The sequence below is a fragment of the Lachnoclostridium sp. An118 genome (assembly GCF_002160985.1).
Taxonomy (GTDB): Bacteria; Bacillota; Clostridia; order Lachnospirales; family Lachnospiraceae; genus Claveliimonas; species Claveliimonas stercoravium.
Genome location: NZ_NFLQ01000012.1, coordinates 1 through 57,671 on the forward strand (window position 1 = coordinate 1; position 57,671 = coordinate 57,671).

General features: G+C 50.7%; 55 protein-coding genes, 2 tRNA genes and 1 pseudogene (1 of these 58 running past the window's edge). 35 read left to right on the top strand and 23 right to left on the bottom strand.

Annotated elements, in window-relative coordinates:
• Window positions 1-297: 297 nt before the first annotated feature.
• The 6 genes from B5E62_RS10795 to B5E62_RS10820 all read right to left on the bottom strand — a co-directional run bounded on the left by B5E62_RS10795 (window position 298) and on the right by B5E62_RS10820 (window position 5,186).
• Window positions 298-385, bottom strand: a tRNA-Ser gene (locus B5E62_RS10795).
• Between the two features lie 35 nt (window positions 386-420).
• Window positions 421-1,782: an MATE family efflux transporter gene (locus B5E62_RS10800; protein WP_242957855.1), complete on the bottom strand. Its 1,362-nt coding sequence runs from the start codon at window positions 1,780-1,782 to the stop codon at window positions 421-423.
• Between the two features lie 42 nt (window positions 1,783-1,824).
• On the bottom strand, window positions 1,825-3,000 hold the full coding sequence (locus tag B5E62_RS10805; RefSeq protein ID WP_087174584.1) for an MFS transporter: 1,176 nt from the start codon (window positions 2,998-3,000) through the stop codon (window positions 1,825-1,827).
• Between the two features lie 46 nt (window positions 3,001-3,046).
• On the bottom strand, window positions 3,047-3,760 hold the full coding sequence (locus tag B5E62_RS10810) for a lysophospholipid acyltransferase family protein (RefSeq protein WP_087174585.1): 714 nt from the start codon (window positions 3,758-3,760) through the stop codon (window positions 3,047-3,049).
• 21 nt (window positions 3,761-3,781) lie between these two features.
• The gene (locus B5E62_RS10815) at window positions 3,782-4,330 is read right to left on the bottom strand and encodes a Fe-S-containing hydro-lyase (protein WP_087174586.1); all 549 of its coding nucleotides are present in this window, start codon (window positions 4,328-4,330) and stop codon (window positions 3,782-3,784) included.
• Window positions 4,331-4,343: 13 nt separating this feature from the next.
• A complete protein-coding gene (locus B5E62_RS10820; RefSeq protein ID WP_087174587.1) occupies window positions 4,344-5,186 on the bottom strand; it encodes a fumarate hydratase in 843 nt (280 codons plus the stop codon).
• 185 nt (window positions 5,187-5,371) lie between these two features.
• Between B5E62_RS10820 and B5E62_RS10825 the strand changes: the two genes are divergently transcribed.
• Genes B5E62_RS10825 through B5E62_RS10835 form a run of 3 tightly spaced genes read left to right on the top strand, consistent with a single transcriptional unit; the run spans window position 5,372 to window position 7,353 of the window.
• Complete coding sequence (locus B5E62_RS10825) at window positions 5,372-5,740, top strand: GntR family transcriptional regulator (protein WP_076779809.1); 369 nt, start codon at window positions 5,372-5,374, stop codon at window positions 5,738-5,740.
• Window positions 5,737-6,597, top strand: coding sequence for an ABC transporter ATP-binding protein (locus B5E62_RS10830; protein ID WP_087174588.1), 861 nt, complete (start codon window positions 5,737-5,739; stop codon window positions 6,595-6,597). The genes B5E62_RS10825 and B5E62_RS10830 overlap by 4 nt, the downstream gene beginning before the upstream one ends.
• 27 nt (window positions 6,598-6,624) lie before the next feature.
• Complete coding sequence (locus B5E62_RS10835) at window positions 6,625-7,353, top strand: hypothetical protein (RefSeq protein WP_087174589.1); 729 nt, start codon at window positions 6,625-6,627, stop codon at window positions 7,351-7,353.
• Between the two features lie 67 nt (window positions 7,354-7,420).
• Here the strand turns inward: B5E62_RS10835 and B5E62_RS10840 are convergent, their stop codons facing one another.
• The 5 genes and pseudogenes from B5E62_RS10840 to B5E62_RS17425 all read right to left on the bottom strand — a co-directional run bounded on the left by B5E62_RS10840 (window position 7,421) and on the right by B5E62_RS17425 (window position 9,574).
• Window positions 7,421-8,317, bottom strand: coding sequence for an alpha/beta hydrolase (locus B5E62_RS10840; RefSeq protein WP_087174590.1), 897 nt, complete (start codon window positions 8,315-8,317; stop codon window positions 7,421-7,423).
• A 21-nt stretch (window positions 8,318-8,338) separates the two neighbouring features.
• Complete coding sequence (locus B5E62_RS10845; protein ID WP_087174591.1) at window positions 8,339-8,692, bottom strand: prenylated flavin chaperone LpdD; 354 nt, start codon at window positions 8,690-8,692, stop codon at window positions 8,339-8,341.
• Between the two features lie 41 nt (window positions 8,693-8,733).
• A complete protein-coding gene (locus B5E62_RS10850; RefSeq protein WP_087174592.1) occupies window positions 8,734-9,321 on the bottom strand; it encodes a UbiX family flavin prenyltransferase in 588 nt (195 codons plus the stop codon).
• Window positions 9,311-9,439, bottom strand: a pseudogene (locus tag B5E62_RS17665) (UbiD family decarboxylase); the annotation flags it as partial. The pseudogene B5E62_RS17665 and the gene B5E62_RS10850, both read right to left, overlap by 11 nt.
• A gap of 6 nt (window positions 9,440-9,445) precedes the next feature.
• On the bottom strand, window positions 9,446-9,574 hold the full coding sequence (locus B5E62_RS17425; RefSeq protein WP_275532588.1) for a hypothetical protein: 129 nt from the start codon (window positions 9,572-9,574) through the stop codon (window positions 9,446-9,448).
• Between the two features lie 46 nt (window positions 9,575-9,620).
• Here B5E62_RS17425 and B5E62_RS10855 point away from each other — a divergent pair, with 46 nt between their 5' ends.
• A complete protein-coding gene (locus tag B5E62_RS10855) occupies window positions 9,621-10,550 on the top strand; it encodes a LysR family transcriptional regulator (protein ID WP_087174593.1) in 930 nt (309 codons plus the stop codon).
• An 11-nt stretch (window positions 10,551-10,561) separates the two neighbouring features.
• On the opposite strand, the gene B5E62_RS10860 is transcribed toward B5E62_RS10855, so the two are convergent.
• From B5E62_RS10860 to B5E62_RS10870, 3 genes are all read right to left on the bottom strand, one after another.
• The gene (locus B5E62_RS10860) at window positions 10,562-11,878 is read right to left on the bottom strand and encodes a DUF4153 domain-containing protein (RefSeq protein WP_162610301.1); all 1,317 of its coding nucleotides are present in this window, start codon (window positions 11,876-11,878) and stop codon (window positions 10,562-10,564) included.
• Window positions 11,879-12,053: 175 nt separating this feature from the next.
• Window positions 12,054-12,281 (bottom strand): helix-turn-helix domain-containing protein, encoded by a 228-nt coding sequence (locus tag B5E62_RS10865; protein ID WP_087174595.1) that lies wholly within the window; start codon window positions 12,279-12,281, stop codon window positions 12,054-12,056.
• A gap of 88 nt (window positions 12,282-12,369) precedes the next feature.
• Complete coding sequence (locus B5E62_RS10870; protein ID WP_087174596.1) at window positions 12,370-12,822, bottom strand: DUF2975 domain-containing protein; 453 nt, start codon at window positions 12,820-12,822, stop codon at window positions 12,370-12,372.
• Between the two features lie 287 nt (window positions 12,823-13,109).
• On the opposite strand from B5E62_RS10870, the gene B5E62_RS10875 reads away from it, so the two are divergent.
• Window positions 13,110-13,577, top strand: coding sequence for a C-GCAxxG-C-C family protein (locus B5E62_RS10875; RefSeq protein ID WP_087174597.1), 468 nt, complete (start codon window positions 13,110-13,112; stop codon window positions 13,575-13,577).
• A 95-nt stretch (window positions 13,578-13,672) separates the two neighbouring features.
• Here the strand turns inward: B5E62_RS10875 and gyrA are convergent, their stop codons facing one another.
• From gyrA to dnaA, 6 genes are all read right to left on the bottom strand, one after another.
• Window positions 13,673-16,174 (bottom strand): DNA gyrase subunit A, encoded by a 2,502-nt coding sequence (gene gyrA, locus B5E62_RS10880; RefSeq protein ID WP_087174598.1) that lies wholly within the window; start codon window positions 16,172-16,174, stop codon window positions 13,673-13,675.
• Between the two features lie 14 nt (window positions 16,175-16,188).
• Window positions 16,189-18,123, bottom strand: coding sequence for a DNA topoisomerase (ATP-hydrolyzing) subunit B (gene gyrB, locus B5E62_RS10885; RefSeq protein ID WP_033126058.1), 1,935 nt, complete (start codon window positions 18,121-18,123; stop codon window positions 16,189-16,191).
• A 9-nt stretch (window positions 18,124-18,132) separates the two neighbouring features.
• The gene (gene recF / locus B5E62_RS10890) at window positions 18,133-19,230 is read right to left on the bottom strand and encodes a DNA replication/repair protein RecF (protein ID WP_087174599.1); all 1,098 of its coding nucleotides are present in this window, start codon (window positions 19,228-19,230) and stop codon (window positions 18,133-18,135) included.
• The gene (locus B5E62_RS10895) at window positions 19,220-19,429 is read right to left on the bottom strand and encodes an RNA-binding S4 domain-containing protein (protein ID WP_087174600.1); all 210 of its coding nucleotides are present in this window, start codon (window positions 19,427-19,429) and stop codon (window positions 19,220-19,222) included. Before B5E62_RS10895 ends, recF begins: the two co-directional genes overlap by 11 nt.
• 11 nt (window positions 19,430-19,440) lie before the next feature.
• Window positions 19,441-20,547: a DNA polymerase III subunit beta gene (gene dnaN, locus B5E62_RS10900; RefSeq protein ID WP_087174601.1), complete on the bottom strand. Its 1,107-nt coding sequence runs from the start codon at window positions 20,545-20,547 to the stop codon at window positions 19,441-19,443.
• Between the two features lie 286 nt (window positions 20,548-20,833).
• Complete coding sequence (gene dnaA, locus B5E62_RS10910) at window positions 20,834-22,210, bottom strand: chromosomal replication initiator protein DnaA (protein ID WP_087174603.1); 1,377 nt, start codon at window positions 22,208-22,210, stop codon at window positions 20,834-20,836.
• Window positions 22,211-22,597: 387 nt separating this feature from the next.
• Here dnaA and rpmH point away from each other — a divergent pair, with 387 nt between their 5' ends.
• The 8 genes from rpmH to rsmG all read left to right on the top strand — a co-directional run bounded on the left by rpmH (window position 22,598) and on the right by rsmG (window position 29,534).
• Window positions 22,598-22,732 (top strand): 50S ribosomal protein L34, encoded by a 135-nt coding sequence (gene rpmH, locus B5E62_RS10915; protein ID WP_021859823.1) that lies wholly within the window; start codon window positions 22,598-22,600, stop codon window positions 22,730-22,732.
• 46 nt (window positions 22,733-22,778) lie between these two features.
• Window positions 22,779-23,123: a ribonuclease P protein component gene (gene rnpA, locus B5E62_RS10920; protein ID WP_087174604.1), complete on the top strand. Its 345-nt coding sequence runs from the start codon at window positions 22,779-22,781 to the stop codon at window positions 23,121-23,123.
• A 16-nt stretch (window positions 23,124-23,139) separates the two neighbouring features.
• The gene (gene yidD, locus B5E62_RS10925) at window positions 23,140-23,352 is read left to right on the top strand and encodes a membrane protein insertion efficiency factor YidD (protein WP_087174678.1); all 213 of its coding nucleotides are present in this window, start codon (window positions 23,140-23,142) and stop codon (window positions 23,350-23,352) included.
• A gap of 72 nt (window positions 23,353-23,424) precedes the next feature.
• On the top strand, window positions 23,425-24,498 hold the full coding sequence (locus tag B5E62_RS10930) for a YidC/Oxa1 family membrane protein insertase (protein WP_087174679.1): 1,074 nt from the start codon (window positions 23,425-23,427) through the stop codon (window positions 24,496-24,498).
• Between the two features lie 67 nt (window positions 24,499-24,565).
• Window positions 24,566-25,450, top strand: a complete 885-nt coding sequence (gene jag, locus B5E62_RS10935; RefSeq protein WP_087174605.1) for an RNA-binding cell elongation regulator Jag/EloR — start codon at window positions 24,566-24,568, stop codon at window positions 25,448-25,450.
• A gap of 57 nt (window positions 25,451-25,507) precedes the next feature.
• Window positions 25,508-26,905, top strand: a complete 1,398-nt coding sequence (gene mnmE / locus B5E62_RS10940) for a tRNA uridine-5-carboxymethylaminomethyl(34) synthesis GTPase MnmE (protein WP_087174606.1) — start codon at window positions 25,508-25,510, stop codon at window positions 26,903-26,905.
• Window positions 26,871-28,793: a tRNA uridine-5-carboxymethylaminomethyl(34) synthesis enzyme MnmG gene (mnmG, locus tag B5E62_RS10945; RefSeq protein ID WP_087174607.1), complete on the top strand. Its 1,923-nt coding sequence runs from the start codon at window positions 26,871-26,873 to the stop codon at window positions 28,791-28,793. The genes mnmE and mnmG overlap by 35 nt, the downstream gene beginning before the upstream one ends.
• A 24-nt stretch (window positions 28,794-28,817) precedes the next feature.
• The gene (gene rsmG / locus B5E62_RS10950; RefSeq protein ID WP_087174608.1) at window positions 28,818-29,534 is read left to right on the top strand and encodes a 16S rRNA (guanine(527)-N(7))-methyltransferase RsmG; all 717 of its coding nucleotides are present in this window, start codon (window positions 28,818-28,820) and stop codon (window positions 29,532-29,534) included.
• A gap of 34 nt (window positions 29,535-29,568) precedes the next feature.
• On the opposite strand, the gene B5E62_RS10955 is transcribed toward rsmG, so the two are convergent.
• Window positions 29,569-30,525 carry an alpha/beta fold hydrolase gene (locus B5E62_RS10955; RefSeq protein WP_087174609.1) on the bottom strand — a complete coding sequence of 319 codons (957 nt, stop codon included), beginning with the start codon at window positions 30,523-30,525 and terminating at the stop codon, window positions 29,569-29,571.
• 261 nt (window positions 30,526-30,786) lie between these two features.
• Here B5E62_RS10955 and B5E62_RS10960 point away from each other — a divergent pair, with 261 nt between their 5' ends.
• From B5E62_RS10960 to B5E62_RS10985, 6 genes are all read left to right on the top strand, one after another.
• Window positions 30,787-31,551 (top strand): ParA family protein, encoded by a 765-nt coding sequence (locus B5E62_RS10960; RefSeq protein ID WP_087174610.1) that lies wholly within the window; start codon window positions 30,787-30,789, stop codon window positions 31,549-31,551.
• Window positions 31,552-31,578: 27 nt separating this feature from the next.
• On the top strand, window positions 31,579-32,496 hold the full coding sequence (locus B5E62_RS10965) for a ParB/RepB/Spo0J family partition protein (RefSeq protein WP_087174611.1): 918 nt from the start codon (window positions 31,579-31,581) through the stop codon (window positions 32,494-32,496).
• The gene (locus B5E62_RS10970) at window positions 32,496-33,071 is read left to right on the top strand and encodes a DUF4446 family protein (RefSeq protein WP_087174612.1); all 576 of its coding nucleotides are present in this window, start codon (window positions 32,496-32,498) and stop codon (window positions 33,069-33,071) included. Before B5E62_RS10965 ends, B5E62_RS10970 begins: the two co-directional genes overlap by 1 nt.
• A gap of 2 nt (window positions 33,072-33,073) precedes the next feature.
• Complete coding sequence (gene serS / locus B5E62_RS10975) at window positions 33,074-34,360, top strand: serine--tRNA ligase (RefSeq protein WP_087174613.1); 1,287 nt, start codon at window positions 33,074-33,076, stop codon at window positions 34,358-34,360.
• A gap of 9 nt (window positions 34,361-34,369) precedes the next feature.
• Window positions 34,370-35,245, top strand: coding sequence for a DUF3881 family protein (locus B5E62_RS10980; RefSeq protein ID WP_087174614.1), 876 nt, complete (start codon window positions 34,370-34,372; stop codon window positions 35,243-35,245).
• A 123-nt stretch (window positions 35,246-35,368) separates the two neighbouring features.
• Window positions 35,369-35,440, top strand: a tRNA-Arg gene (locus B5E62_RS10985).
• 77 nt (window positions 35,441-35,517) lie between these two features.
• On the opposite strand, the gene B5E62_RS10990 is transcribed toward B5E62_RS10985, so the two are convergent.
• On the bottom strand, window positions 35,518-36,366 hold the full coding sequence (locus tag B5E62_RS10990) for a pyridoxamine kinase (protein ID WP_087174615.1): 849 nt from the start codon (window positions 36,364-36,366) through the stop codon (window positions 35,518-35,520).
• A gap of 298 nt (window positions 36,367-36,664) precedes the next feature.
• On the opposite strand from B5E62_RS10990, the gene B5E62_RS10995 reads away from it, so the two are divergent.
• Together B5E62_RS10995 and B5E62_RS11000 are read left to right on the top strand one after the other, a co-directional pair.
• The gene (locus tag B5E62_RS10995) at window positions 36,665-37,453 is read left to right on the top strand and encodes an LptM family lipoprotein (protein ID WP_087174616.1); all 789 of its coding nucleotides are present in this window, start codon (window positions 36,665-36,667) and stop codon (window positions 37,451-37,453) included.
• A gap of 357 nt (window positions 37,454-37,810) precedes the next feature.
• Entirely contained in the window at window positions 37,811-39,493 is a 1,683-nt protein-coding gene (locus tag B5E62_RS11000) for a phospho-sugar mutase (protein ID WP_087174617.1), read from the top strand.
• A gap of 155 nt (window positions 39,494-39,648) precedes the next feature.
• Here the strand turns inward: B5E62_RS11000 and B5E62_RS11005 are convergent, their stop codons facing one another.
• The gene (locus tag B5E62_RS11005) at window positions 39,649-40,323 is read right to left on the bottom strand and encodes a Crp/Fnr family transcriptional regulator (protein WP_087174618.1); all 675 of its coding nucleotides are present in this window, start codon (window positions 40,321-40,323) and stop codon (window positions 39,649-39,651) included.
• Between the two features lie 126 nt (window positions 40,324-40,449).
• Here B5E62_RS11005 and B5E62_RS11010 point away from each other — a divergent pair, with 126 nt between their 5' ends.
• From B5E62_RS11010 to B5E62_RS11075, 14 genes are all read left to right on the top strand, one after another.
• Window positions 40,450-41,352, top strand: a complete 903-nt coding sequence (locus B5E62_RS11010) for a DUF3100 domain-containing protein (protein ID WP_087174619.1) — start codon at window positions 40,450-40,452, stop codon at window positions 41,350-41,352.
• Window positions 41,353-41,799, top strand: a complete 447-nt coding sequence (locus B5E62_RS11015) for a hypothetical protein (protein ID WP_087174620.1) — start codon at window positions 41,353-41,355, stop codon at window positions 41,797-41,799.
• A 65-nt stretch (window positions 41,800-41,864) separates the two neighbouring features.
• Window positions 41,865-43,190 (top strand): amidohydrolase family protein, encoded by a 1,326-nt coding sequence (locus B5E62_RS11020; protein ID WP_087174621.1) that lies wholly within the window; start codon window positions 41,865-41,867, stop codon window positions 43,188-43,190.
• A gap of 32 nt (window positions 43,191-43,222) precedes the next feature.
• The gene (locus tag B5E62_RS11025) at window positions 43,223-43,969 is read left to right on the top strand and encodes a sulfite exporter TauE/SafE family protein (RefSeq protein ID WP_087174622.1); all 747 of its coding nucleotides are present in this window, start codon (window positions 43,223-43,225) and stop codon (window positions 43,967-43,969) included.
• An 83-nt stretch (window positions 43,970-44,052) separates the two neighbouring features.
• A complete protein-coding gene (locus B5E62_RS11030) occupies window positions 44,053-44,907 on the top strand; it encodes a tyrosine-type recombinase/integrase (protein WP_242957859.1) in 855 nt (284 codons plus the stop codon).
• A gap of 380 nt (window positions 44,908-45,287) precedes the next feature.
• Complete coding sequence (locus tag B5E62_RS11035) at window positions 45,288-46,508, top strand: O-antigen ligase family protein (protein ID WP_143468857.1); 1,221 nt, start codon at window positions 45,288-45,290, stop codon at window positions 46,506-46,508.
• Window positions 46,509-46,521: 13 nt separating this feature from the next.
• Window positions 46,522-47,205, top strand: coding sequence for a peptidoglycan recognition protein family protein (locus tag B5E62_RS11040; protein ID WP_242957861.1), 684 nt, complete (start codon window positions 46,522-46,524; stop codon window positions 47,203-47,205).
• Between the two features lie 29 nt (window positions 47,206-47,234).
• Complete coding sequence (locus B5E62_RS11045; protein ID WP_087174624.1) at window positions 47,235-48,497, top strand: Cna B-type domain-containing protein; 1,263 nt, start codon at window positions 47,235-47,237, stop codon at window positions 48,495-48,497.
• A gap of 52 nt (window positions 48,498-48,549) precedes the next feature.
• The gene (locus B5E62_RS11050; protein WP_087174625.1) at window positions 48,550-51,729 is read left to right on the top strand and encodes a Cna B-type domain-containing protein; all 3,180 of its coding nucleotides are present in this window, start codon (window positions 48,550-48,552) and stop codon (window positions 51,727-51,729) included.
• A 36-nt stretch (window positions 51,730-51,765) separates the two neighbouring features.
• Window positions 51,766-53,457 (top strand): SpaA isopeptide-forming pilin-related protein, encoded by a 1,692-nt coding sequence (locus tag B5E62_RS11055; RefSeq protein ID WP_087174626.1) that lies wholly within the window; start codon window positions 51,766-51,768, stop codon window positions 53,455-53,457.
• Window positions 53,458-53,575: 118 nt separating this feature from the next.
• On the top strand, window positions 53,576-54,421 hold the full coding sequence (locus B5E62_RS11060; protein WP_087174627.1) for a class C sortase: 846 nt from the start codon (window positions 53,576-53,578) through the stop codon (window positions 54,419-54,421).
• On the top strand, window positions 54,418-55,326 hold the full coding sequence (locus B5E62_RS11065; RefSeq protein WP_087174628.1) for a class C sortase: 909 nt from the start codon (window positions 54,418-54,420) through the stop codon (window positions 55,324-55,326). The genes B5E62_RS11060 and B5E62_RS11065 overlap by 4 nt, the downstream gene beginning before the upstream one ends.
• Entirely contained in the window at window positions 55,290-56,213 is a 924-nt protein-coding gene (locus B5E62_RS17270) for a transcriptional regulator (protein ID WP_242957863.1), read from the top strand. Before B5E62_RS11065 ends, B5E62_RS17270 begins: the two co-directional genes overlap by 37 nt.
• A gap of 128 nt (window positions 56,214-56,341) precedes the next feature.
• Window positions 56,342-57,671, top strand: the 5' portion of a protein-coding gene (locus B5E62_RS11075) for a D-alanyl-D-alanine carboxypeptidase family protein (RefSeq protein ID WP_087174629.1). The gene runs 44 nt beyond the window's last position; only the first 1,330 of its 1,374 coding nucleotides appear in the window; it begins with the start codon at window positions 56,342-56,344; its stop codon lies off the right edge, out of view.

The following is a 57,671-nucleotide window of genomic DNA, read 5'->3' on the forward strand; positions in this document are numbered from 1 at the left end:
CGCTTTCGCTCGATCTGATTTCCGTTCTGAATATTTCTCTTAGAAATTTTCAGGGTCGTTGTCTATTGTTCAGTTATCAAGGTTCTTTTTGTTTTTTGCTGTCTCTCGCGAGTCAGCTTAAATATAATACCATTTGTTTTTCTTTGTGTCAATGCTTTTTTTGAAGTTTTTTTATTTTTTCTCCAGCACTCAATTGGTAGTATATTTATAATAGAAGAAACACAATATATTCCATTGTTTTCCTTCCTCAATAAGGCAAACAAAAAACCACTGAGCCTGTCAGCAGTTTTTGCCTAACGGAGAAAGAGGGATTCGAACCCTCGCGCCGGTTGCCCGACCTACACCCTTAGCAGGGGCGCCTCTTCGGCCTCTTGAGTATTTCTCCAGCAGAAGTTATTATACTAAACCCCTGCTTGATTGTCAACGCATTTTTTTCTCATTCTCCAAAAACGTCTTCCGCAAGTAATATACAATGAATGCCACGGCTGTCAAAATCCATGTCACCGGGTAACTGAAAATGATCGCGTCGATAGTAGGTGATATCTCCATAGCGCCCACAAGCCACACAATCCGGAGCACGCAGATCCCAACCAGTGTGATGATCATGGGCACAAGTACATCTCCCACACCTCTCATAGCTCCTGCCAGCACTTCTATAAATACGTACACAATATACCAGGGTGTAATGAGCAGGACCATCTGGCTCCCTATTTCAATGACATTCTGATCCGACGTGAACATGCGGAAAAGAGGTGTCCTCAGCGCGACCAGCACGATCACGATGACAGCTGACACGGCAAAGTCCATAAGAAGGCATATTTTTGTACTCTTTTTTACCCTTTCTCTTTTTCCTGCACCGTGGTTCTGTCCTACAAATGAAGTGATGGCAATTCCAAAGGAAGTGCTGACCATCCAGAATACGGCGTCCATCTTTCCAAAAGCTGACCAGGCTGCCGCCGTATCCGTTCCAAATGTATTGAGGGCCGCCTGGATGGCTATATTTGTAATGGCAAACAGGACAGACTCAACCGCAGTAGGTATCCCGAGCTTAAGCTGCGAAACAAGGATCGATCCTGTAAAGCGCATTCTTTTCCATGTGATCCGCAGCGATCCTCTGTCTCTTGCCAGCCTGATCGTGATCAGAACGGCACTGAGCGCCTGGGAAATGAAGGTGGCAATGGCAGCTCCGGCTACTCCCATATCAAGGGCAGCCACCAGTAATATGTCCAGCACGATATTGGTAAGGCAGCATACGATCAGATAATAGAGCGGCGTGTGCGAATTTCCCGCTGCCCGCAGTATGCTGGCTCCCATATTATATATGAAAGTAAAAGTGAGAGCCCCAAAATAGATGCGAAGATAGAGGACTGCATCCCCCATAGTCGCTTCGGGCGTATTCATCCAGGTGAGCATATGCGGCGTCAGTAAAATGCCAAGCACGGTCAGCACAATTCCCCCTGCCACAGCCAGAGCATAGGCATTATGTACTGCCTTGCTGGCAGATCTTCTGTCTCTCGCCCCAAAGAAGTGGGCAATAATGACAGAGGCTCCTGAAGACAGCCCTGTAAAAAATCCCACAATGAGACTGGCAATCTGTGCTGAGGAACCTCCCACTGCTGCCAGCGCTGCTTTTCCCACAAACTGTCCTACTACCACTGTATCTACTGTATTGTAAAGCTGCTGAAAAAAGCTCCCCAGCATGATCGGAAAGAAAAAGATAAGGAGCTGTTTCCATATAACTCCCTCTGTGATCTGCCGGGAAGCATCCATTTTTACAGACATAAAAATCCCCCATATGTTTGTGTATGCTATTCAGAAATATGCTTATTTCTCCTGAACGTCCAGAGCCTGGGCATCTGTAACGGGAGCCTTGATACAGATTACTGCGCCAATGATCACCAGTGCTGCTGCGGAGAAGATGAATCTTTTTTCTATTCCCTCTCCCAACACTCCAGCCGCTGCATTGACAATGTATGCAGAGATGAAATTTCCGATATTGTAGGCCGCAGATACAATGGCAATTGCCAGGGATGCCTGTTCGGCAGGAACCATGTTGGCTGTAAATGTGACCGCTCCCGGATTACGGACAGCGAAGCCAAGACCAACCACTGCCGCTCCCCCGCAGATGACGGGCAGACTTGTAGAGAAGCCTGCCATCGCTGTTCCGGCAGCCATCAGCAGTATGGATAAGCCTATAGTAAATCTCTTAAATATCTTCACAATACCGCCAAAAAGAAGACCTCCTGCAATCCCCGCCACCTGCATAACAGAAGCGACCGTACCTGCTGTACCTGCATCTCCGATTCCGTTTCTGTCAATGTACATAGCAATATTTGTGTTAAAGGCGGCCACAAAAATTCCTGTAATCAGGCAAAGAAGAGCAAAATACATCAAGCCGCCCGAGATGCCGCACTCTTTCTTTTTGGACTTTGGCACAGTTTCTCCTGCTGGCACTGTCAGAAGAACAACCACCACGATGGGAATACAGATCAAAAAAACAAGATACCCTCTCCACCAGTCTGTCATGACCGCAAAAAATCCACTCCCTTTGGCAATGAGTGTTCCTCCGATACTGATAAAAATGGACTGGAAGCCCATGACGCGGGATTTCTCAATACCAGTAAAATAATCAGATATCAGGGAAGAACTCACCACTACCACCAGGGAAAGACCGGCTCCAATCACTATGCTCGCCCCATATATCATCCAGAGCCGCGAATGAAAAGCTTGGGGCAGAAGGCCGCCTGCCAGCATGAGTACCGTACCCGCAACAGCAATCCCCCTCTTTGTGAACCTGGACTCCAGAAACGGTTCTATAAGCATCACAGGTAAGGTCACCAGATTGATAAGCGTCAATACAATCTGAACAGCCGCATCCCCGGCGTTTGGAAAGGACTTGCCTATCTCTGCCAGGATCGGCGACAGGGAACTATTGCAGGATGTCGTCATTGACAGGCACAAAAGTCCTGCCGCTATAACTTTTTTGCTTTTCCCTGACATCTTCTCTCATTCTCCTTTATCCTGTACTCTCCTACAGATGCATTTTTTATTTCGCATACTGCCCGATGACCGCCTCGATCCGCCTCTTCACCTCAGCCGCGATCTCTGTAGTCTTCATATCCTTGTACTCATCGTAATACAAGGGCTCCAGGAAATGCACCTGGACCGTGACCGGGCTGATGGTGTTGGTGTCAAAGGGCTTGAAGGAATCGATAAGGGCTACCGGAACAATGGGACATTTCGCCTTTGTGGCGGATTTAAAGCTTCCTCCCTTAAACTCCCCGGGATGATTGCCGTTTTTCGAACGTGTTCCCTCTGCAAAGATCAGGTAGTTGCGGCCCTTTTTCACTTCCTCCGTCACGTGGATGATGACCTGCATGGCCTGGCGCACATCCTCTCTGTCCAGCATGTATGCCTTCATGCAGGCAAACACCTGCTTCAGGAACTGAATGTTTGCAATCTCTTTTTTGGCTACCACGGCAAAGGGTCTCGGGCAGGCTTCAATGATGGCCAGCACATCATAAAGACCCTGATGGTTTGGAAAAAACATAAATCCATTCTCTTTCGGAAGATTTTCCACACCGGAGGAGGCAATCTTCACATTTCCTCCCCGGTTTGCCCTGAGAGTAATGTATTTCAAAAGAGCGTACTGCTCCTCATCCGTATATTTTTCCGTGTGGGCCGCATGATAGCAGAGCTTGCACCACGCATACGGAACGAGGAGAATGTTCCGGAAGATCATAAGTAATATCCTTTTCATTATTGTAAGCTCCTTCTGTGTTTATTTTCTGTATTCTCTGATGGCTGTCTCGTAGAGATTATTTCCCCGGCTGTCTATGACAACAATGACCGGGAAATCCTCCACCTCCAGGCGGCGTATAGCCTCTGTCCCCAGGTCATCGTAGGCGATCACCTCGGATTTTTTGATACATTTAGACAAAAGAGCTCCTGCTCCTCCCACTGCGGCAAAATAAACGCAGCCGTTGCGCACGATAGCGTCCATCACCTCCTGAGTTCTTTTGCCCTTGCCGATCATGGCTCCCAGTCCCAGGTCAAGAAGCCGGGGCGTATATCTGTCCATTCGGCTGGCTGTTGTGGGGCCCGCTGATCCGATAGGACGGCCTTCCCTTGCCGGGGAGGGGCCCATGTAGTAGATGATCTGATTTTTTATATCAAGGGGAAGATCCTCCCCCCTGTCCAGCGCCTCGTCCATTCTCTTGTGAGCTGCGTCCCGGGCTGTGTATATCGTGCCCGTGAGATACACGTAATCTCCGGACTTAAGGCCTGCTGCCTCTTTCTTTGTCATTGGCACTTTCATGTGTTTTTCCATATTTTCAGCCCTCCTATACTTCTCGCACAACATGCCGGTTCACATGACAGCATATGTTTACTGCCACCGGCAGTCCTGCAATGTGGGTGGGATAGGTGTTTACATTGACCGCAAAGGCTGTCGTACTGCCTCCCAGACCGCCCGGTCCTATGCCAAGGCCATTGATCTTCTCCAGCATTTCCTCCTCCAGCTCTCTCACCCACGGGATGGAGGAGCGGGACCCGGCTTCCCTTGTCAGGGCCTCCTTGGCCATGAGAGCGCATTTTTCAAAGGTACCTCCCACACCCACGCCCACCACCATGGGGGGACAGGCGTTGGGGCCTGCATCCTTTACTGCGGTCAGTATGGCATGTTTGACTCCCTCCAGACCGTCCGCAGGTTTCAGCATGAAGACCCGGCTCATGTTCTCGCTCCCAAAGCCTTTGGGCGCCACTTTGATCCTTACCTTGTCTCCGGCCACGATCCTTGTATGGATAACAGCAGGCGTGTTATCCCTTGTATTCTCTCTCAGGATAGGGTCGCCCACCACAGATTTCCGAAGATACCCTTGTGTGTATCCCTGGCGTACCCCCTCATTTACAGCATCCTCCAGAGGTCCTCCCTCCAGATGCACGTCCTGCCCGATTTCCAGAAAGACGACCGCCATGCCCGTATCCTGGCAGATGGGTATCATATCTCTGGCCGCAATATCCAGATTTTCCCTGAGCTGCCCTAAAATCTGCTTTCCGAGGGGAGCCTCCTCCGTCTCTGCTGCGCGCTCCATAACAGCCTCCATGTCTTTTGACAGATAATGGTTGGCTTCTATGCACATTTCTTTTATATTTTCTGTTATCTCACTTACCTGGACTGTCCGCATTGATTTCCTCCCGTGAAAATAGTGTAATGGGCGGCTTTATCCCGCATATTCCCTAATTAGTATACTGTCTTTATCCACATATTTCAATTCCGGTATTGACATTTTCCCACTCACATGCTTTAATACATATATAGTTAATTACTCAACTAATTAACCACAACACCATTCAAGGAGGTGTCTATGGAGTGAATATCAATCCAGGCCAGGATAAACCTATTTTTATCCAGATCGCAGAGGGAATCGAGGACGGTATCCTCACCGGGGCTTTTCCGGAAGAGTCCCAGATTCCATCTATCACTGAATTTTCCGTAAACTATAAGATCAATCCGGCTACTGCCCTCAAGGGGATCAATCTTCTTGTGGACGAGAACATTATTTATAAGAAAAGGGGCGTTGGCATGTTTGTGGCAGAGGGAGCTGTACAGAAGCTTCGAAAGAAAAGACAGGATCAATTTTATACCAACTATATAAGCAGCCTCATAGACGAGGCCAGGAGACTGGGCATCTCAAGCGAAGATGTCATTGCCATGATCGAGAGGGGGTTTTCTAAATGAGAGGTATTGAAGTAAAAAACATATCAAAATCATTTAAAGATACACAGGCGCTTCGAAATGTGACACTCACTTTTGAGGCGGGAAAGATCTACGGGCTTCTGGGAAGAAATGGAGCCGGTAAATCAACTCTGCTGAATATCATCAGCAACCGCAAATATCCAAATGAGGGATATGTGTCCGTGGACGGCATGCCCTCTGCAGAGAACGACGAAGCACTGAGGAAAATGTTTCTCATCAATGAGATGAACCTGTACCCGGAGAGCATGAAAGTAAAAGATGCCTTCAAAGTGACAAAAACATTTTATTCCTCCTTCGACGAGGCGTATGCTCTGAAACTTTCGGAAATGTTTGAACTAAATATAAAAAAGAAGATCAAGAGCCTGTCCACCGGCTATCAGTCTATCTTCAGAAATATACTGGCTCTTTCTGTAAATGTACCCTACGTCTTTTTTGACGAGCCGGTCCTGGGGCTGGACGCCTACCACAGAGATCTCTTTTACAAACTGCTGATCGAGAAATACAGTGAAGATCCCTTTACAGCAGTGATCTCCACCCACTTGATCGAGGAAGTGGCAAACGTCATAGAAGAAGTAATTATTATAAAAAAAGGTGAAATTTTGAAAAACCAGTCCAGAGACAGCATCCTGGAAAACAGCTGCACTATATCCGGAACTGTCTCCCAGGTAGACTCTTATGTAGCGTCTCTCCCCGCCAGGGCAGAGGTCATTGGCTCGGATGTCATCGGAGGACTGAAGTCCGTCTACATCTGCGGCGACGACGGCGCGCGGCTGCCTGAGGGGCTGGAGAGGTCGACCATGGACCTGCAGAAGCTGTTTATCCAGCTCACCTCTATGTAATTGGATCTGAAAGGAGTGCGAAAGAGTATGAAAAAGATTTTGAAATATCAGTGTTTTGACCTTGTGAAGGCGCTTATCATCTACTATCTCGTCATCCTGCTCATCATTTCTCTCGCCGTGATAGGGATGAATGTGGCAGGCGGCACGAAGAGGAGCGGCCTCGGATTCTCCTCCGAGTTCTTCTGCCTGATCGTGGGGCTGTGCATGTTCCGGGAGTACTTTTACCTGTTTATGCAGAACGGTGTCTCCAGAAAGAAGATTTTTGCAGGCGCCTGCATGTGCCTTGTGATCTTCAGCGCTGTCATGTCCGCCATGGATGTGCTGGCTCTGTATATCCTGGAAGCGCTGCCCGCCGCCAATGTATCGTATATGACCATTTCCTCCACCCTCTACTCGGGCTATGTGAACAATGCCGGTCCTGTTTTGCGTCTGTTGGTAGAGCTGGTGATTTCCTTCCTTGTCATGTACGTCTTCTTTGTGGCAGGGTATCTCATATCCATCTGCTTCTACCGCTCTCCCAAGCCCGGGAAGATCGGCATCGCAGTGGGACTTCCGCTCCTGGTAGTCGGCGGCATACCTGTCCTCATGGTGGCTTTCCCGGACATTTTTGCCAGGCTGATATCCTTCTTTCTCTTTATCATGGGGTATTCCGACACCTCCAGCGGAAATCCATTCATCGGGATGGTGACACTGACTGTCTTCTCCCTGGTCATCACGGGTCTCAGCTACCGTGCCGTGAAAGGCACTCAGATCTGATCCCGCACAAAGTCATGTAGAAACGTCCTCCGGCTTGTCTGTATCCGGAGGACGCTTTTATATGTCTTTACCTTCTTTCCAGGATTTCCTTGAAAAAACGGCATGTTTCGTCGTTGCATATGATAGCCTGTGGACATTTCATGTCCACGTGGAAGACGTGCTTCAGATCGTGGGTCTCATTGTCGTAAAATCGGAACAGAAAGGGTACCTTCCGCTCCATGAGACATTCCGCCATGGAGAGGGCCTGGCTCTGTGTAAAATCACCGGAGGAGGTCATGAGGAACACAGGAGGATAGTTTCCCGTTATATGTGAAATGGAGCTGATCATATCCAGTTCTTCCTCCGTCCCCTTGCCCGGCAGATAGTCCTCCATCAGCGCCGGCGTGTCGCCTCCCATGTCTTTCTCTATTTTGTATACGCCGCAGTTCAGTGCTGCCGCGCGGACAGAGATGCTGTCCTGTATCTGCAGCCTATATTCTTTTTCCCATTTTTCTTTGAAGGATGCACTTGTGCAGGCAGCCAGGTAAAGCGAAAGGATGTTGCCTCCCGCCGAGTCCCCCACGGCAAATACCTTCTCCAGATCCATTCCATACGCCTTCCCATGCTCTGCCATCCAGTCAAAGACCAGGTTTGCATCCTCCAAAGGAGCCGGGAATTTGTGCTCCGGCGCCAGCCGATAGGAAAAATTCACCACCGCAAAACCTCTCCTTGCCAGGTCCATGCAGTAGAACCGGTATCTCTCCTTGTCCCCGTACACCCATCCTCCGCCGTGGACGCTGACAATGACAGGAAGCAGTCCTTCCTGCCCGGCCGGGCGGTACACATCCATCACCTGCATGGGATCTTCTGTCCCATAGCGGATGTCCCGGTATTTTTCCACATCTTCCGGCTCTTTAAGACCTGCATCCCGGATATCGTCTCCTGCTTTAAAGAGTTTTCTTATTTTGTCACTTGTCTCAGACATATACTCACGACCTTTTCTTTTTTATAGTATCATCTCTTCCACAGCCTGCTGTACTTCCCGGATCTGCTCCTCTGTGATCCCGTCCGTATGAAATCCCCCTGTACATACGACTACAGCATTTTGGGCTGCTGCCATTTTCTCTGCCAGATACCGGCACAGGTACTCGTCCTTGTGTCCTGTCACATTGATAACAGAGGCTGTGCTGCTGACCTTGCCGTCTCCCTTGAGGGAGGGCCGGGGGATAGCCAGCACTGTACAGCCAATATGGGGGCTGTCTCCTCCCTGGAGAAGTATATGATAATCTTTTCCAATCTTTGTAAACTTTATAGTTAATTTTGTGAAAGAGAGTTCTCTTTCTATCACTTTTTCTTCCATTTCAGTCTCCCTCTAAGACATCCTTCTTCCGGCTCTCCTGGTTAAATCCCATCCCACCGGCGGTAACCCTCTGCCTCAATGCCAAAGGGCTCCACAAGCCTGGCCGCTATATGATGGACCATATCCTCGATGCACTCCGGCTTCTGGTAAAAGGTGAGCATGGGGGGAATGATTCGGACTCCCGGCATCCTTGAGAGCTCATACATGTTTCTCAGATGGATGGGACTTAAGGGTGTCTCCCGGGCTTCCAGGACAAGCGGCCGCTGCTCCTTGATAGTCACATCAGCGGCCCGGAGGATCAGGTTATCCGCATAGCCGCCGCAGATGCCGGCCACTGTCTTCATACTGCAGGGGACAATGATCATCCCCGCCGTCCTGTAGGAGCCGCTGGCCGGCCCGGCCCCAATCTCCTCCGGACTGTATATATGATCCACCAGCTTTTCCATCTCTTCCCTGGTACATTCCATCTCCTGCTCCATGGTCAGGACCGCACTCCGGCTCATGATGAGGACCGACTCATACCCAGGCGTCTGTCGGATGATATGCAGGCACTCCTGCAAAATCGGCATACCGCTGGCGCCGGTAGCCGCAATGATTATTTTTTCATTTCTTAAATTATTATTTTGCATCTTTTACCCATTTTTCTGGTTCTACATCCATAAATCTCGCTCTCACAAACCGTTCCTTCTGGTCATAGGGAACCGTGCAGTCAAAAATCGTCTTGCAGGCAATGCCATGGTCCCTGATCCTTCATCACTTGGCGAGAGCTTTTGGAACTGAAGGACAGCCATATATTTTCCTCATCCTGCATTTGATTTCTGACTCTATTTTATCTGCTTTTCTGTATCCTATCAATTCAATTTGCGGTACAATCAATTCCATAATGGAATGAATGCTTTTATGCATACACAGATAAAGGAGAGCTTTTATGACCTTTGACCAGATCCGGTATTTTATTGCAGTGATGGAAAGTAATACATTTTTTGAGGCTGCGGAAAAGCTCCATATCACCCAATCCACCCTCTCCAAGCAGATCATGAAGCTGGAGAAGGAACTGGAGGTAAGACTCCTCGACCGGAGCCGCCGCAGGGCATCTGTCACTGAGGCAGGGAAGCTTTTCTATCAGGACTGTCTCCGACTTTCAGATGGATATGAAAACATGCTGGGGCATCTGGCTCCCTATCGCCACAGGGGTGAGCAGGTACTGTGCCTTGGCACGCTCCCTGTCCTTCCGCAGTACCACCTGACCAGTAAGCTCAGAGAATTTTCAGAAAGATATCCTGAGCTTAGACTGATTCTTGAGGAGGTGGAGGAGCCGGAGCTTCTGCCCGGATTTCTGAGTGGAAAATACGATATCATCATTTCCAGAAAAAATGTGGCAGAGGAACTGAATGCCGCCTTCTTTTCCCTTGCGGATGACCGCCTTTTTGCCGTTGTCCCGGACAGCGAGGCACTTTGCCGGAAGCTGGGCTTCTCCCCTGAGCTTTGCAGGGAGCTTTTCTCTCCATGCCCCTCTCCACTTTCTCTTGAAAGACTGGGGCGTGTGCCTCTTATTTTGATGAACCGCTATACGTCCATCTTCCAGTTCTGCATCAGGCTTTTTCAAAGCAGCGCCACATGCCCCAACATTGTCCGCACCGGGAGGGTGGAGTCCATCATAAGCGCCGTATCCATCGGCGAGGGAGTCAGTCTGCTTCCCGGGAGCAATTTTGAAATTTTTCACCATGAAAATGTCCGTCTTATCCCCCTTAAGGAGAACACGGATATTCCGATCGTCATGTGTATGAAAAAGGGCGGACCCACCTCGCCCGCCCAGAAAAAATTAATTGATTTCTTTCAGAAAATGACTCCCTCCTGATCATCCCCCTCCTAAGGGGAAATCCTGGAGGCCATCCACACGGAAAAATTATATTCCCTCAGGCTCCTGCTGTCTATATCCTGCTGCGCCTTCCTGAAATACTGCCGGTGGATATTTTCCACTATGCTCTCCGTGTAGAGCCCGTCTGTATAGTCCAGTGCTCCCACATCAATTTTTGCGAGAGCCGGCGCCGCATCGTAGGAGGATGTCTCCATCATATAGACCGCGTCTGCGGCGGTCATCTGTTCCATCGTGCGGATATTGTAGGATGCTGCCAGATAATCCGGATGCAGAAAGGAAAGCAGTATATATCCGCAGGATACGACAGCCGTTATAAATCTGAATAACAAAAAAGTTTCTTTATAAATGAAAATCACGACTCCTGTCATCATGACCAGATTGAGTATCAAAAACCAAAGCACAAGGACGCGGAGGAATGTCATATGGTACACATGGACATACATGAACATCCTGTACATGGCGGAGATGGTCATGACAAAAGTACAGCCGCATATGACTGTCAGTATCATCTTTAAAATCCTGTTTTTCTGAAATGCATATACAACCGAAATGACAAGGATGAGATTGATGATCCCCACAAAGAGCAGCTGCCAGAAACCTTCCCGGGCATAGCTTGCGTATGTGACCCCATCCGGGAGTCCCCCTTCATTTTTCAGGAAGAGAACATAAATCTGTACGCAGCAGTACACCACATAGACAACAGCCAGGATCACTGTAAAGGTGATACCTGTGACGGCCTCGTAATTTCTGTCCTTCCCCTCCTTTTTCCTGCATCCGCCTGAGGCAAAGGCACAGAAGACGCCGTAGATGATCAGCACTCCAAAGAGGGTCATGCACACCATTCCCACCACAGAGCCGACATTCAGGTTTTCCGGCATCCGGAAGATAGATGCAAAAATGCCTGCAAAAACCCGGTCTGAGCTCGCAAGAAGGGGGAATATGACTGCAAGCAGAAGGGCTGCTATCACGATCCCTGTCACCACAGAACCTGTTTTCTCCTTTTTCTTGTTTTCCTCCTGCCCACTTTCCTCCCACATTTCCATGCTTTCTTTTCTCCAGTCTCTGATATGAAAGATGTGAAAGGAATATACCACCGTTTTTGCTCCCATGAGTATGAATTCCTTCATGTATGAAAAGAAGTCCCACTCTTCATCCCCGCAGAAACATCGTATCATTCCCGCCATGAAGAGGAGCATAATGCCTACCCAGTTAAAAAGCACGAGAAATCCCGAGTCCGTCATCACTGTGGAAGCTCCAAGGAGAAGGATCCCTGCACCGTACGGGAGGAATCTCCTCCGGCAGGACATACCCAGCCTCCCAAAAAAGAGATACGCAATTCCCACTGTCATGGCTGTGTGCAGTAAAAATGTTATTCCATTCAGATTTTTATAACAAAAGATTGTAAACAGGATTCCATATATGAGGCTCATACCTGCAAAATAGCGATTATTTTCCTCAAATCTGTCTGTTTTTTTCACTCCTTCACTGCACCTCCTTTTTCTCTTCCTCCGGGACATATTTCAGGATGTCCCCGGGCTGGCAGCCAAGCTCTCTGCAAAGGGCATCCAGTGTTGTAAATCTGACTGCCTTTGCCTTGTTATTTTTCAGGATAGACAGATTTGCCATGGTGATATCTATCCTCTCAGCCAGCTCCTTAACTCCCATTTTTCTCTGAGCCATGACCACATCCAAGTCGATCACGATTGCCATTTTGTGCCACCTCCTGCTGCTCTTATTCTCTACACATCCTTCTCCCCATCAGAAGCCTTTTGTCAAAACAGGCCAGGGACCTGCCCCATTATATGGTCAGGTCATTTTCCTCCTTATAGCGGACCGCCTCCCCGAATACCTGCGACAGCACCTGACTGAACAGCGCTGCCACAAAAAAGATGACGACTATGACCACAGTCGCAATAGTGGGCACAAAGAACATTTCAATGAGAAACGCTGCCGAGATACAGAGGCTGAAGCCTGTCATCAGGCGCAGGCTCTTCACATTCTCATACACAAAGCAGGAACCGCTTACCACAGTCCTCATCATCTTCCGAAGCTGTCCCACAATCAATATTCCGAATATTCCGGAAACTGCCAGCGTAAGCAGCATAGGAACATACTGCTCCAGTATAACGGCATCATAGTATCTTCCAGCCAGGTTCAGCGTCCACGGGAGCGTCACCACAACCATGATTCCCGAAAAAAACATAAAGTCCAGGATCAGCTTTGTCGCCCTGACAATTTTTTCATTTCTCATATATCTATCTCTCCCTTCCCACATTTCTTGTTATCTTGAGTTCCATTTTGACTTGTAACTTTCTAAGAGGAATATAACACAGGATAGATTGATTTTCAATATTTATTTATTGTTTATCGATAAATATTAATTTCAATTGTATATCAATTACAACAATACAAGGGGAATGATACACAGTAGCGCAGGGGTAACTGCAATTGGGGACGTAATATTTTTACAAAATATTACGTCCCCAATTGCAGTTTTTCCCCCTCCGTCCTATAATATCTACAAAAGGAGGTTTTTCTATGAATACATCAATCGATATGGAGAAATTGAGGGAAGATGCCGTACATATTTTTAATTCCGGCTTCACCTGTTCAGAGTCTGTCATCTACGCTATCAAGAAAAACTTTGAGCTTGAGATGTCTGATGATGCGATTGCCATGAGCTCCGGATTTCCGTGGGGACTTGGCGGGGCAGGCTGCATCTGCGGCGCTCTCGCAGGAGGCACTATGTGTATCGGCTATTTTTACGGGCGCACCGAGCCGGGTGACCCTCGCAATCAGCTCTGCTTCAAGCTCTGCAATGAGCTTCATGATTTCTTTAAGGAGAACTACGGTGCCGCATGCTGCCGCGTTCTGACGAGGGGAATGGAAAAAATGTCCCCTGAGCGGAAGGCCCACTGTACAAAGATGGTATCCGGGACAGTAGTGAAGACTGCCGAGATCATCCTGTCCAATCTGAAGGACAGCAGATTTCAGGATGTCTGTTAGTCAATCTTCGCACGCGCTCCAAATAGGGACCCATACAGAAAAGACTGGCACAGTCCATATATGATACTGTACCAGTCTTTTTTTCATGTCATCTCTTACTCTTCTGTCTGTTCTTCCGGCTTCTCCACACTTTCAGAAGCCTCTTCTTCCTCCTCGTCGCCCTGCCTCACCTTTGCGATGCTGGCAACTTTATCGTTTTCCTGTAAATTAATAAGCTTCACTCCGGAGGTTATCCTTCCGAGAATAGATATGCTGCTACATCTCATGCGGATCACGATTCCCTCTGTGTTGATGACCATGATCTCGTCCTCTTCATCCACAGCCTTGATGCCTACCACATTTCCTGTCTTCTCAGTTATCTTGTAGCATTTCACACCTTTTCCGCCTCTGTTCTGGGGGGAGAATTCCTCCATGGCGGTGCGCTTGCCCATTCCCTTTTCAGACACGATCAAAAGGTGGCTTCCCTGGGAGTCAAGCTGCATTCCGATAACCTCATCGTGGTCTGTCAGGTTCATTCCTCTTACACCCATAGAGGTCCTTCCCGTAGGACGCACGTCAGTCTCGTGGAAGCGGATACACTGCCCGTATTTTGTGGCTAATATGATATCCTTCTGATCATCTGTATACTTCACCTCTATCAGCTCGTCGTCATCCCGAAGCGTGATAGCCGCAAGCCCTGTCTTTCTCACATTGGCATATTCTTTGATAGGTGTCTTCTTCACAAGCCCTCTCCTTGTGGCCATGAAGAGGTACTCACCATCCCTGTACTCGTCAATCGGGATGACGGCCGTGATCTTCTCCTCCGGCTGGAGCTGCAGAAGATTGATGATAGCCGTTCCTCTGGCAGTCCTTCCTGCCTCGGGTATCTCATAGCCTTTCATCCTGTACACCCGGCCCGTGTTTGTAAAGAACATGATATAGTCATGGGTGTGCGTCATAAAGAGCTCTTCCACATAGTCAGAATCTATTGTCTGCATGCCCTTTATGCCTTTTCCTCCTCTGTGCTGGGATTTGAATGTATCCTCAGACATGCGCTTGATATATCCAAGCTTTGTCATGGTGATGACCACATTTTCCCTTGGGATCAGATCCTCCATAGAGATATCAAACTCATCGTAGCCGATCTTCGTCCTTCGGTCATCTCCGTATTTGTCCTTGATGACAAGGATTTCCTCCTTTATGACGCCCAGGAGGACTTTTCTGTCGGCCAGGATCGCCTTCAACTCGCCGATGCGCTTCATCAGCTCATTGTATTCGTTCTCCAGCTTCTCTCTCTCCAGACCTGTCAGAGCCCGCAGACGCATGTCCACGATAGCCTGGGACTGTGCGTCCGAGAGGTCGAAGCGCTTCATCAGCTCCGCCTTTGCCTCCTGCACGTTGGCAGAGCTGCGGATGATCTGTATCACCTCGTCGATATGGTCCAGGGCGATGAGCAGTCCCTGGAGGATGTGGGCTCTCTCCTCCGCTCTGTTCAGCTCATACCGGGTCCTTCTCGTCACGACCTCCTCCTGGTGCTGCAGATAGCAGTTCAGCATATCCAGAAGGTTCATGACTTTAGGCTCGTTGTTGACAAGAGCAAGCATGATGACGCCGAAGGTATCCTGGAGTTGGGTGTGCTTGTAGAGCTGATTTAAGATCACATTGGCGTTGGCATCTCTTCTGAGCTCAATGCACACTCTCATGCCTTCCCGGCTGGACTGGTCGCTCAGTTCTGTGATGCCGTCAATCTTCTTATCCCTCACAAGCTCGGCAATCTTCTCGATGAGTCTTGCCTTGTTCACCATATAGGGAAGCTCTGTGACAATGATACGGCTCTTGCCGTTTGGCATGGTCTCGATATCTGTCACAGCCCGCACCCTGATCTTGCCACGTCCTGTCCGGTAGGCCTCCTCGATCCCTCTTGTTCCCAGGATGGTTGCTCCTGTCGGGAAATCCGGTCCCTTTATGATCTGCAGGATTTCCTCCATTGTGGTGGTCTCTTTGTCCCCAATCTGGTCATCAATAATCTTCACCACCGCGTCAATGACCTCGCGGAGGTTGTGGGGAGGGATGTTGGTGGCCATTCCCACGGCAATACCGGATGTTCCGTTTACAAGGAGATTGGGAAATCTGGACGGCAGGACAGTAGGCTCCTTCTCCGTCTCGTCGAAGTTGGGCGTAAAATCTACCGTGTCCTTGTTGATGTCCGCTGTCAGCTCCATGGAAATCCTGCTTAAGCGGGCCTCCGTGTACCTCATGGCAGCCGCGCCATCCCCGTCCACAGAGCCGAAGTTTCCGTGTCCGTCCACAAGAGGATACCTGGTAGACCAATCCTGAGCCATATTTACCAGGGCTCCGTAGATGGAGCTGTCCCCGTGGGGATGATATTTACCCATCGTGTCGCCGACAATACGGGCACATTTCCTGTGGGGCTTGTCGGGACCGTTGTTCAGCTCGATCATGGAGTACAGTATCCTTCTCTGCACCGGCTTCAGACCGTCTCTCACATCCGGAAGAGCTCTGGAAGCAATAACACTCATGGCGTAGTCGATGTAAAATTTCTCCATTCTCTCTTTCAGATCTACTTCCTGGACTTTATCAAAAATATTATCTTCCATTGTCCTCTACCTTTCTATACGTCCAGATTTTGCACGTATTTTGCATTTTCCTCTATGAACTCACGCCTTGGCTCCACCTTATCCCCCATCAGGGTGGTAAATGTCAGATCCAGCTCGGATGTGGTCTCCTCGTCCATAGTCACTCTCATCAGGATGCGGTGATGGGGGTCCATAGTCGTCTCCCAGAGCTGGTCCGCATCCATCTCTCCCAGACCCTTGTAGCGCTGTATCTTATTATTTGTATCTCTTCCCACTTCCCGGAGGATGGAGTCCAGCTCCTCGTCGCTGTAAGCGTACCAGACCTTTTTGTTTTTCTCCAGCTTGTAGAGAGGCGGCTTTGCCAGATATACATATCCCTGCTTGATCAGCTCCGGCATAAACCTATACATAAATGTCAGGAGAAGCGTGCTTATGTGAGCGCCGTCCACATCCGCGTCTGTCATGATGATGATCTTGTGGTACCGCAGCTTGGAAATATCAAAATCCTCATGTATGCCTGTCCCGAAGGCTGTTATCATGGCCTTTATCTCCGCGTTGGCGTAGATCTTGTCCAGGCGTGCCTTCTCCACGTTCAGGATTTTTCCCCTGAGAGGAAGGATAGCCTGGGTAGCCCTGTCCCTGGCTGTCTTGGCGGATCCGCCGGCGGAGTCCCCCTCCACGATATAAATCTCGCAGTTGGCCGGGTCCTTGTCAGAGCAGTCGGCCAGCTTTCCCGGAAGGGACATGCCGTCCAGGGCTGATTTACGCCTGGTCAGGTCCCTTGCCTTTCTGGCCGCCTCCCTGGCCCTCTGGGCAAGAACGGATTTCTCCACTGTGGTCTTTGCGATCGTCGGATTCTGCTCTAAGTAAATCTCCAGCTGCTTGCTCACTACATTGTCCACAGCGCCTCTCGCCTCGCTGTTTCCAAGCTTCTGCTTTGTCTGTCCCTCAAACTGGGGCTCCTCTATCTTGACACTGACAATGGCTGTCAGTCCCTCTCTGATATCCTCTCCGGAAAGATTCGGCTCGCTGTCTTTGAGCAGCTTATTCTTTCTCGCATAGTCGTTAAATGTCTTGGTCAGGGCGTTTCGAAAGCCCACAATGTGGGTTCCTCCCTCCGGTGTGGTGATGTTGTTTACAAACCCGTAGGTATTGTCTGTGTAGGAATCATTGTGCTGCATGGCCACTTCCACCTGCACATTGTTCACCATGCCCTCGCAGTAAATGACATCCTCATAGAGGGGCGTGCTGCTCCGGTTCAGGTAGGTGACAAACTCCTTGATGCCCCCCTCATAGTGGAACTCCTTTTCCACGGGTCCCTCCTCCGGCCTGTCATCTGTGAGGATGATCCTGAGGCCTCTGGTGAGGAAGGCCATCTCCCGCAGTCTCCTCTTGAGCACGTCAAAATCAAAAACTGTCTCCTCAAATATGGTGTCATCAGGGAGAAAGGTGACCTTTGTGCCGCTCCTTCCCTCCTCGCAGTCCCCCGCGATTTCCAGCTTGTTCATGACTTTTCCGCGCTCGTATCTCTGTCTATAGATTTTTCCTTCATGAAAGATCTCCACTTCCAGCCAGTTGGAGAGGGCGTTCACAACAGAGGCTCCCACACCGTGGAGACCGCCGGACACCTTGTATCCTCCGCCGCCGAATTTTCCGCCTGCGTGGAGTACAGTAAAGACAACCTCCACCGCCGGAATGCCCGCCTTGTGGTTGATCCCCACCGGGATGCCGCGGCCATTGTCTGTCACAGTGACTGAATTGTCCTTGTTTATCTGCACATGGATCTTATCGCAGAAGCCTGCAAGGGCTTCATCCACAGAGTTATCCACTATCTCATAGACAAGATGGTGGAGTCCCCTTGCCGATGTACTTCCAATATACATTCCCGGGCGCTTTCTGACAGCCTCCAGCCCCTCAAGGATCTGGATCTCGTCCGCCCCATACTCGTGCTGTACCTTTTCTGTACTCATAATCTCCTCCTAGTTTTCCATGGTCACATGTCCCTGATGGACATGAAATACTTTGTTTATAGAAAATCGATGATTTACAAATTCATCAACACCCGTGCAGGTGATGAGAGCCTGTATATCATGGATGTTGTCCAGTAAATAGTTTTGCCTGTATTTGTCAAGCTCAGACAGGACATCGTCAAGAAGCAGGACGGGCGTATCTTTTGTGAGCAGTCTCACAAGCTCTATCTCGGAAAGCTTCAGGGACAGAGCCGCTGTCCTCTGCTGACCCTGGGAGCCGAATTTTCGGATATCGATACCATTTGTCATAAAGCAGATATCATCCCTGTGGGGACCGCAGCCGGTGCTGCGCATCCGCAGGTCCCTTTCCCTGCCCCTTTGCAGGGCCTCGTGGAGAGGATGCCCCTTTGTATCCGGCTCGTACCTTACCTCTATGTTCTCCTGTCCCCCTGTGAGCTTTCTGTGTATATCAGAAATAATATCATTGACCTGGAGCATAAATTTTTTTCTGGCCTTTATGACCTTCTCGCCGTACCCGGCCAGCTGCATGTCCCAGACATCCAGCGTCTCTGAAAGAGAAGTGCCTGCCGCATCCTGTCGGGCCAGCTCCTTTAGAAGATGATTTCTCTGATTCACAATGCGGTTGTAGTTTGATAGATTGCTCAGATATACCTTGTCAAGCTGGGAGAGCTCAAGATCTATAAACCTCCTTCTCTCAGAGGGACCGTTCTTGATGATGTTCAGGTCCTCCGGGGAAAAGAAAACGATATTGACAATGCCAAACAGCTCACTGGCTTTCCTTATAGGCATCTTGTTGACTGCTATACCCTTGGGACTGTTTTTCTTTAGATGTATATCGATCTGATAGGGAATCCCCCTCTTCTCCACCACAGCCTCAATATGGGACTCCTCCTGCCCAAAGCGTATCATATCCCTGTCTCTCGTCCCTCTGTGGGATTTGGTAGTCCCGCACATATAGACAGCTTCCAGGATATTGGTCTTTCCCTGGGCGTTGTTCCCGTAAAAAATATTGGTAGACTCACAGGGCTCCAGCTTCAGAAGCTCATAATTTCTGAAATCCTTAAGTTTCAAAGACCTAATCTTCAATTTTCACTTCTTCTCCGTTGTAAGAAACGATATCCCCGGGGTAAAGCTTTTTTCCCCGCCTGGTATCCGGATGACCGTTCACCTTCACAAGCCCGTCCTGGATGACCTCCTTAGCCTCCACGCCGGACTCCACAAGGCCGGCCGCCTTCAGGGCCTGCCCCAGCTTGATAAACTCATCTCTCAGATGTAAAACCTGCATAGTCTTCACTCCTAAATGGCATTAAAATTAACGGGAAGGATAAGATAAATATAGCTCTCTGTCTCATCCTTGATAAAGCATGGCGCCTTGGCGTTCATGAGATAGAGGTCCACCTCCTCGTCGTCGATGACCCGGAGGGCATCGATGAGGAACTTTGGATTAAAGCCTATCATAAGATCCTTTCCTTCCTTGGTTATCATGATGTCCTCATTCATGGAACCGAACTGGGATTTGATCCGAAGCTCCATCACATCGTCTCCAATATTGATGATGATGGGCTTTTTGTCCCCCTCCTTCACGAGCAGAGTGGCCCTGTCGATACAGTTGAGGAAATCCCGCTTGTTGATCCTCACCTTTGTCTCGTAGTCGCTGGAGAGCATCTGGTCTATCTTAAAGTACTCTCCCTCTATCAGACGGGAAACGACCACTGTCCTGTCAAATTCAAACACGATGTGGTTTCCTGTAAAATACATGCTGACCTGGCTGTCTGCCTCTCCTGAGAGGATCTTGCTTATCTCCATGAGAGTCTTTCCGGGTACCACTATCTTGTGGTCCTGGCACTCCTCCCTCAGCTCGATCTTCCGGATAGAAATGCGGTGTCCGTCAAGAGATACCACCCGGAGCATACCTCCTTTTATCTCAAACAGTTCTCCGGTCATCAGCTTGTTGCTCTCATTGTCAGCGATAGAGAATATCGTCTGGCGTATCACCTCTTTCAGGGTAAACTGTGAAATGGTCACTGTCTCTGTCTTCTCTATTACAGGGAGATAGGAAAAGTCGTCTCCTGCCCTTCCCATGATATCAAATTTAGCCTTCTCACAGGTGATAGTCATCTGGTCCTTCTCGTCTGTCTCTATAACGATATCACTGTCAGGCAGCTTGCGGACGATCTCGGAAAAGATTTTTGCGTCTATGGCTATCATTCCGTGTTCCCTGATATCTCCTTCTATCTCCGTCTGGATGCCGAGCTCCATATCATTGGCTGTCAGTCTGATAATGTCAAGTGTGGCATCTATCAGTATACATTCAAGGATAGGCATGGTTGTTTTGGAAGGAACTGCCTTGGATACGATCCCGACTCCCTTTGCAAGCTCAGATTTACTGCATATGATCTTCATTTTTGTGTATAACTCCTTTCACGCGCCTCTATATAGATACATATATAAAATATTTCCGTCTTCTCCGTAGTAGGGCTTGGGATAGAGTGGAAAAGTCCTCTCGTCCCTGTATTTTCAAGCCTTACGCGTTTTAAAAACGCTGTGGAGATCATAAAAATCACATGTGGAAGAGGTTGGGAAAACTTTTTTGTGCTCCTGATAAGGAAATTGTTTATCTTATTTGTGAGCAGTGAATCCACATAGTTTTTCACAGCCTTTCCACAGGTTGTCCACATCCTGGAATGCTTTAAACAGGATTTATCTTTTTCTTTATGATATCGATGGTGTTGCTGAGACTTTCATTTTCCCTGATCTCCGCCTGTATCTTCTTGATGCCGTGGTTGATAGTGGAGTGGTCCTTTCCTCCCAGGACGATCCCCATTACCTTCAGGGATGCTGTTGTCATATCACGGCAGAGATACATGAATATCTGGCGGGGAATGGCAATCTCCGCCGTCCTCTTGCTGCTCTTGAGGTCCGCAATGCTGATGCCGAAGTGCTCCGAGACTACGTCCAGTATAAGCTCAGGTGTCACCTCCCGGTTTGCCTGGGAGGAGATGATATCCTTCAGCGCCTCCGCGGCAAGGGGGATATCGATCGCAGTCTGGGTATTCTGGAGCTTGTAGAGTGCGATCAGCTTGTTCAGGGAACCCTCCAGCTCACGGATGTTTGTCTTTACATTGGTGGCGATGTACTCCAGCACATCGTCGGGGATATTGTATTTCTGCAGAGAATCCATCTCAATCTTCTTCTGCAGGATGGCCATCCTCGTCTCGTAGTCTGGTGCGGAGATGTCCGCTATCAGCCCCCACTCAAACCTGGTGCGGAGCCTTGCCTCCAGCGTCTCGATGTCCTTGGGAGGACGGTCGCTGGAGATGATGATCTGTTTTCCTGCGGTGTGCAGGTGGTTGAAGGTGTGGAAGAATTCCTCCTGGGTACTCTCTTTTCCTATGATAAACTGGATATCGTCAATGAGAAGGACGTCGTTGTTCCGGTATTTGTCCCGGAAATCAGACATGGAATTCTCCTTTGGATTCTTCAGCGCCTGGATCAGCTCGTTTGTAAAGGTCTCACTGGTCACGTAGAGGACCTTTTTCTTTGGATTTTTGTCCAGTATAAAATGAGCTACCGAATGCATCAGATGGGTCTTCCCAAGTCCCACGCCTCCGTAGAGGAACAGGGGGTTGTACACTTCTCCGGGAGATTCTGCCACGGCCAGGGAGGCCGCGTGGGCAAAGCTGTTGTTGCCTCCAACTACAAAGGTATCAAATGTATATTTGGGGTTAAGACCAGCCTTCTGAGCAGCTGTCTTTGTGCGCTTTTTCTCGGAAGCCCTGGATGCCATCTCCATGATCTCGTCCAGGCGGTCGTCATCTTCCGACACGAGAACGACCTCAAACTCCTTTTCCGTGATCTCGGCAATGGACACCTTCAGCGGGAGTCTGTACTTTTTATCAATGTACTCAACGCTGGCGTTCATATTGACAAGAATGAAAACCGTATGATCTACTACTTTGTATACCTTCAGAGGCTTGATCCAGGTGTTGAAGGACACATTGGAGAGCTCGTGCTCCACTCTGAGGTGTTCTATGATTTCCGGCCATTTTTCTTCTACGATATTCATTACAAAATAACTCCTAATCTAACATACATTTCATGCATCGTATCATATGCTTATTCTTATCTATTTTACATCAAAATAAGGTATTAAGCAACGAAAAATCGGGGTGGATAAGTTTTGGAAAATGAGAAAGTGGCTAAAATAGTGCCTTTCAGCTTGGAAATCCACAGGAATTTTCCTGTTATCCACATAATTTTGAAAAGATATCCACATTTTGTTGATAACTTTTCTTCCTATATTATATGATGCCATGGGCGCAGCTGAGAGGAAAAACTTTATGAAATCATCGGTTTTGCTTGACTTCACGGAACTTATTGAATATAATCAAAACTGATGTCTAGGAAAAGTGCGGGAGTATTCCTGTGTAAAATATAAGGGAGGTGGATATCTATGAAAATGACATTCCAGCCAAAAAAGAGACAGAGAGCTAAGGTTCATGGCTTCAGATCCAGAATGAGCACAGCAGGCGGAAGAAAGGTTCTTGCTGCAAGAAGAGCTAAAGGAAGAAAGAAATTATCAGCGTAGGCCGCAGCATTGTGGCCTTTTCTTCTCTTAAAATCAGGAGATGAAAATGAAATTTTCCGAGTCACTGAAAAAGAACAGAGATTTTCAGCATGTCTACAAAAACGGAAGATCCAATGCCAACCGGTATCTGGTCATGTATGTCATGGATAATGGCCTTAAAAAAAACAGACTGGGGATCTCCGTCAGCAAGAAGGTTGGCAACAGTATTGTCAGGCACAGACTGACAAGGTTGATACGTGAAAGCTATCGTCTGAATGAAGAATTGTTCCCATACGGTAAAGATATAGTGGTCATAGGCAGAGCGGCGGCAAAAGGAAAGAAATGCCGTGATATTGAAAGTGCATTCCTGCATCTGGGACGCCTTCATGGGATGGTACAGATAAATCAGTAAAACGGAGTGATGTATGGTGAAAAAAATCCTGATAGGTCTGGTGAGAGTTTACCAGAAATATCTTTCTCCCCTCAAGGGACATTCCACATGTATCTATTTTCCTACATGCTCCCAGTATGCGGTGGAGGCGATTGAAAAGCACGGGGCGCTCAAGGGAGGGCTTCTGGCTGTATGGAGGATACTCCGCTGCAATCCCTTTTCTAAAGGAGGCTACGATCCGGTCCCGTAGCATTACAAAATAACAGGATAGAAGGCAGACCGGGGCGATCTGAGCGGTCGCATGAACGGAGGAAAAGAAAATATGGAAGGTGTAGTATTGACAGCCGCAAACTGGCCAATCATAGGACAGATTGCGGATCTGCTCGGTATTGTCATGAATTTTATCTATGAGATACTGGATAAGATTCTTCCCTCAGACGTTGGTCTGGTGGGACTGTCGATCATCTTATACACGATACTTGTATATATGATCATGATGCCGCTTACCATCAAGCAGCAGAGAACATCCAAGATGACTGCGGTCATGAACCCTGAGCTTCAGGCAATCCAGAAAAAGTATAAGAACAAGAGAGACCAGGCATCTCAGATGAAGATGCAGGAAGAGATGCAGCAGGTATATGATAAATATGGGACGTCCATGACAGGCGGATGTCTTCCCATGCTCCTGCAGATGGTACTTCTGTTTTCACTGTATCCGGTTGTTTACCAGATGGAAAACTATGTTCCGGCTATCAAGAACGCTCCGGCGGATGTGCAGAAATTCCTCACTATCCCGGATCTGTCCCTCTCACCGATGCAGCTGTTCTCTGAGAGAGCGCAGATTTCCGAGCAGTTTGGAGTGTCAGCCGTAATCCTTATCATCACGGCGATCGCTCTTCCGGCCATATCTGTCCTGACACAGTTCCTGAGCATGAAGCTTTCTCAGGCGCTCTCCGGACAGGCTATGGACAAGGACAATCCGATGTACAGCACCATGAGGACAATGAACATCACAATGCCTCTGTTCTCACTGTTCGTCGTTGTGTCACTTCCGGCAGGCCTTGGTCTTTACTGGATCATCAGTGCGGTGGTAAGATGTCTGCAGCAGGTATTTATCAACAGTCATCTGAAAAAAATATCCGTGGAAGAGCTCATCGAGAAAAATAAAGAGAAGGCTGCGAAAAAGCGTGAGAAGAGGGGCGAGAGAGCAGAGAAGATAAATGCCATGGCCCAGACAAACACGCGGAGCATCCAGAGCAAGGCAAAGACATCTGTGCAGACAGATAAATCGAAGGAAGAAAAGCTCCAGAAGGCTGCAAACAACAAGAATGCTGCAAAGGAAGGAAGTCTTGCTTCCAAGGCCAATCTGGTCAAAAAATACAACGAAAATAATTAGGACACAGGCGGGGACTTTTTCTTAAGTGAGGAAGTCCCTCTAAGTGGATATAGGGAGGGATAACAAAATGGAAGGAAGACGAAGGGAAGAGATCACAGTATCGGCAAAGACGCTGGATGATGCCATCACAGAGGCTCTTGTTCAGCTTGGCGTCACGAGCGACAGGCTGGAATATGATGTCATTGAAAAGGGAAGCGCAGGATTTCTCGGGATAGGCATGAAGCAGGCAGTGATCCGGGCATGGAGAAAGGAAGAACCCCAGGAGGAGACTGTTGACGAGATCGCAGAGGAGTTTATAAAGGAGGCGGTTCCAAGCGATATTACTCTGGATATAAAAGAGGAGAAGGAGCCAAGGAAGCCTAAGAAAGAAAACAGAGAGCCTAAAAAAGCCCCTCAGAAGCAGGTGCGAAAAGAAACAAAAAAAGAATACAGGAAAGAAAATAAGTCTGAAGAGAAGCCGGAGATAAAGCGTGAGACAGAACTTGCAAGGGTGGAGGACGCCACTGTCGCCGAGTGTGAGAATTTCCTTCGCAGCGTGCTCCATGCCATGCATATGGAAGTGGAGCTCCACTCAGAAGTTGACGAGGAGGGAGCTCTCGCCATTGAGATGAAGGGAGATAACATGGGAATCCTCATTGGAAAGAGAGGACAGACCCTTGATTCCCTGCAGTATCTTACAAACAGAGTTGCCAACAAGATGCAGGCGGGCTATGTGCGGGTGAAGCTGGACACAGAGGATTACAGAAGAAGAAGAAAAGAGACGCTTGAAAATCTTGCAAAAAATATTGCCCATAAGGTGAAGAGGACAAGAAAACCGATTACTCTTGAGCCCATGAATCCCTATGAGAGAAGGATCATCCACTCTGCTCTGCAGGGAGACAAAAATGTAACGACACACAGCGAAGGCGAGGAGCCTTACCGCCGCGTAGTAGTGACACTGGTGAGAAAATAAAAAAAGGCAGAGGTTAAAACCTCTGCCTTTTTAACTCCGGGGAAAGGAGAGAAAGCTATGTACAGCGAAAGCAGCACGATCGCCGCTATATCGACTTCCATGTCAGAGGCCGGGATAGGCATTGTAAGGATGAGCGGGGAAGACGCATTTGAGATTGCAGACAGGATTTACAGAGGAAAAAATAATAAGAGACTCTCCGGGCAGAAATCCCATACGATACACTACGGGTATATTGAGGAGGACGGAGAGACCATAGACGAGGTACTCGTCATGCTCATGAGAGGCCCCCGCACATTTACAGGTGAAGACACGGTGGAGATAAACTGCCACGGCGGTGTCTATGTCCTGCAAAGAGTCCTGGAGGCGTGTCTGCGGGGAGGAGCCAGACCGGCCCAGCCGGGGGAGTTTACCAAGAGAGCGTTCTTAAATGGAAAGCTGGACCTCTCCCAGGCGGAGGCGGTCATCGATGTGATACAGTCCCGCAATGACTATGCTCTGAAGAGTTCTGTAAGCCAGCTTCGGGGAAGTGTAAAAAAGAAGGTGAGTGATATACGGGCCAAAATCCTCTATCACACGGCCTTTATCGAATCAGCGCTGGACGACCCGGAGCATATCAGCATAGACGGATACAGCCGGACTCTGGAGAAGGATGTGAGAGAACTGCTGGACAGCCTGAGGAAGCTCCTCGACTCGGCAGATAACGGGCGTATCATGAAAGAGGGGATACAGACTGTGATCGTTGGAAAGCCAAATGCGGGCAAATCCTCCATACTGAATATGCTCCTCGGCGAGGAGAGGGCCATCGTCACGGATATAGCCGGAACTACGAGGGATATCCTCCAGGAGCACATGAACCTGCACGGCATTTCCCTGAATATCGTGGACACGGCAGGCATAAGAAGGACTGATGATCAGGTGGAAAAAATAGGCGTGGACCGGGCGCTGAGTCAGGCAGAGGGGGCTGACCTCATCATCTGCGTGGTGGACTCCTCCCTTCCCCTTGACGAAAATGACCGGAAGATCTTTCAGTTTATAGCCCAAAAGAAATCCATCATCCTCCTCAATAAGTCAGACCTGGAGCGAAGGACAGGGGAGGAAGAAATACGGCAGATGTGCAGGGAGCAGGACATGGAAGAGCCTCCTGTCATATCCGTCTCCGCAAAGGAGGAAGAGGGGATGGAGGAGCTGGAGCAGGCGGTGAAGGAAATGTTCTATCACGGCGACATTTCCTTTAACAGTGAAGTATATATCACAAACGCGAGACAGAAGCACGCCCTGGACAGCGCGCGCCAGGGACTTGAGAGGGTGTTGGAGAGTATTCGTATGGATATGCCGGAGGATTTCTATTCCATAGACCTGATGGATGCTTACGAATCGCTGGGAACGATCACAGGAGAGACAGTAGGAGAGGATCTTGTCAATGAAATTTTCAGTAAATTCTGTATGGGAAAATAAGGATACGTATGATGTGGCTGTCATCGGGGCCGGACATGCCGGCTGTGAGGCGGCTCTTGCCTGTGCGAGGCTTGGATTTAAAACCATTGTGTTCACGGTCAGCGTGGACAGCATTGCTCTCATGCCCTGCAATCCCAATATAGGAGGGACATCCAAGGGACACCTGGTGCGGGAGGTGGACGCCCTGGGAGGGGAGATGGGAAAGGTCATAGACCGCGCTTTTATCCAGTCCAAGATGCTCAATAAGTCAAAGGGACCTGCCGTACATTCTCTGCGTGCTCAGGCTGACAAGGCCCTCTACAGCAGGACCATGCGGCAGGTGCTGGAGGACCAGGAAAATCTGGATATCAAGCAGGCGGAGGTGGTGAACATACTGACAGAGGAGAATGCCGGAAGAAAAAGGGTGACCGGTGTACAGCTCTACTCCGGCGCTGTTTTCCGCTGCCGCGCGGCCATACTCTGCACCGGCACATATCTGAAGGCCAGGTGCATTTACGGGGATGTGAGCACCAACACAGGCCCAAACGGACTCCAGGCCGCCAACCATCTGACAGAGTGCCTGAAGGAGCTGGGAATAAAAATGTACCGGTTCAAGACAGGGACTCCGGCCAGGATTGATAAGAATACGGTAGATTTCAGCAGGATGGAGGAGCAGAAGGGGGATGAGAGGGTCGTTCCCTTCTCCTTCACGACAGACCCGGACTCCATCCAGAAGGAGCAGGTGTCCTGCTGGCTGACATACACAAATGAGAGGACCCATGATATCATAAGGAAAAATCTGGACAGGTCCCCTCTGTTTTCAGGGATGATCGAGGGAACCGGGCCAAGATACTGCCCGTCTATCGAGGACAAGGTGGTGAAATTTGCGGACAAGAGCCGCCATCAGGTCTTTATCGAGCCGGAGGGACTGGAGACAAATGAGATGTATATCGGAGGCATGTCCAGCTCCCTTCCGGAGGACGTGCAGTATGAGATGTACCGTTCGGTGCCTGGACTGGAGAATGCAAGGATTGTGAGGAACGCCTACGCCATTGAATATGACTGCATTGATGCCAGGCAGCTCCTCCCCACACTGGAGTTCCGCACGGTAGACGGGCTTTTCAGCGGCGGGCAGTTTAACGGCAGCTCAGGATACGAGGAGGCGGCGGCTCAGGGGCTCCTGGCAGGCATCAACGCGGCCAGAAGGCTGCAGGGAAAGGAAGGGATCGTCCTGGACAGGTCAGAGGCCTATATCGGTGTTCTGGTGGATGACCTGGTCACGAAGGAAAGCCATGAGCCTTACAGGATGATGACCTCCAGAGCTGAGTACCGGCTGCTGCTCCGGCAGGACAATGCGGACCAGAGGCTGACGAAGAAGGGGTATGAGATTGGTCTCATAGATAAGGAGAGGTATGAGAGGCTGCTGGAAAAGGAGAGACTCATCCGTGAGGAGACAGACCGGCTGAAGAGGACCTATGTGGGAACCACGGAGGAAGTGCAGGGGCTGCTGGCGGAGCACGGGAGCACGCCGCTCACATCCGGGTCTGATCTGGCGGAGCTCATACGGCGCCCGGAGCTCTCGTATGAGATACTTGCTCCTGTTGATAAGGAGCGCCCGGCTTTTCCGCCTGACCTTAGAGAAGAGGTGCAGGAACAAGTTAACATAAATATAAAATATGAGGGGTACATCTCCCGTCAGAAAAAGCAGGTTGAGCAGTTTAGAAAGATGGAGAACAAGAAAATACCGGAGGATATTGACTACGATAAAGTGAAGAGCCTGCGGATAGAGGCAGTACAGAAGCTGAAGCAATACCGTCCGGTGTCAGTGGGACAGGCTTCCCGCATATCAGGTGTATCGCCTGCAGACATTTCCGTGCTCCTTGTGTACATGGAACAGTTAAGAAGATAGAGAGTGAAAGAAGCAGGAGATTTTATGGAAGAGAGAATATTTGATATAAAGCTGAGGAAGCTTGGGATTGTCCTGACAGAGAAAATGAAGGAGCAGTTTGACCGGTATTTTGAGCTCCTGGTTGAATGGAACAGGATAATGAACCTCACAGGCATAACAGATTACAACGAAGTAAATGAAAAGCATTTTCTGGACAGTCTTGCTATCGTGAAGGTCCAGGATATGGAGATGATCTCGACCGTCATTGACATAGGGACAGGCGCCGGATTTCCCGGTATCCCTCTGAAAATCGTGTATCCTCACCTGAAGGTCACGCTTCTGGATTCTCTGAACAAGAGGATCAAATTCCTGAACTGCGTGATACAGGAGCTTGCACTGGAAGACATATCTGCCCTTCACGGCAGAGCAGAGGATTTTGCTAAAAAGGGAGAGTACAGAGAAAGATATGACCTCTGCGTCTCAAGAGCAGTCGCTAATCTGGCCACTCTCTCGGAGTACTGTCTTCCTTACGTGAAGAGGAATGGCCTCTTTGTTTCCTATAAATCCGGAGAAATAGAGGAGGAGCTCTGTAAATCTGAGAAGGCAGTCTCAGTCTTGGGAGGAAAAATTGAGAAGGTAGAGAAATTCTGTCTGCCAGAGAGCGATATTTCAAGGTCCTTTGTCATGATAAGAAAGGACAGAAGTACTCCGGGAAGGTTTCCGAGAAAAGCCGGACTTCCGTCAAAAGAACCGCTGCAATAGCAGCGGTTCTTTTATATACCTATACTCTCTTTCGTTAATCCAGGTCAAGACATATCTTAAGCTGATCCATAAGTCTGTTGGGAGTCTCCAGCTGAGGCAGATATCCTGCGTCAGACAGGTTGAATATTTCAATGGATGGAAGAAGCCTCTGATATTCTGCTGCTTCCGTTTTGTTTTTTTCATTGGTCCCTGTTATGATAAAGATACTGTTGGAAAGGTCTTTCAGGTACAGTTTTATGTTTGCGGTCAGATAATTTCCGCTCATGCTCGCAAAAAGATACTTGGAGGATGCGTTTCCACAGTGAGCGGCCTCGTAGTACGTCATGATCTCTTCATGTCTGATCTTGCTCTTGTCATAGAAATAGTAATCCCTGAACAGCTTCTCTATATTTTCCTTTCTGACAAGTATGTTGTAAAGAAGGGTACCTACAAGAGGCAGGAGGATCAGCTTTGTCAGTATACGGCTGCTGTTAGTGGGAATATGAGCCGTTGTATATATATCAGCTGGATTTATCATGATAATACTGTCAATGTTCTCTTTATTGTTCTGACAGGCCCCTAAAATAAAGGAGGATGACTGCCCGGTTACGACCACATCGCTCTTCTCTTTTATGACATTTTTTATAAAATCATTGATGAGCTGCACATACAGGTAGTTTGTGTATGTCAGGTTTGGCTTTTCTGAGCGGCCGCACCCGAGCAGATCCAACGTGTAGACTGTCCTGTACTCGGAGAGCATACTGACGATTTTTTTCCATTCATATTCCGAGCTTGATGTATTTAGGTCGTGTATAAGAAGCAAGGGAGTGCCCTGCCCCTGCTTTGTATAAAATATTTTTCCGAATTTCCAGTCATAAAAGGTCTCTGAAGCAGGTTTTAGCAGATGGTCCATCGTGGCTGAAATATGGATTGCTTTATTTATAAGATGGATGCCGACGGAGGTTGCTCCGGCGAGAATTGTTGTGATAGTAAGGGCTTTTTTCCAACTCATATTAATACTCCTTTCTACAGTGTCTATATGAATAGTTTATCATATCTCAAAGAAGAACTAAAGATATATCTGCACAAAATGTTTCACGTGAAACATCTGTGATCAACAGCTGCTATTGTTAAAAAAAGTATCCAAAAGCAAAATGTTTCACGTGAAACATTTATGAAAAACAGAAAAAATATGTTTCACGTGAAACATGTTCTGGAATATAAATCCGAAAGGTGATATACTATTACTAATCACTGAGAGAGGTAAAGCAAAATGGGAAGAATAATAGCGATAGCAAACCAGAAGGGCGGAGTTGGAAAGACGACAACAGCTATCAATCTGTCAGCATGTCTTGCGGAAAAGGGTAAGAAGGTCCTTTCAATTGATATGGATCCACAGGGAAACATGACCAGTGGATTGGGCGTTGATAAAGACAATGTTGAAAAGACAGTGTACGACCTTATTATAGGTGAAGGCCGGATTGAAGAAATCATATGCAAGGATGTGTTGGAAAATCTGGATGTGATGCCTACAAACATAGATCTGTCAGCTGCTGAGATAGAATTGATAGGTATCGAAAATAAGGAATATATCATCAAAAATGAGGTCGAAAAAATAAAAGACGACTATGATTTTATTATTATCGACTGCCCGCCTTCCCTGAGTATGTTGACGATCAATGCGATGACGACAGCAGATTCAGTACTTGTGCCTATTCAATGTGAATACTATGCGCTGGAAGGACTGAGCCAGCTCATACATACGATAGAACTCGTAAAGGAGCGTCTGAATTCAAATCTGGAAATAGAAGGTGTTGTATTCACGATGTATGATGCGAGGACCAATCTGTCCCTCCAGGTTGTGGAAAATGTAAAGGATAATCTAAACCAGAATATCTACAAAACGATCATACCGAGAAACATCAGACTGGCGGAGGCGCCAAGCTATGGTATGCCTATCAATCAGTATGATCCAAAGTCGTCAGGTGCTGAGAGCTACAGACTGCTTGCAGATGAAGTGATAGAAAAAGAGGAATAGCAGAAAAACAGAAGGTGGAGGAAAAATATGCCGGTAAAAAGAAAGGGGCTGGGAAAAGGACTGGACAGTCTGATCCCGGAAAATAAATCTGCTAAAGTATCCAGCTCTGAGAGTAAAAAGACAGAAGAAACAGCCGAATTAAAAAGCGGCGAGCAGATGATGAAGATCAATATGGTGGAGCCAAACAGAGATCAGCCGAGAAGAAACTTTGAGGAGGACGCGCTTCTCGAACTGGCTGACTCTATTAAACAATATGGTGTGCTCCAGCCGCTTATTGTCAGAAAAAGAAATGACTATTATGAAATCATTGCGGGAGAGAGAAGATGGCGTGCTGCAAAGATGGCAGGTGTGAAGGAAGTCCCTGTTATCATAAAGGAGTACAATGAACAGGAAATCCTCGAGATCGCGCTGATCGAGAACATTCAGAGAGAAAACCTTAATCCCATTGAGGAGGCGATGGCCTTTAAAAAGCTCCTGGAGGAATTCAACCTCAAGCAGGATGAAGTGGCTGAGAGAGTATCCAAGAGCAGGACAGCTGTCACCAACTCTATGCGTCTCCTTAAGCTGGACCAGAGAGTGCAGCAGATGATCATAGATGATATGATAAGTACAGGTCATGCGAGAGCTCTTCTTGCCATTGATGACCCGGAACAGCAGTATGTCCTGGCCAATAGGATATTTGATGAAAAGCTGAGTGTGAGGGAGACAGAAAAGCTTATCAAGGAGATCAAGAATCCGAAAAAACAAAAAGAAAAGAAGATCATAGAGAACGCGTTTATATATGAAGATATTGAGGATAAGATGAAGCAGGTGCTTGGAACAAAGGTCCATGTGGCATCAAAGGGAAAAGGAAAAGGAAAAATAGAGATTGAATACTATTCAGATAAAGAACTGGAACGTATGTTCGATATGATCATGTCCATAGGAAAAGGAGAACAGATTTAATGGAAAGTGCAATTTTGGCAAAACTGGGCATCGATCCGGCATTTATCTTTCTTTTTATGCTGATACTGATCATCGCCCTCTTTGTACTGTACGTAAATGTGAGTATGAAATATGACCGGTTGAAAAACAGCTACAACTCGTTTATGAAGGGAAAAGATGGAAAGACTTTAGAGGAGAGTCTTCTCTCTAAATTTTCAGAGATAGACGGACTTGCGAAGCTGACCAAGCAGAACAGACAGGATGTCAAAGATATTTACCGCAAGATGGAGAAAGACTTTAAAAAGGTCGGTATCGTCAAGTATGACGCATTTAACGAGATGGGAGGCAAACTGAGCTTCGCACTGGCCATGCTGGATGGAAACAACAGCGGCTGGGTGATCAACGCCATGCACAGCAGGGAGGGCTGCTATACTTATATAAAAGAGATCGTCAAGGGAGAGAGCTATGTAGAGCTTGCGGAAGAAGAGACAGAGGCTCTGGACCGTGCGATCTTCAGCGAGGCCTACAGCATGGATGTGAAGGAAACCAGGGATACCAAAAAGAGAACAAATAAGAGTGAAAAGGATGAGGTGTAAAAATGCTTGATATCAAATTTGTAAGAAACAATCCGGACGTAGTAAAAGAAAATATAAAAAAGAAATTCCAGGATGAGAAGCTTCCCCTTGTAGACGAAGTGCTGGAGCTGGATAAGAGGAACAGGGAGATAAAGCAGGAGGTAGAGGCTCTGAGAGCTGAGAGAAACAAAATCTCAAAGGAGATCGGCGCCTGCATGGCACAGGGGAAGAAGGAGGAGGCTGAGGAGCTTAAGAAGAAGGTCCAGGCCAATGCTGACAGAGTGGAGAGCCTTTCCACAGAGGAGAAGGATGTTGAGGCAAACATCAAGAAAATCATGATGACCATCCCAAATATCATCGACCCCTCCGTGCCCATCGGAAAAGATGACAGCGAGAATGTAGAGATTGAAAAGTTCGGTGAGCCGGCTGTTCCGGATTTCGAAATCCCCTACCACACAGATATCATGGAAAGCTTCAATGGCATCGACCTGGAGAGTGCGGGAAGAGTGGCCGGAAACGGATTCTACTATCTGATGGGAGATATCGCAAGGCTTCACTCCGCAGTCCTGGCGTACGCGAGAGATTTCATGATCGACAGGGGATTTACCTACTGCGTTCCTCCTTTCATGATCCGGAGCAACGTGGTGACAGGCGTTATGAGCTTTGCTGAGATGGATTCCATGATGTACAAGATAGAGGGAGAGGACCTGTATCTTATCGGGACAAGTGAGCATTCCATGATCGGAAAATTCATCGACACCATGCTGGAGGAGGAGCAGCTTCCGCAGACACTGACATCCTACTCACCCTGCTTCCGAAAAGAAAAGGGTGCTCACGGGATTGAGGAGAGAGGTGTATACAGGATACATCAGTTTGAAAAGCAGGAGATGATCGTTGTATGCAAGCCTGAGGACAGCATGATGTGGTATGACAGGCTGTGGCAGAACACAGTGGACCTGTTCCGCTCCCTGGATATCCCTGTGCGCACGCTGGAATGCTGCTCAGGTGACCTGGCGGACCTGAAGGTGAAATCCTGCGATGTGGAGGCGTGGTCTCCGAGACAGAAGAAATATTTTGAGGTGGGCAGCTGCTCCAACCTGGGAGATGCCCAGGCAAGAAGACTGGGTATCCGCGTAAAGGGAGCGGATGGGAAATATTTTGCCCATACACTGAACAACACGGTAGTGGCGCCGCCGAGAATGCTGATCGCCTTCCTGGAAAACAACCTGCAGGCAGATGGCTCTGTCAGGATCCCGGAAGTGCTGCGTCCATATATGGGCGGCCTTGATAAGATTGAAAAGAAAAAATAAAGGTGACAGATGCATAAATATTTGAGGTCAATTGGTTACGGCTGTATCAGCTCAAGGACAGAGTTAAATGGATTCCTGAAGAAGATAGAGAGCGACTATACCTGCCATGAGCTGGTCTCCCTTGACGAGGAGGCGGACTTCTGTGAATACCAGAGGGAATGCGGAGCAGGTATAGGTGTTGCCGTGTGCGGAGATATGGATATGCGGGAAAGATTTTACAGACAGTACTACTATCCCTATTTCATCGGAAGCGGCATCTCCTCCTACGCTGATATCGTCGTTGAAAAAAGAATGGACCGGGAGGCCTATGTGGGAATATGCGAGGATGTGAAGGTAGGTGTCAGCCTCATCTTCCACCTGCAGAACACAGTGGAATATATAAAAGAGAGGCAGCTTGCCGGAGACAGGCTTAAATTCGGCTCCGTGACTCTGGCAGGACTGTGCAATTCCGGAACTGTCCTTCTCCCTGTCATGAAGAGCAAGGAGACGGAGAAGAGGAGGAGAGAGGAATCCCGGAACCGGATGATGCTCCTGAGTGCAGCCAGGAACGGGGACCAGGCGGCTATGGAAAGCCTGACTCTGGATGACATTGATATCTATACGAAGGTCTCCAGGCGACTTGTGACAGAGGATGTGTTCAGCATTGTGGACACCTATTTCATGCCCTACGGAGTGGAGTGCGACAGATATTCCATCCTGGGGGAAATCCTGAATGTACATACGATCCAGAACCAGGAGACGGGCGAGGAGCTCTATGTCATGAAGCTGGATGTAAATGAGCTGGAGTTTGATGTCTGTGTCCCGGTAAAGAGCGTATTTGGCGAGCCGGCCCGGGGACGGAGGTTCAAGGCAAACATGTGGCTCCAGGGAAGGATCAATTTTTAAAAAGTGGCAGAATGAAGGGAAGCAGCAGTATATACTGCTGTTTCCCTCATAAAAATGAAAATAACTGTTGATTTTAGTGATACAAGATGATAGAATAATTGAGTACGAGATAAATATAGTTATGTTCCCTTAGTAAAATGGATATTACGGATCCCTCCTAAGGATCAAGTGCAGGTTCGATTCCTGCAGGGAACGGGACGAGGACAGAGCCTCTGCAAGCGCAGAGGCTCTGTTTTTTCGTAATAAGGGACTATTGCAGATGGTACGCTTTCCTAGCCTTTCCCTTCCAGTCTCTGCTCCAGCTCCCGGCACAGCCATGGGATCTGCGACTCGAATTCGGCCCCGTACCATCTGGCTTCACTGGAACGGGAAGTGGCCTCGATACATTCCACCACGTAGTCAGCTGCAAGTGAGAGGGCATCTCCCAGGGAAAGACCCCGCATAAGCCCTCCAAAGGCAGTGGAGGAGTAGAGGTCCCCTGTTCCGTGGTAGCTCTGGGGACATTTTTTTGTAAAGTATGAGAAAGCATTTCCGTCCTGGTCGAGGCTTGCGATTCCAAGCCTGTCCGGCTCATAGCTGACACCCGTCAGGACGGCTGTCCGGCATCCCAGCCCAAGGAGACGCTGCAGGAGTTCAGTGATGTAAGAGCTGTCATACTCGGTGCGGTAGGGCAGACCGGTGAGGAGGCAGCCCTCTGTGATATTGGGCAGGATCACGTCCGCTTTGGCGCAGACACTGGCCATGGCTGCCGGAAAATCCCTGTCAAAGGCCGGATATAATTTCCCGTTGTCCGCCATGGCCGGGTCCACCAGGATCAGATTGTCCCGCGTGCGGAACTGCTCAAAGAAAGTCCTGACCTGTCCGCACTGACGGACGGAAGCCAGGTATCCGGTATATATCCCGTCAAAGAAGAGATCCTCCTTTTTCCAGGAGTCAGAGATGGGTCCGATCTGATCGGAAAGGTCCTTGCAGGTAAAATGCCGGAACATGGTGTGGGTGGAGAGGACTGCCGTGGGGAGGATACCGCATTCCACCCCCATGGCTGAGATAACAGGCAGGGCTACCGTGGTCGAGCAGCGCCCTACACAGGAAATATCCTGAAGAGTAACAATCCGTTTCATGTTAAAATACCGCCTCCTGATCTTAAGCTTCAGATGTTCTTTTCCTATACAGCAAATATAGCAGAAAGTGAACTGGTTAAAAATAGCCAAAACAGCAAAAAGTGACCAGGCCAGTTTGCGGGGAGAGGAGACGTGCGCGATCAGCCGTGAAATCAGTGAGTACACGGATATCTTGTATCCCTGGAGGAAATATTGCATAAATGTATTGTTATATTTGTGTTAAAATATGGATATTTACTATAGTTTATGTTAAAATGTCAACAAAAATATATAATTTATACAAAAAGGGGGCGCGATTATGAAAAAGATTTTAGTATTTATGCTTACCATGATGATGTCCTTCAGCCTGACTGCCTGTGGCGGTGGCGAGGAGCAGACAGATCCTGTGGAGACGGAGGACAGCTCTGCGGAAGAGGAGGAAGCCGCAGAGGAGGAAGAGACGGAGGAGCCGGAGAAAAAAGAAGAAGAGGCTGATACAGGAGACACTGACGTTTCCTCCGCCATAGAGGGATCTTCTACTTCGGAGACAGAGGCTGTTCCGCTCGGACAGTGGGCAAAGGTGGCAGATTATGCGACAGAGGATGATGCCTACCACACAGTTTACGTGCGGGTCACAAAGGTGACTACTTCCGAGGCGGATGAGGCGTATGTGCAGTCCTCGATCGAGACAAACAACACAAACAGCTCAGAGTACGGACAGATCAATACTGCGGATATAGAGCTTCCTGACGATGTGGAGCTGTGCGTGCTGGATTATGAAGTGTTTGTACCGGAGGAATTCCCGGCACCGGAGTATGGGATGGTGGCGCCTGAGATGGATTTCTCCGAGACAAATATTGACGGCGGAGGCATACCTTCCGCGGACGGCGCTAGTACCTACATTGGTCTTGGAACCAACAATACCGGGCTGATGATGGAGCCGGATAAGACATATGAGCCGGGAAATACCTACTCCTTCAGAACACTCTTCACTATGGTAAAGGGCTATGAGGACTATGTATTTGAGATGATGTCATATCCGGACGGAACTCTGAGTGACCAGACCTCCGGAGATAACTTATACTATGTGTATTTCGCAAATAAGTAAGCCAGGTGGAGGAAAGACGGACAGAAGGGCTGGGACCGCTGGTCAGAAAATATGTATCAATTGCTGTTTAGCGGTAAACATGGTATAATAACCACAGCGTGGTTATTATACCTGCGCATAGAGCGGTTTCTGCGGAACCGCAGAAACCCGCTGCGCATCTGCCGAAGGCCCATGGCCGCCATGCGGCCATGGTATAATAATTACAGCGTGGTTATTATACCTGCGCATAGAGCGGTTTCTGCGGAACCGCAGAAACCCGCTGCGCATCTGCCGAAGGCCCATGGCCGCACAGCGGCTATGGTATAATATCCATATCGTGAGTACGAACACAAAAATCAAGTAGTAGGAGTGGTGAAAATGTATCAGGAAGATTACAAGCGCTGGCTGGAAGCGGACCTGGAGGATGCGGATCTTCATCCGGAGCTGGCCCGGATCGAGGAAAATGATGAGGAGATAAAGGAGCGCTTTGCAGTGGCGCTGAAATTCGGTACAGCCGGACTTCGGGGTGTGCTGGGAGCCGGGACGAACCGCATGAACATCTATGTGGTGCGCCAGGCTACTCAGGGACTTGCAAACTGGGTGAAGACACAGGGGGGCACACAGACTGTTGCCATCAGCTATGACAGCCGTCTCAAGAGCGATGTGTTCGCAAAGAACGCGGCGGGAGTCCTGGCCGCAAACGGTATCAACGTGCGGATCTACGACGCGCTCATGCCTGTGCCGGCGCTCTCCTTTGCGACCCGTTATTATAACTGCAATGCGGGCATCATGGTGACAGCCTCACACAACCCTGCAAAATACAACGGATACAAGGCCTACGGGCCGGACGGCTGCCAGATGACAGACGATGCGGCGGCCATCGTATACGAAGAGATACAGAAGACGGACGTGCTGACAGGCGCAAAGTATATGTCCTTTGCAGCCGGCGTGGAGGAAGGACTGATCCGCTTTGTGGGCGATGATTGTAAGAGGGCCCTCTATGACGCTATCGAGTCCAGACAGGTCCGTCCGGGACTTTGCAGGACAGCAGGGCTGAAGCTTGTGTACAGCCCCCTGAACGGCTCCGGACTTGTGCCGGTGACACAGGTGTTAAAGGATATCGGTGTGACAGATATCACGATCGTCCCGGACCAGGAGTACCCCAACGGATACTTTACCACATGCAGCTACCCCAACCCTGAAATTTTTGAGGCCCTTGAGCAGGGACTGAACCTGGCGAAGGAGACAGGTGCGGACCTGATGCTGGCCACAGACCCGGATGCAGACCGGGTGGGCATTGCCATGAAGTGCCCGGATGGCTCCTACGAGCTGGTGAGCGGAAATGAAGTGGGCGTGCTGCTCCTGGACTACATATGTGCGGGGCGCATTGAGAAGGGAACCATGCCTGAGAATGCGGTGGCTGTGAAGTCTATCGTGTCCACACCGCTGGCCGACGCGGTGGCAGAGCATTACGGTGTGGAGCTGCGCAGCGTGCTGACAGGATTTAAGTGGATTGGTGACCAGATCGCACAGCTGGAGGAAGCAGGCGAAGTGGACCGCTTCATCTTCGGTTTTGAGGAGAGCTATGGATATCTGGCAGGCCCCTATGTGCGGGATAAGGATGCTGTCATCGGCTCCATGCTGATCTGTGAGATGGCAGCTTACTACAGGAGCATTGGAAGCTCTCTGAAGCAAAGGATGGAAGAAATCTATGCGCAGTACGGCCGCTACCTCAACAAGGTGGACAGCTTTGAGTTCCCGGGCCTGAGCGGCATGGACAAGATGGCAGGTATCATGCAGGGCCTGAGGGACAACCCGCTGACAGAGATTGCCGGGTACAAGGTGGCCAGTGTGACAGACTACACAAAGCCTGAGGAGACCGGACTTCCGTCAGCCAATGTGCTGATCTACAAGCTGGAGAACAACGAGACAGTGATCGTGCGTCCCTCCGGTACAGAGCCAAAGATCAAGATCTACTACACAACGCTCGGAAAGGACCTGGCAGAGGCCCAGGCCGAGAAGGACAAGCTGGCAGAGGCTATGAAGTCTGTGATGGCTTAACCGGGATGGAACAGGGTGAAAATACAAAAAGATACAATGGCGTCTGCCATTGTATCTTTTTGTACATTTTGCTGTTCTTCGGGCAGATGAGACACCAGATAGCTGTCAACGGGGAAGAGACACTCCTGCGGCTGTGAGCCGGTGTGTCCATGCCATCACTCTTTCTTCAGGTACTCCCTGGCCTTCTCCTGCTGCTCCCTGGTCATGGACACCTTCCCCCTGGTGATCCCCACAAGCCCCTCCTCCCTCAGCCGGCGGATGGTACGGTTCAGTGTCTTCACAGAGATGCCGGTCTCCTCGTGGATTTCCTCCCGGGTCCTTTTTACAACGCAGGAGCCGTACTCCTCTATGTACTGGAGGATGTAGGCCAGGAGGAGATGCTGGGGCGGATAGAACAGGCGGTTTCCCCGGTTGTAGGAGGAGCGGTACAGCTTGTAGGCCACCTTCTGGGACACGAGACGGAGAAAATGGATGTCCTTTGAGATCCAGTCCTCAAAATCTTTTCTGGAAAAATAGAGGACCGTGCACTCGGTGGTGGTCTCCAGGGTGACGGAGGTGCGGGGCTTCCCTGCAAGGATGGTGACCTCCCCCACAAAGTCTATGGGGTCGTTTCTCTCGATCATAAAAATATTCCCGTTTTCAAATTCATTGATGACCCGGTGATAGCCCTCGCAGACGATGCCGAAGTAATCCAGCTCGGCATCCTTCTGGTGGATGATGGTCCCTGGCGGATAGGTGCGGACCGTGCAGCGGTCCCTGAGCTCGTCAGGCATATAGCGGATATAGGATTCCAGCTCCGGCACTCTTGTGAGCAATTCTGACAGTGTCATGTTGACTCCTCCTTCTTTTTTTACAGTATACATCAAAAACAGCCCATTTGTCCTTTTTTTATACAAGTTATTCTTATATAATACGTGGATGTTATAAGAAGTATTAATAGAACAAGGAGAAATGAGATGAAAAAGGAGACCTACGCTTATCCATCTACTATGGCCAGACTGAGAGCGGAGTACAAGATCTTTCTTCTGGCCTTTGTGTTTATCGTGATCGCGGACAGCATCGGACAGATACAGGTTCCGCTGGGACCGGGGACGCTGATCCTGTTCCCGATTTTTTATTCCCTCATCATGGGAGTGCTCTCCGGGCCGGAGGTGCTGAAGATTTTTAAAAAGAAGGAGGTAAAGGCGGCTTCCAAGCTGGTCATCGTGGCTATCTGCCCCTTTATCGCCAAGCTGGGGATCAACGCGGGAGCCAGCCTTGAGGTCATCCTGTCGGCGGGGCCTGCCCTTGTGCTGCAGGAGATAGGGAACCTGGGAACTATCCTTCTGGCTCTCCCCTTTGCTCTGCTTCTGGGGCTGAAAAGGGAGGCGATCGGAGCCACCCATTCCATCAACAGGGAATCGAACCTGGCGCTGATCACGGACATGTTCGGACCGGACTCACCGGAGACAAGGGGAAGCCTTTCTATCTACGTAGTAGGCGGTATGGTAGGGACTATTTATTTCGGCTTCATGACAACTATGGTGGCAGCACTTCATATTTTTCATCCCTATGCCCTGGGTATGGCTTCCGGGGTGGGGGCCGGCATACTCATGGCCAGCGCCACAGCCAGCCTGGCTCTGATCTATCCGGATATGGCTTCGGAGCTGTCGGCCCTGGCGAGCACGAGCGAGACCATATCCGGCATCACCGGCATCTATGTGGCGATATTTATAGGTATCCCTCTTACAAAAAAGCTGTACCAGCTTCTGGAGCCGCCCATCGCCAGACTGAGAAGGGAGCCCAGCGAGGTGCTGGAGAGCAGGAAAAGAGAATCGGCTGCTGCAGAAGATCATACAAAGAGCAGGGAGGAAAGATAGATGAGATACGCAGAGTGGGGAATTTTATTAGTCATATCAGGGCTTGGCATTGCCCTGGCCAACTTTATCGGGTTTGATGTGGGATTTATGGATTCCCTTCCGGGAATACTGATCCTCCTTGGCATCTCCGCCGCGGCAGTGGTGGTCAGCAAGCTGCTTCCTCTGCGCCTGCCCATCGTGGCCTACTGCTCTATCATCGGCCTTCTCGTGGCGAGCCCTCTGTGCCCTGCCAGGGAGTTTGTCATCGCGTCGGCGAACAGCATCAATTTTACAGCTCCCCTCACACTGGTGGGGGCCTATGCGGGCATCTCCATCGGAGACCAGATAAAATCCTTTGTGAAGCAGGGATGGAAGATGATCATCGTGGGCGTACTGGTCATGACGGGAACCTTTCTCGGGTCAGCCTGCATTGCCCAGATCGTGCTGTCACTGACCAATGCCATATAGATACAGGGCAGAGGATGCCAGGAAGCAGTGAGGGGCGTCATAAACGCGTTTGAGAGGAGAAATACATGGATAGGAAAATAGAAGCCGATCTTCTGCTCCGGGACAGCGACTACCTGGATGAAGATTTTGAACTGGTCGAGGGGAAAAGCATCCTCATAAAGGATGGAAGGATAGAGGGCATCGACACAGCCGAAAGCCTGAAGGAAAAATATACCTGGCGTGAGGAGCTGGACGGGAGCGGATGCGTCTACATGCCAGGGCTTGTGGACAGCCACATGCACACGGGGCAGCAGCTCCTGAGGGGGAGAATACTGGATGAGATGCCCATGATATGGACCCGCGTCATGCTGCCCTACGAGAGCACGCTGACACCGGAGAAAATGGGGCTCAGCGCACGGATGGCTGCCGTGGAGATGATACATGCGGGGACGACGGGATTTATCGACGCGGGCAGCTATTTCATGGAGGAGGCGGCAGATGTCTACGCCCGCAGCGGCCTGCGAGGGGCGCTCTCATACTCCACTATGGACCAGGAGGGACTGCCTGCGTCCATTGCCATGGATGCCAGGACGGCTGTGCGAAAGACAGACGAGTTATATAAAGAATTTCATGGACAAGAAAACATAAAAGTTTATTATTCTCTGAGGTCCCTCATTTCCTGCTCTGAGGATCTGATCCTCATGGCGGCGGAGAGAGCCGCAGGGAACCATACTATGCTGCAGGCACACATGAATGAGTACCCGGGGGAGATTAATTTTTATATGGAAAGAAAGCAGCTGCGCCCCTACGAGTACCTGGACAGACTGGGCGTGCTGGGGCCGGATTTCCTGGGGGCCCACAGCCTGCTCCTGTCAGAGTCTGAGATCAGTCTGCTGGAGGAGCGGGGCGTGAAGGTCTGCCACTGTCCATTCAGCAACTGTGGCAAGGCAGCGCCCCGGACGCCGGAGCTCCTTGAGAGAGGCATCACGGTGGGGCTGGGGACGGACGGGGCCGCCCACGGGGGGCTGAGCCTGTTCCAGGAGATGAAGATCTTCCGGTCTGTCATGAACCTGACCTGGGGCGTACCACTGGCGGAGCCTGCTGTCATGCCGGCCAGGACTATCCTGGCCATGGCCACACGGGGCGGCCAGGTATGCCTTGGGGGCGAACCGGAAAAGGATGGAAGGCTCCTCCCGGGAGCCAGGGCTGATATCATAGGGATTGACAAGAACCGGATCTATATGGCTGTGTACGGACATATGGCCAACACAGTGCTGGAGAGCGCGGGGGCCGGAGATGTGCGGGACTCCCTGTGCGCGGGAAAGGTGCTCATGAGGGACTATCGCATCCAGACCCTGGACGAGGAGGAGATTTACCGGGAGGCAGTCTCCTGGAAAAACAATTTTGCATGAAATCCTGCAAAACAGAAAGGAAAATAACCTGAATGGTGGAATATTTGATCATAATTCTTGCAAATCTTCTGGTGGGAGGGATGATCGGGCTGACAGGGATAGCCGGATTTCTCCTTCCCATGCTGTACTCCGGTTTTATGGGCATGCCGGCGGCCCAGGGGATGGCACTCAGTTTTTTTGCCTTTCTCATCTCCGGAGTGCTGGGTGCGTGGAACTATCACAGGGCAAAAAACCTGGACATGAGACTGGGAGTCCTGATCAGCGCCGGGAGTCTCATAGGGGCGTCCCTGGGAGTCTGTCTGAACCTTCTGATGGACGAGTCGGTGGTGAAGAAGATCCTGTACCTCGTGGTGCTGGCTTCCGGTATCTCCATTTTGCTGCGGAAGGACCGGGAAAGGAGCAGAGAGGGCGGGGGAAGGCTTCCTGTCTGGGCCCTGCTGGCCTTTGGCCTTGTGACCGGAGCCCTCTGCGCCCTGTCCGGAGCGGGGGGGCCCATCCTTGTGATGCCGCTCCTCGTGGTGCTGGGCGTGCCCGTGAAGACAGCGGTGGGAGTGGCTCTTTTCAATTCCATTTTCATTGCGATCCCATCCTGTATCGGATACAGCCTGCAGTGTGAGCCGGGGACCTTCCTTGCGCTCCTGGCAGTCTCCATGGCCAGTCACGGAGCCGGGGTCTGGGCGGGCAGCAAAAATGCAGGCGTACTGCGTCCGGAGCCTTTGAAGAAAGGCGTTGCTGTATTTTCTGTATGTATTGCGGTTTTTAAGTTGTTTGTGGGATAAAAAATGTCTGTTGTGTTGAGAAAAATGAAAAATTCAGGACATAATATCCTTAACTGACAAATAAATGGAAAGGATGAAACAACATGACAGAGAAAAAGTATATAGACTGGAAAGACGATATGGCACGCTTTGAGGCGTACCTGAGGGAGCAGGAGAGCGCTGAGGCGACAGTGGCAAAGTATTTGCGGGATATCCGTACATTTATGACGTTTGCTGAGGGACGGACATGGATTGAGAAGAGTGATATCCTGCGCTATAAAGACTGGCTGATGGAGAACTACAGCGTGAACAGCGCCAACTCTATGATCGTTGCGCTCAACCAGTTTCTGATCTTTATGGAGGCGGGGCGCATGAGGGTCCGCCGGATCAGGGTGCAGGCACAGGGGTTCCGCAGCGGGGAAAAAGAGCTGTGTAAGGAGGAATTTCGCAGGCTTGTCTGTCAGGCGCGGACGAGCGGACGCCCTCAGATCGCCATGATCATGGAGACTATATGTGCCACGGGGATTCGCGTCAGCGAGTTGAAATTTTTTCAGGCAGACAATGTGAAAACTGGTGCTGTGAGAGTGTGGAACAAAGGAAAGTACCGGATCGTGCTCATCCCGGATAAGCTTCGCCGGAAGCTGCTTGCCTACATGGCCAAGTACGGAATTAAGTCCGGCCCTCTGTTCCGCACACGGTCGGGCAGAGCGAAGGACCGCTCCAACATTTGGCGGGAGATGAAGGAACTGGCTGGTGAGGCCGGCGTGGACGCCGGCAAAGTGTTCCCTCACAACCTGCGGCATCTCTTTGCAAGAACCTTTTACCGGGTAACAAAGAACCTGCTCCATCTGGCGGATATCCTGGGACATAGCAGTCTGGAAGTGACGAGGATCTACGCCTGCGATGGCATCAGCGAATGTAGAAAAAGTCTGGAACGCCTGGAGCTGATAGACGGATAATAAAAAATATCACATAATATTTGTTATGTTGTAAAAAAAAGGGGGTGTCTGTAGAAAATCGGATTTTGATGGTTGAAGGACAGTCTCTTCTGACTGATTTGAACACATTTATTCGTGTAGAAGTACTCGAAAATAGATTGATTTTTAAAAATATGTATTGTACAATACAATAGATTAATAGTTTTGCGCAAAAAGATATCACATAACAAATATTATGTGGTTTTTTCTGTTTCCAGATCTGCGCATATAGCGTTGTGGAGACACCAGCGCTTGAGGAGGCGGATATAATTGGAAAAGTAGATCATAGACTCATTGCGGGTCTTCTGCTTGCATTGATCATTTTCACAGCCTGCGGGACGGCAGTCACTGTCCTAACCAGTTTGACAGGACTTGCTCTGTGTATGATGGGACTGCTGTGGCCGGAAAGCAGCGCGGATCTGCGGATGGCAATCCTGCTGGTTATATGCAGTGGGACAGGTCTTCTGTCAGCAGCTGTAACTGCCGGCGATCCCTTTCAGGGCTACGTGTATGGTCAGAGTGTATGTCCGGTGCTTGCCCTTTTGGCGGCTTTGCCGGATGTGAAGGAGAGGGAGCGTCTGCGAGGGATAAGTATTGTATGGTCCGCAGTGATAGCGGCGGCAGATATAGCGCAGTTTTTGCGGGATACGGCAGCAGGGGTGCCGGGAAGGATCGGAGGTATCTTTGGAAATGCGAACGTTATGGGGATTTTTCTTGTCATTAGCTGGTTTGCCCTTGCGGATTTCAGGGAGAGGCAGGATCCGAAGAGCAGGTTCCGGTTGCTGCTGTATGCGGAACCGTTGTTTCTGTATGCGGCTGCGCTCACCCTTTCCATGGGAAGCTATGCGGCGATGGCGGCAGGAATCGTTGTGGCTACTGTGTGCGGCAGACGGGAAAAACTCCTGCTTACTCTGGCAAAAGCAGTGATGGGGACAGGTTCCGGCCTGCTCATCTACATTGCGGCGGTTCAAGCGGATGCGGGATGGCTCTGCGCGGCGGCTGTGATGTACATGGCTGTACAGGCCGCCTTGTGGGGCAGGCTGGAGCGGTTTCTGTCCCTGCACAGGAAAACGGCAGCGTTCATCTCCGGGACCGGTATCCTGGTGGCCAGTTCCGCAGCAGTGCTCCGGCCCAATGCGGCAGCTACGTTTGCGGAGCGACTTGAGATGATGGAAAACGGCCTGCACTACATTGCATCCAGTCCGATTTGGGGGACAGGCCCGCTTCAGTGGCACCTTTTGAATATGTTTGACCCGAAATGTTTTAACACATGGTATATCCATAACATGTTTATCCATGTCGGCGTGGAGCTGGGTGTGTGCGCCATGTTTCCCCTTGTTCTTGCGGCAGTCCTGTGCCTGGCAAAAAAACGGCCGCCGCAGCTGCGGGCCGGTCTGGCGGCGCTGTTTATCCACTATGTTCTGGATGTGGGATTCGCATATACGGGCCTGACGGCAGCCGCAGTGCTGCTTCTTGGCACTTCGGACGGGGGAAAGCGCCCGCGGAGAACGGTGGCGGCAAGGCCGTTTTATGCAGCGTTTGCAGTTCTGTTTGTCTGCGGACTGCTCCGGCATATAAGGTAAAGGAGTGACTGAGGTGAGCAGGAAAGAGACAGTAAGTATATGGATCCTTCTGTCGGCCTTCTTCTGTCTGGCCGTGCTGACTGCTGTGATGTGGCACGTTTCGAGGACTGAGGTCCCGGCGTACACAGGCCGGGAGCTGACCGGGGTGAAGAAGGAGGAAGTGGCCGGGCGGAACAGCCCGCTGACAGAGTATATTTACCTTACGCCAAACGCGACCTTTCCAAGAGAAGATAAGATCACGAAGATCACCATCCATCACATGGCGGCGGATCTGAGCCTGGAGGAGGCGGGGGAGCTGTTTTCCAGGACAGAAGGGAACGCATCCGCCAACTATGCGATCGACAGTGAGGGTCACATCGGTCTGTATGTAGAGGAGAAAGACAGGGCCTGGACATCCTCCGATCCGGAGAACGATGCCTGCGCCGTGACGATCGAGGTGGCAAATGATGAGATCGGAGGTCAGTGGCATGTGAGCGATGAGGCCTATGCGGCGCTGCTCGATCTTTGTACAGATATATGCAGGCGCAACGGGATCCGGCAGCTCACCTTTACGGGGGCGGCGAACGGAAGCCTGACGATGCACCGGATGTTCAGCGATGAGACGGAGTGTCCGGGGCCGTATCTGGAGAGCCGTATGGCTGAGATTGCGGATGCAGTCAATGAAAGACTGACTCAGGAAAGACAGGATACTTTTTAATAGAAAAAAGCAGCTGGAGGAAAAGGAGAATGAAAGTGAGAGAAAAACTGAAAATCATATGGTCCGGTGTCATGCTGGCCCTGCTGGGGATACTGGCCTGTGCGGCGGTTGTCATGGCCGCAGGGAACACATCAGCGGATGTCTATGCAGATCCCTATCAGACAGAGATGACCATCCAAAAGGTATGGGATGACGCCGGGCAGGAGGATAAGAGGCCGGAGTCTGTGGATGTAAACTACAGGATGACCCTTGTACTGTCAGATAATGCCGGCAAGTCGGAGACGCTGGCCAAGGAAGGGAGCGTAACACTGAATGAAGCCGGAGGCTGGCAGGCAGTCGTACAGTGGGATTACAGTAGGGAGCCGAAGGAGTTCAAGGGCTCTTACAGCGCGGCGAACAGGGAATTGACCTTTGAGGTGGAGGAAGTCCGGGTGGACGGCTATGTGGCTGACTATGAATGGGACAAGTCGGGGACAGTCATCATCACCAATACGTATACGAATCCGACCGGCGATCTGTCTGTGAAAAAGACCGTATCCGGCGAAGGAGCAGATACTGGGAAAGCTTTTGATTTTACACTGCATCTGACAGACGGCAGCGGCGCTGCCCTGACAGATGACTACTCCTATGCTGTCTTCGGCGGGGATGGCAGCCAGATCAGCACGGGAACCATCGGAGACGGCGGGACCTTCAGCCTGTCCCATGGCCAGACGATCACAGTGACCGGTCTGCCGGCGGGGACGCAGTATTCTGTGACGGAAGTGCAGACAGAGGACTACACGTCCGAGATTGTATCCGGTCAGGCGTCCGGGATGATCCAGGCCGATGCGGAAGCGGACGTTCTGTTTAACAACAGGCGCGTGGAAGAACAGCCGGAGACAGTTGATCTTTCCGGGACAAAGACATGGAACGACAGCGATGACCAGGCAGGAGCCCGCCCGGACAGCATTGAGGTCAACCTGTGGAAGGGGGAAACCCTGGTGGCAAAGCAGACAGTCAGCGAGGAGAGAGGCTGGACATACTGCTTTGCGGATCTCCCAAAGTATGACGACCAGGGCGTCGAGATAACGTATACAGTCACAGAGACACCGGTGGCCGGGTACACTACGTCTTATGATGGGTACGACATTATAAACACATACACACCGGATCCGGCTGCAGAGAAAGAAAACCCGCCGGCCCCGAAGACAGGAGATGCGGCAGATATCGCTCTGACTGGAGCGACGGCGGCTCTGGCAGGTGTTCTGGCAGCCGCAGTTCTGGGAATGAGAAGACGCAGGAACCACAGATAGAAAGCGGTAAAAACTGTTCCCCGAAAATGGAGAGGGGAGGAAGGAGAGTGCGATGAGGAAGAAGAAAAGCAGGATCCTTGCGTTTGTACTTTGTATGGCCATGCTTCTTGGCAACAGCATCCTGTCCTTTGCCGGGGAAAGTGCGGAGGCTGAGGATACGCAGAGCGGGACTGTCGTCCTTATGGGCAGCGCGGCAGACTATGATGTCACCCTGACCGGCCCGGCGGAAAGTTTCCCGACAGACGGCGAACTGGCTGTCTCTGTGGAGCAGGTCAGCGCAGATACAGAGGCGCTCGTGAAGAGTGCGGTGGACGCACAGGCCCAGGCGCAGCAGATGGAAGTGGCGGATTACACCGCACTGGATATCAGGCTTCTCTGCGACGGCCAGGAGGTGCAGCCGCAGGGGCCGGTGAGCGTGGCCTTTGCCGGGAAGACTACCAGAGAGGCCGGACCGGAGGAGACAAAGGTCTACCATGTGGATGAGACGGCCGGCACGGCGGAAGACATGGGCGCATCGGTTGCGGAAGACGGACAGATCACCATGGAGACAGACCACTTCTCCATATATGTGGTGGTGGATCTGGAAGGCCTGGGCGGGAGCATTGATCTGACCGTGCAGCACTGGGCCAACCTGGAAATTCTGGACGGCGTTGACGGCAGGGACGGACTTGTAGGGATGGCGGGAGCTGATGGAAAACCCTTTAACAATCCGGTCAGCCTGAAGACAAAGCAGGAATTCTGTGAGATCTACAGTGACGATGAGATCGAGATGGACAATACGCTCACAAAAAGCGTGGAAGAGCTCAGCAAGATCCTGCTGTCTGATCCGGATGAGGCGTCCGGGCGCTACGAGCTTGCAGAGGTCTGGTTCCTGGAAGAGGGAGATCCGGACAGCGAAAATGCCAGGTGGAATAAAAAATCAGCTTCATCAGAGGAAACGGTGACTCTGACAGAAGACACGACCATCCGTTTCGTATACGATCCGGTCACCCAGGACAACGCGCTTGTCCGGGACGTGACGTTCTACGATTACGATGTCACGGACGGGAAGACCTATAACGCAAACGGACAGGAAGATTCGAACGGCAAGTATCTGAACACGACCAACCAGGGCATCAACTCGGGTAGCAATTATTCCGGCGGCGATACTTCAAACAGGCTTGCCGTGGGGCAGGTGGACACCTTTGTCGACCATTCCTATGGAAACGCCACAGGGAAAAACGGGGTAGCCCTCAACGGGAGAGGAACCAGCGCTGATGTGGCGAAGAAAGGGATTGTAAAGGGGTTTGATGAAAAAAGCGGCCCTGTCTATGACGGGGTATTCGATCCCGGCCTGTTTACGGACGATCCGAAGACCGGGAAAACAATCCTGCAAGATTATAATCTTGTATTCGATCAAAACGGAGATACCTATACGCTGACATCCGTCAAAAAGGATGATGGAACAGTCGCCGAAGATAACCTTGACTATCTTACAGATGTATATGATGCGAGCAACAGACAGATTTTTTCCAATAATTTCTGGCCGCTTGACGAAGAAAAGCATAATAACCAGGATCCTCTCATAGGGGGAACCTATATGGAGTACAGTGCTTTTTATTCAGACGGAGGCACCAGGGCAACGGCAAATTCAGATGACAATCGGTATCACAACTGGTTCTTCGGGATGCGGTACAGCATGGGTTTTGTCCTTGGCGATTACACCGGGCCTCTGAATTATTATTTCCGCGGGGACGATGACTTCTGGCTGTTCGTGGACGGCGAGCTGGCAACAGATCTGGGAGGTATCCACAGTTCTGTCGGTGAACTCCTGGATCTGAGCGGCTATGTCATGGAAAATCCGGAAAATGGCCCGACAGAAGAAGAGAAGTGGACGCTTCACAGGATCGACATTGTCTATGCAGAGCGAGGCGCGTTCGGCTCGACCTGCTACATGCAGTTTACCCTTCCGAACCTGCGGCCGGTGGATTTTGACACGGATGTCCCGAAGACGGAGATCACCGTCCAGAAGAACTGGCAGGATCATAACAATCCGGAGCGTCCGGATTCCATCCAGGTGGAACTCTACTATCAGAAGGACGGGACAACAGAGTGGACACTGTACGACACGCAGACTCTGAGCGTGGCAAACGGCTGGACGTACACGTGGAAGGAGATGCCGAAGGAAGGCTACACCTACAAGATCAAAGAAGTGGGAGAAGAGGATGGCAAGAACGGGAACTATACTGTGACCTACGGATCCGGGGACAAAACGGACGGTACGCTGGCGCCCGGCAGCGGCGCGGATGGTTCCTTTGCCGGTGTGATCACAAACCGGATCACACCTTCCACATATATCACAGTGAACAAAGTGTGGAATGATCAGAATGATCAGCTTAAGGAGCGTCCGGAGAGCGTGGACTTCTACTTATATTACAGGCATACCGGAGACACGTCCTGGACGCCTTACCCGGATGGACGCCTCACCCTCACACAGGGAAATGCGCTGGCCGGGGGAGATGGAAATACCTGGAGTGGAACATATGCGGATCTGCCGGTTTACGCAGCAGACGGGAAGACATTGCTGGAGTATACGGTCATGGAGGTCAGCGGTGATACACCCCTTGGCCAGGGAGACTCCTGCGATGGAGCGGTAACAGAAGATGTCTACACCGTTTCCTATCCGGACAGCCACTTCGGTGCGGATGGTACATGGAATGGATACAAGGCGATGGAAAATGATGAGACAATGAACCTGACGGTGACCAATGTCGTGCCGCAGCCATGGCAGCTTATCAAGCGGAGCAGTACATCGGAAGACCTGACACTGCCCGGAGCTCAGTTTACACTGACAGGCCCCGCAGGCGGAACATCCGTGACTCTTACCGGCGAGTCGGGTAAGGATGGGGTCATACAGTGGACAGATGCGTCAGGAGCGCCGTTTACAGGATTTTTGAAGGACGGAAGCTATACGCTGAAAGAGACGGCTGCGCCGACAGGATACAAGCTGGAGACCGATGAATGGACGTTAAAGATCGAAAATGGGAAGCCGGTCATGATCGCAGCCGGACAGGAGGATAAAGGCAGCATCGAAGGCGATATTGTAACTTTCTATTTTGACAACGAGCCCATGTACGCGCTTCCGAGCTCCGGGGGTCCGGGCATCTATGTGCCTGTCATCGGCGGCATCCTGCTGATGGCATCGGGCGCGCTGGCAGGTTTCAGATACAGAAGGAAAGGATACAGAAAATAAAGAGGGGAGAGAAGATCTCTCCGGGAAGGAGCAGTTATGAACAGAGGAAAGAAGCTTTTTGCATTCCTGCTTGCGGCTGTCATGATCCTGGCAATGGGCATGACAGGCTTTGCGGCAAACGGGAAACCACAGGCATCCGACAGGGCGGATGTGACGATCACAGGGATCACCGGGGATCCGACAGTGACCCTGTATCAGATTGCAAGGGCAAACTACGGGCCCGGCGATAGGGAGCTGGTGGACTACACATGGGCGGCCGGGGTGACCTTTGCTAATGAGCAGGCACCTACGGCAGATGAGATCAACGCTGCGGCGAAGGGACTGACAGGCGGAACCATCACTCCCCTTGCAACCATGAGCGGCACCCTGACAGGGGAGACCTACACGGCCAATGTGCCGGCCGGCGTGTACATTGCGGTGCTCACAGGTGCGGCGGACGGCTCTGTCTACAACCCGGTCCTTCTGGCGGCCACATACGGCGAGGAGGGAAATGTTGTTGTGGATAATCCCAAGCAGGTAAATGCAGGGGATGCGTATCTCTTTGGGATGACAGCTGTTCTGAAGAAGACGACGCCGGATGTGGACAAGACCATCACCGGCGGGACGGTAGAAGATGACGGTAGGGATACAGTCGGCATTGGCTCTGTCGTGGACTATCAAGTAGAGATGACCATGCCTTCCTACCCGGCCAATGCTGCGAACAAGACACTTTTCCTTACAGACCGGCTCACGGCAGGGCTGACCTTTGATTACAGCACACTGACTGTGACGGTCGAAGGGCAGACGGTGACAAGAACCGGAGATACATTTATTTTAAACGGCAAAGTGATCGCCACGGCAGCGGAAAAGGACAATGGATTTAACCTGAATTTTAACTATGACAATCTGGTGTCTAATGCGGCGGGCGCTGTCTACACGCCGATCGTTACATACAGTGCGGTTGTGAACGACACAGCCGTTGTGGGCGCTGCGGGCAACCCCAATGACGTGACTTACTACTATGCGAACGAGCCGAATACAGGCAATACATGGGATGAGGTGACAGAGGAGCCGGATGAGGCGCCGGGCGTGACCAGCAAGAAGGATCAGGAGACGGTATACACCTATCAGCTGGCATTTCAGAAGACAGACGCCGAGACAGACAAGCCCCTGGCAGATGCGGTCTTTGGCATCTACAGCGATGCGGACTGCACACAGCTCATCGACAAGGTGATGACAAATCAGGAGGGTTACGCCGTTTCCACCAAGGTGGCAAAAGGCACCTACTATATCAAAGAACTTGTGGCACCCACCGGGTACAGCCTGAATACGACAGTATATCCAATCGAGGCTTCCTGGAAGACAGCCACCACAACCGTCACAGGCTCCGTGACAAATGCGCAGTACACGACGCAGAAGCCTTCTGATGACGCGGTGCAGGTTGGATGGATCAAGGATGGCCGGTACTACTCCATGGCTGCAGTGGCGGAAGAGGAAGCGGCGGCAGGCGGCTATCAGGCGGCCTACCTGACGGCTCAGAGCACGACCACAAGCACGGTTACAACGGTAACAGAGAACGGAGCGGGCAGTGGAACGGCCCTTTTGGGCGATGAGATCCCCAATACGCAGATGCACGCCCTTCCTTCCACCGGCGGCATGGGTACCGTGCTCTTTACGGTCGGAGGTATTGTGATCATGGCGGCAGCCGCTGTGCTCTTCTTCCTGAGCAGGAGAAAGACGGACAGATAGAGATAAGCAGGAGGAAGTCCTGAAGGAATTGAGTGAACATACCGGAGCAGACCGCTTCGGTATGTTCACTGCTTTAAGGGGGATTTGCATAGATTTTTCGTCAGAAGGGAGTGACTGGATGAAGAGGACAGTAGCGGGAGCCCTTGTGGCACTGCTGTTTCTGGCCGGTTTGTCTTTGCTTGCCTATCCGTTTGTGGCAAATGTATGGAATGATCACCGGCAAAAGCAACTGATGGACAGCTATCAGGAGACAGTTACAGAGAGAGAGACTGGAGGAGAGATTGATTATGAAGCCGAATGGCAGCGGGCGAGGGTGTATAATCAGGGACTTTTGCCAACGATCCTCCCGGATTCCTTCGCCGTGGCTGCCGCAGAGAAGGAGCCTGGCCGGGAATATATGGCCTGCCTTAATCTGGCAGGCGATGGGATCATGGGAAGTGTGGAAATCCCGAAAATTGATGTTACACTGCCGGTTTTCCACACGACAGCGAAAAATATCCTGCAGCAGGGCGCAGGCCATCTGGAGGGGAGCTCACTGCCTGTCGGCGGAGAGGGAACGCACGCTGTGATCTCCGCCCACAGAGGCCTCCCCAGCGCGGCGCTTTTTACTGACTTGGACAAGCTGGAGGAAGGAGATCATTTCCTACTCAGGGTGTTAGACGATACTCTCTGCTATGAGGTGGACAAAATTTCGGTCGTAGATCCGGAGGACACAGGCAATCTGGCTGTAGAGGACACGGAAGATCTGGTGACGCTTCTTACCTGTACGCCATATGGGGTGAATACACAGCGTCTCCTTGTGAGGGGACACCGGGTTCCCTATGACCCGGAACTGGTGGAGATGGAGAAGCCGGGAGTTCTGATCGGCAGTCTCCACACGAACTATCTGTTCTGGCTGCTGTTTGGCCTGGCTGTGACGGCGGCGCTTGTATTCTGCCTATACCGAAGGGAGAGAAAGCGATGAGACGGGCATGGATGCGGACGGCCGCTGTTCTACTTTTTGTGGCAGCAGCGGCACTTCTATCATTTCCGGCCGGGCAGCGGGCGGTGAGGGGGTACCGGGATGGACTGGAGATCCGGACGTTCGAGGAGAACAAAAGCCAGGAGACAGACGGGTATGTGCGTCTGCGGGAAAGCATGGAAGAGTACAACAGGCGCATTTTTACTCAGGGCCAGAGCGGGCTGAGCGATGCCTGGGGCTATGAGAAAGGCGCATTTAATTTTGAAGGGACAGGGCTGGATGACGAGATGATCGGGTATATCTCGATCCCGGCTATGGATATAAGACTGCCGCTCTATATAGGGGCCAGTGAGGAGAATCTGATGAAGGGGGCCGCCGTCCTGGCGCAGACCAGCATGCCGCTTGGCGGGGAGGACACGAACTGCGTGATCGCCGGGCACAGAGGCGGTTACTTCGGCCAAGCGGTTTTCAGGGATATCGAGGTACTGCGGGCTGGCGATACGGTGGAGATCACAAATCTGTGGGAAACGCTGGAGTACGAGGCTGTCAAGTGTATTGTCATATCGCCGGACGACCTGGATGCGGTGAAGATCCGCCCGGGGAGAGATATGGTCACTCTGGTCACCTGTCATCCCTACACACACAATTATCAGCGGTATGTGGTGTACTGCTCCAGAAGCGGACAGGACAAAACGCAGGACAACAGGGGGGAGGAAGCGGCCAGTCTGCCGTACGGTCTGCCGTACGAACCGTCTGGGGATGCGGTGCGAAGGGAGGATATGCTGACCGCAGTGGGGCTTATCGTCCTGGGTGCGGCGGCAGTTTTTGGTGTAGCAGAAATATACAGGAGAAGGAAGGGCAGGCGGAAGTCATGGAAAAAGACAGGGAAAACGGGAAAAAGGATCTGACAGGCCGGCGCTTTGGACATCTTGTTGTCCTCGAGAAGACGCAGCGCAGGGAAAATTGTTATGTAGTGTGGCTGTGCCGCTGCGACTGCGGAAATACAATCCCCGTGAGCACAAAGAAGCTGACTCGGGGGAGCGTGAAGGACTGCGGCTGTGTCCCGCGGGAGACTGCGAGGAGAGGAGCCTGTGCGGAGGATCTGACAGGCCGGACTTTTGGGCATCTGACAGCGGTATGCCGGTCTGAGAACCGGGGAGGAAGAACATGCTGGATGTGCCGCTGCGACTGCGGAGGCGAGAAGATTGTTTCAGCCAGGGACTTAAAGAGCGGAAAAGTCAGAAGCTGTGGCTGTATGTGGCATGTGAAAGGCAGGAATATAGTAGAGCTGAGCGGGCAGAAGTTTGGCAGGCTGACGGCAGTTTCCCCCACGGGAGAGAGGAATGTGCATGGTACGGTGTACTGGCTGTGCCGCTGCGACTGCGGCAGTGAGATCATGGTGGCAGAGAGCAGTCTTGTAAGCGGATCCTGTAAGAGCTGCGGCTGTCTGAGGAAGGAGAATCAAAAGAAGATCGGTGGCAGGCTGCATCGGGTGGACGGCACTTGCGTGGAGTTCCTTGAGAAACGAAAGAGCAGAAGAGACAATAAGAGCGGCTTTCGCGGCGTTTACCAGATGCCGAACGGCAGGTACAAAGTCAGTATAGGATTTCGGGGAGAGAGGATATCGCTGGGGACTTACGGAGAGTACAGCGATGCCGTCCGGGCGAGAGTCGAGGCAGAACAGCGCATTTACGGCGGCTTCTTAAAAGCATACAGAGAGTGGGAGAAAAAAGCGGCTGCGGATCCGGAATGGGCGAGACGTAATCCTTTTACAACGAAGACAGGGCAGGACTGATCCTGTGGAGACGGGGTGTGGAAAGCAGGTGAAAGACAGGCGCGGAAATCAGAACGTTTTTCTGGTTGTAGAAAAAGAGAAAATGGCCTATAATAATAGACGCAGATTCTTTGAGGAGACTATTGAAGATGAAAAATATAATACGGACGGCGGGATGCCTGCTCCTGTCGCTCATGCTTGCCGCGGCTGCGGTGCCGCGGGCAGTCCGCGCGACGGCGCCGCAGGATGGCGCCCAGTCCCAGGACAGCGTTCAGGGCACGGAGGCGAAGGACCCCTATCAGCAGCAGCTGGAGGATACGTACAAGCAGGAGGTCCAGACAAATAAGCTGAAGGAGTGGCCCCAGGGTCCCGGCATTTACGGAGATGCGGGGATCGTGATGGATGCGGAGACAGGGGCTGTCTTATATGGAAAGAATATTGACCAGCAGGAATATCCGGCCAGTATCACAAAGCTGCTGACAGCCCTTCTGGCTTTTGAGTACTGCGATATGACAGAGGATGTTGTGATCACGGCGGAGAGTCTCACCTGCCTTGGAGACGGTTATGCGTCCATCGGACTGAAGGAGGGGAATGTCATCTCCATGGAGCAGGCGCTCTACGCCATGCTTCTGGCCTCCTCCAATGAAGTGGCCTACGCGGTGGGAGAGACGGTGGCAAAGACCCAGGGAGAGGATTACCAGTGGTTCATAGACGAGATGAACCGCAAGGTGGAGGAGCTGGGAGGGACGAATTCCCATTTTGTCAACACCAACGGAGTCCACGAAGAAGATCATTATACCTGTGCCAGAGATATGGCACTGATCGCAAAAGAGCTCTTTGACTATCCGGAGTTCTTCACCATCTGTCAGACGACAAGCTACACCATACCGGCATCTGCCACCACGGAGGAGCATATATTCCAGCAAAAGCACGAGATGCTGGTGCCCGGCTACAGTGATTATTACGAGTATGCGGTGGGAGGAAAGACCGGTTACACGACCGAGGCCAACAACACGCTGGTGACCATGGCGGACAACGGAGAAATGAAGCTTGTCTGTGTCACCTTGAAGGTGTTCCCCGGGCATGTCTACTCTGACACAAAAGCACTTCTGGATTATGGATTCAGCAATTTCCAGCACATGGCCATTGATGTGGACGGCAGTCAGGGGATAGAAAAAATACTGGATACCGCAAGTGTCACGATCCCCTCCGGATTCGAGCTGTCCAGCCTGAAGTCGGACCTGGAGCAGGTCACAGGCGGGAACAGCACAGCTATCCTCTCCTACACTTATGAGGACAACCCGGTGGGAAGGCTCCAGGTCCAGGTGGACAAAGGAGCCTCCTTTGAGGAGGCGGGAGCGCAGGAGGAAGAGGAAGCTTCCGACAGCGGCGTGGGAAAAGTGCTGCTGGTCGGCGTGGTGGTCATTGTCCTGATACTGGGGATCCTGCTCCTCTTCACTGCCTGGTGCAGGAGGCAGA

Coding starts and splice junctions, on each gene's coding strand:
- B5E62_RS10855 (WP_087174593.1), top strand. CDS start 9,621: ATGACCTTTGACCAGATCCGGTATTTTATTGCAGTGATGGAAAGTAAT.
- B5E62_RS10815 (WP_087174586.1), bottom strand. CDS start 4,330: ATGGAAAAACACATGAAAGTGCCAATGACAAAGAAAGAGGCAGCAGGC.
- B5E62_RS10990 (WP_087174615.1), bottom strand. CDS start 36,366: ATGAAACGGATTGTTACTCTTCAGGATATTTCCTGTGTAGGGCGCTGC.
- B5E62_RS10970 (WP_087174612.1), top strand. CDS start 32,496: ATGGAAAGTGCAATTTTGGCAAAACTGGGCATCGATCCGGCATTTATC.
- B5E62_RS10810 (WP_087174585.1), bottom strand. CDS start 3,760: ATGAAAAGGATATTACTTATGATCTTCCGGAACATTCTCCTCGTTCCG.
- B5E62_RS10845 (WP_087174591.1), bottom strand. CDS start 8,692: ATGGAAGAAAAAGTGATAGAAAGAGAACTCTCTTTCACAAAATTAACT.
- jag (WP_087174605.1), top strand. CDS start 24,566: ATGGAAGGAAGACGAAGGGAAGAGATCACAGTATCGGCAAAGACGCTG.
- B5E62_RS11055 (WP_087174626.1), top strand. CDS start 51,766: ATGAACAGAGGAAAGAAGCTTTTTGCATTCCTGCTTGCGGCTGTCATG.
- B5E62_RS10960 (WP_087174610.1), top strand. CDS start 30,787: ATGGGAAGAATAATAGCGATAGCAAACCAGAAGGGCGGAGTTGGAAAG.
- B5E62_RS10995 (WP_087174616.1), top strand. CDS start 36,665: ATGAAAAAGATTTTAGTATTTATGCTTACCATGATGATGTCCTTCAGC.
- B5E62_RS10870 (WP_087174596.1), bottom strand. CDS start 12,822: ATGAGAAATGAAAAAATTGTCAGGGCGACAAAGCTGATCCTGGACTTT.
- B5E62_RS10865 (WP_087174595.1), bottom strand. CDS start 12,281: ATGGCAATCGTGATCGACTTGGATGTGGTCATGGCTCAGAGAAAAATG.
- B5E62_RS11065 (WP_087174628.1), top strand. CDS start 54,418: ATGAGACGGGCATGGATGCGGACGGCCGCTGTTCTACTTTTTGTGGCA.
- B5E62_RS10895 (WP_087174600.1), bottom strand. CDS start 19,429: ATGCAGGTTTTACATCTGAGAGATGAGTTTATCAAGCTGGGGCAGGCC.
- gyrA (WP_087174598.1), bottom strand. CDS start 16,174: ATGGAAGATAATATTTTTGATAAAGTCCAGGAAGTAGATCTGAAAGAG.
- dnaA (WP_087174603.1), bottom strand. CDS start 22,210: ATGAATATCGTAGAAGAAAAATGGCCGGAAATCATAGAACACCTCAGA.
- B5E62_RS17425 (WP_275532588.1), bottom strand. CDS start 9,574: ATGGAATTGATTGTACCGCAAATTGAATTGATAGGATACAGAAAAGCA.
- B5E62_RS10800 (WP_242957855.1), bottom strand. CDS start 1,782: ATGTCTGTAAAAATGGATGCTTCCCGGCAGATCACAGAGGGAGTTATA.
- B5E62_RS10840 (WP_087174590.1), bottom strand. CDS start 8,317: ATGTCTGAGACAAGTGACAAAATAAGAAAACTCTTTAAAGCAGGAGAC.
- rsmG (WP_087174608.1), top strand. CDS start 28,818: ATGGAAGAGAGAATATTTGATATAAAGCTGAGGAAGCTTGGGATTGTC.
- B5E62_RS10860 (WP_162610301.1), bottom strand. CDS start 11,878: ATGTCCTGCCGGAGGAGATTCCTCCCGTACGGTGCAGGGATCCTTCTC.
- serS (WP_087174613.1), top strand. CDS start 33,074: ATGCTTGATATCAAATTTGTAAGAAACAATCCGGACGTAGTAAAAGAA.
- B5E62_RS10850 (WP_087174592.1), bottom strand. CDS start 9,321: ATGCAAAATAATAATTTAAGAAATGAAAAAATAATCATTGCGGCTACC.
- B5E62_RS11020 (WP_087174621.1), top strand. CDS start 41,865: ATGGATAGGAAAATAGAAGCCGATCTTCTGCTCCGGGACAGCGACTAC.
- B5E62_RS17270 (WP_242957863.1), top strand. CDS start 55,290: ATGGAAAAAGACAGGGAAAACGGGAAAAAGGATCTGACAGGCCGGCGC.
- B5E62_RS11060 (WP_087174627.1), top strand. CDS start 53,576: ATGAAGAGGACAGTAGCGGGAGCCCTTGTGGCACTGCTGTTTCTGGCC.
- mnmG (WP_087174607.1), top strand. CDS start 26,871: ATGAAATTTTCAGTAAATTCTGTATGGGAAAATAAGGATACGTATGAT.
- B5E62_RS11005 (WP_087174618.1), bottom strand. CDS start 40,323: ATGACACTGTCAGAATTGCTCACAAGAGTGCCGGAGCTGGAATCCTAT.
- B5E62_RS10930 (WP_087174679.1), top strand. CDS start 23,425: ATGGAAGGTGTAGTATTGACAGCCGCAAACTGGCCAATCATAGGACAG.
- B5E62_RS11030 (WP_242957859.1), top strand. CDS start 44,053: ATGACAGAGAAAAAGTATATAGACTGGAAAGACGATATGGCACGCTTT.
- dnaN (WP_087174601.1), bottom strand. CDS start 20,547: ATGAAGATCATATGCAGTAAATCTGAGCTTGCAAAGGGAGTCGGGATC.
- B5E62_RS10820 (WP_087174587.1), bottom strand. CDS start 5,186: ATGCGGACAGTCCAGGTAAGTGAGATAACAGAAAATATAAAAGAAATG.
- B5E62_RS11025 (WP_087174622.1), top strand. CDS start 43,223: ATGGTGGAATATTTGATCATAATTCTTGCAAATCTTCTGGTGGGAGGG.
- B5E62_RS10830 (WP_087174588.1), top strand. CDS start 5,737: ATGAGAGGTATTGAAGTAAAAAACATATCAAAATCATTTAAAGATACA.
- gyrB (WP_033126058.1), bottom strand. CDS start 18,123: ATGAGTACAGAAAAGGTACAGCACGAGTATGGGGCGGACGAGATCCAG.
- B5E62_RS11050 (WP_087174625.1), top strand. CDS start 48,550: ATGAGGAAGAAGAAAAGCAGGATCCTTGCGTTTGTACTTTGTATGGCC.
- B5E62_RS11045 (WP_087174624.1), top strand. CDS start 47,235: ATGAAAGTGAGAGAAAAACTGAAAATCATATGGTCCGGTGTCATGCTG.
- rpmH (WP_021859823.1), top strand. CDS start 22,598: ATGAAAATGACATTCCAGCCAAAAAAGAGACAGAGAGCTAAGGTTCAT.
- B5E62_RS10875 (WP_087174597.1), top strand. CDS start 13,110: ATGAATACATCAATCGATATGGAGAAATTGAGGGAAGATGCCGTACAT.
- B5E62_RS11000 (WP_087174617.1), top strand. CDS start 37,811: ATGTATCAGGAAGATTACAAGCGCTGGCTGGAAGCGGACCTGGAGGAT.
- B5E62_RS11010 (WP_087174619.1), top strand. CDS start 40,450: ATGAAAAAGGAGACCTACGCTTATCCATCTACTATGGCCAGACTGAGA.
- mnmE (WP_087174606.1), top strand. CDS start 25,508: ATGTACAGCGAAAGCAGCACGATCGCCGCTATATCGACTTCCATGTCA.
- B5E62_RS10965 (WP_087174611.1), top strand. CDS start 31,579: ATGCCGGTAAAAAGAAAGGGGCTGGGAAAAGGACTGGACAGTCTGATC.
- B5E62_RS10835 (WP_087174589.1), top strand. CDS start 6,625: ATGAAAAAGATTTTGAAATATCAGTGTTTTGACCTTGTGAAGGCGCTT.
- B5E62_RS10805 (WP_087174584.1), bottom strand. CDS start 3,000: ATGTCAGGGAAAAGCAAAAAAGTTATAGCGGCAGGACTTTTGTGCCTG.
- rnpA (WP_087174604.1), top strand. CDS start 22,779: ATGAAATTTTCCGAGTCACTGAAAAAGAACAGAGATTTTCAGCATGTC.
- B5E62_RS10980 (WP_087174614.1), top strand. CDS start 34,370: ATGCATAAATATTTGAGGTCAATTGGTTACGGCTGTATCAGCTCAAGG.
- B5E62_RS10955 (WP_087174609.1), bottom strand. CDS start 30,525: ATGAGTTGGAAAAAAGCCCTTACTATCACAACAATTCTCGCCGGAGCA.
- B5E62_RS11015 (WP_087174620.1), top strand. CDS start 41,353: ATGAGATACGCAGAGTGGGGAATTTTATTAGTCATATCAGGGCTTGGC.